47 protein-coding genes and 1 riboswitch (1 of these 48 running past the window's edge) are annotated in these 57671 nt (G+C 65.2%); of the genes, 35 read left to right on the top strand and 12 right to left on the bottom strand.

Going from position 1 to position 57671, the window contains the following annotated elements:
- Nucleotides 1–78: 78 nt before the first annotated feature.
- A complete protein-coding gene (locus tag RBA40_RS23090; RefSeq protein ID WP_306650278.1) occupies nucleotides 79–1326 on the bottom strand; it encodes a TonB-dependent receptor plug domain-containing protein in 1248 nt (415 codons plus the stop codon).
- Between the two features lie 257 nt (nucleotides 1327–1583).
- Nucleotides 1584–1901: a metalloregulator ArsR/SmtB family transcription factor gene (locus tag RBA40_RS23095; protein ID WP_306650280.1), complete on the bottom strand. Its 318-nt coding sequence runs from the start codon at nucleotides 1899–1901 to the stop codon at nucleotides 1584–1586.
- Between the two features lie 129 nt (nucleotides 1902–2030).
- Here RBA40_RS23095 and RBA40_RS23100 point away from each other — a divergent pair, with 129 nt between their 5' ends.
- Both RBA40_RS23100 and ubiG read left to right on the top strand, forming a co-directional pair.
- On the top strand, nucleotides 2031–2411 hold the full coding sequence (locus tag RBA40_RS23100) for a thiol-disulfide oxidoreductase DCC family protein (RefSeq protein WP_306650282.1): 381 nt from the start codon (nucleotides 2031–2033) through the stop codon (nucleotides 2409–2411).
- A gap of 32 nt (nucleotides 2412–2443) precedes the next feature.
- Entirely contained in the window at nucleotides 2444–3178 is a 735-nt protein-coding gene (ubiG, locus tag RBA40_RS23105; protein WP_306650284.1) for a bifunctional 2-polyprenyl-6-hydroxyphenol methylase/3-demethylubiquinol 3-O-methyltransferase UbiG, read from the top strand.
- Between the two features lie 4 nt (nucleotides 3179–3182).
- Here the strand turns inward: ubiG and RBA40_RS23110 are convergent, their stop codons facing one another.
- Nucleotides 3183–5828, bottom strand: a complete 2646-nt coding sequence (locus RBA40_RS23110; protein WP_306650286.1) for an eCIS core domain-containing protein — start codon at nucleotides 5826–5828, stop codon at nucleotides 3183–3185.
- A gap of 164 nt (nucleotides 5829–5992) precedes the next feature.
- A complete protein-coding gene (locus tag RBA40_RS23115) occupies nucleotides 5993–6814 on the bottom strand; it encodes an alpha/beta fold hydrolase (protein WP_306650288.1) in 822 nt (273 codons plus the stop codon).
- 355 nt (nucleotides 6815–7169) lie between these two features.
- Between RBA40_RS23115 and RBA40_RS23120 the strand changes: the two genes are divergently transcribed.
- From RBA40_RS23120 to RBA40_RS23135, 4 genes are all read left to right on the top strand, one after another.
- On the top strand, nucleotides 7170–10976 hold the full coding sequence (locus RBA40_RS23120) for an autotransporter outer membrane beta-barrel domain-containing protein (protein WP_306650290.1): 3807 nt from the start codon (nucleotides 7170–7172) through the stop codon (nucleotides 10974–10976).
- Nucleotides 10977–11061: 85 nt separating this feature from the next.
- A complete protein-coding gene (locus RBA40_RS23125) occupies nucleotides 11062–11865 on the top strand; it encodes a class I SAM-dependent methyltransferase (protein ID WP_306650291.1) in 804 nt (267 codons plus the stop codon).
- A complete protein-coding gene (locus RBA40_RS23130) occupies nucleotides 11862–13238 on the top strand; it encodes a phenylacetate--CoA ligase family protein (protein WP_306650293.1) in 1377 nt (458 codons plus the stop codon). Before RBA40_RS23125 ends, RBA40_RS23130 begins: the two co-directional genes overlap by 4 nt.
- Before the next feature lie 10 nt (nucleotides 13239–13248).
- Nucleotides 13249–13674, top strand: coding sequence for a hypothetical protein (locus tag RBA40_RS23135; RefSeq protein WP_306650295.1), 426 nt, complete (start codon nucleotides 13249–13251; stop codon nucleotides 13672–13674).
- Between the two features lie 10 nt (nucleotides 13675–13684).
- On the opposite strand, the gene RBA40_RS23140 is transcribed toward RBA40_RS23135, so the two are convergent.
- The 4 genes from RBA40_RS23140 to RBA40_RS23155 form a co-directional block, all read right to left on the bottom strand.
- The gene (locus tag RBA40_RS23140; RefSeq protein ID WP_306650296.1) at nucleotides 13685–15067 is read right to left on the bottom strand and encodes a hypothetical protein; all 1383 of its coding nucleotides are present in this window, start codon (nucleotides 15065–15067) and stop codon (nucleotides 13685–13687) included.
- 121 nt (nucleotides 15068–15188) lie between these two features.
- On the bottom strand, nucleotides 15189–15710 hold the full coding sequence (locus tag RBA40_RS23145; protein ID WP_306650298.1) for a hypothetical protein: 522 nt from the start codon (nucleotides 15708–15710) through the stop codon (nucleotides 15189–15191).
- A gap of 90 nt (nucleotides 15711–15800) precedes the next feature.
- On the bottom strand, nucleotides 15801–16178 hold the full coding sequence (locus RBA40_RS23150; RefSeq protein ID WP_374710538.1) for a cache domain-containing protein: 378 nt from the start codon (nucleotides 16176–16178) through the stop codon (nucleotides 15801–15803).
- A 47-nt stretch (nucleotides 16179–16225) separates the two neighbouring features.
- Nucleotides 16226–16393, bottom strand: a complete 168-nt coding sequence (locus tag RBA40_RS23155) for a hypothetical protein (protein ID WP_306650300.1) — start codon at nucleotides 16391–16393, stop codon at nucleotides 16226–16228.
- A 136-nt stretch (nucleotides 16394–16529) separates the two neighbouring features.
- Between RBA40_RS23155 and RBA40_RS23160 the strand changes: the two genes are divergently transcribed.
- The gene (locus tag RBA40_RS23160) at nucleotides 16530–17105 is read left to right on the top strand and encodes a histidine phosphatase family protein (RefSeq protein ID WP_306650302.1); all 576 of its coding nucleotides are present in this window, start codon (nucleotides 16530–16532) and stop codon (nucleotides 17103–17105) included.
- A gap of 103 nt (nucleotides 17106–17208) precedes the next feature.
- On the top strand, nucleotides 17209–17919 hold the full coding sequence (locus tag RBA40_RS23165) for a penicillin-insensitive murein endopeptidase (RefSeq protein WP_306650303.1): 711 nt from the start codon (nucleotides 17209–17211) through the stop codon (nucleotides 17917–17919).
- On the opposite strand, the gene RBA40_RS23170 is transcribed toward RBA40_RS23165, so the two are convergent.
- A complete protein-coding gene (locus RBA40_RS23170; protein ID WP_306650304.1) occupies nucleotides 17916–18056 on the bottom strand; it encodes a hypothetical protein in 141 nt (46 codons plus the stop codon). The genes RBA40_RS23165 and RBA40_RS23170 overlap by 4 nt on opposite strands.
- A 142-nt stretch (nucleotides 18057–18198) precedes the next feature.
- Between RBA40_RS23170 and RBA40_RS23175 the strand changes: the two genes are divergently transcribed.
- From RBA40_RS23175 to RBA40_RS23280, 22 genes are all read left to right on the top strand, one after another.
- Nucleotides 18199–19767, top strand: a complete 1569-nt coding sequence (locus tag RBA40_RS23175; RefSeq protein WP_306650306.1) for a DUF2138 family protein — start codon at nucleotides 18199–18201, stop codon at nucleotides 19765–19767.
- Nucleotides 19767–20432 carry a DUF1175 domain-containing protein gene (locus tag RBA40_RS23180; RefSeq protein ID WP_306622713.1) on the top strand — a complete coding sequence of 222 codons (666 nt, stop codon included), beginning with the start codon at nucleotides 19767–19769 and terminating at the stop codon, nucleotides 20430–20432. Before RBA40_RS23175 ends, RBA40_RS23180 begins: the two co-directional genes overlap by 1 nt.
- Entirely contained in the window at nucleotides 20429–25012 is a 4584-nt protein-coding gene (locus tag RBA40_RS23185; RefSeq protein WP_306650307.1) for an alpha-2-macroglobulin family protein, read from the top strand. Before RBA40_RS23180 ends, RBA40_RS23185 begins: the two co-directional genes overlap by 4 nt.
- Before the next feature lie 11 nt (nucleotides 25013–25023).
- A complete protein-coding gene (locus tag RBA40_RS23190; protein WP_306650309.1) occupies nucleotides 25024–26709 on the top strand; it encodes a DUF2300 domain-containing protein in 1686 nt (561 codons plus the stop codon).
- A gap of 17 nt (nucleotides 26710–26726) precedes the next feature.
- A complete protein-coding gene (locus RBA40_RS23195; RefSeq protein WP_306650310.1) occupies nucleotides 26727–27479 on the top strand; it encodes a DUF2135 domain-containing protein in 753 nt (250 codons plus the stop codon).
- Nucleotides 27480–27492: 13 nt separating this feature from the next.
- Nucleotides 27493–27987 (top strand): tetratricopeptide repeat protein, encoded by a 495-nt coding sequence (locus RBA40_RS23200; RefSeq protein ID WP_306650312.1) that lies wholly within the window; start codon nucleotides 27493–27495, stop codon nucleotides 27985–27987.
- 93 nt (nucleotides 27988–28080) lie between these two features.
- Nucleotides 28081–28446: a hypothetical protein gene (locus RBA40_RS23205; protein ID WP_306622701.1), complete on the top strand. Its 366-nt coding sequence runs from the start codon at nucleotides 28081–28083 to the stop codon at nucleotides 28444–28446.
- 56 nt (nucleotides 28447–28502) lie between these two features.
- Nucleotides 28503–28868 (top strand): hypothetical protein, encoded by a 366-nt coding sequence (locus tag RBA40_RS23210; protein ID WP_306650315.1) that lies wholly within the window; start codon nucleotides 28503–28505, stop codon nucleotides 28866–28868.
- Between the two features lie 66 nt (nucleotides 28869–28934).
- A riboswitch (cobalamin riboswitch) is annotated at nucleotides 28935–29164 on the top strand.
- A 150-nt stretch (nucleotides 29165–29314) separates the two neighbouring features.
- Nucleotides 29315–29512, top strand: a complete 198-nt coding sequence (locus RBA40_RS23215; RefSeq protein WP_099880332.1) for a CbtB domain-containing protein — start codon at nucleotides 29315–29317, stop codon at nucleotides 29510–29512.
- Nucleotides 29503–30282: a CbtA family protein gene (locus tag RBA40_RS23220; protein ID WP_306650317.1), complete on the top strand. Its 780-nt coding sequence runs from the start codon at nucleotides 29503–29505 to the stop codon at nucleotides 30280–30282. Before RBA40_RS23215 ends, RBA40_RS23220 begins: the two co-directional genes overlap by 10 nt.
- A gap of 3 nt (nucleotides 30283–30285) precedes the next feature.
- Nucleotides 30286–30624 carry a (2Fe-2S) ferredoxin domain-containing protein gene (locus tag RBA40_RS23225; protein ID WP_306622692.1) on the top strand — a complete coding sequence of 113 codons (339 nt, stop codon included), beginning with the start codon at nucleotides 30286–30288 and terminating at the stop codon, nucleotides 30622–30624.
- Entirely contained in the window at nucleotides 30611–34669 is a 4059-nt protein-coding gene (locus RBA40_RS23230; RefSeq protein ID WP_306650318.1) for a cobaltochelatase subunit CobN, read from the top strand. Before RBA40_RS23225 ends, RBA40_RS23230 begins: the two co-directional genes overlap by 14 nt.
- Entirely contained in the window at nucleotides 34662–36563 is a 1902-nt protein-coding gene (locus RBA40_RS23235; RefSeq protein ID WP_306650320.1) for a magnesium chelatase subunit D family protein, read from the top strand. Before RBA40_RS23230 ends, RBA40_RS23235 begins: the two co-directional genes overlap by 8 nt.
- 28 nt (nucleotides 36564–36591) lie before the next feature.
- The gene (locus tag RBA40_RS23240) at nucleotides 36592–37296 is read left to right on the top strand and encodes a cobalt-precorrin-7 (C(5))-methyltransferase (RefSeq protein ID WP_099880323.1); all 705 of its coding nucleotides are present in this window, start codon (nucleotides 36592–36594) and stop codon (nucleotides 37294–37296) included.
- Complete coding sequence (locus tag RBA40_RS23245) at nucleotides 37293–38855, top strand: precorrin-8X methylmutase (RefSeq protein WP_306650322.1); 1563 nt, start codon at nucleotides 37293–37295, stop codon at nucleotides 38853–38855. Before RBA40_RS23240 ends, RBA40_RS23245 begins: the two co-directional genes overlap by 4 nt.
- Nucleotides 38842–39990 (top strand): cobalt-precorrin-5B (C(1))-methyltransferase CbiD, encoded by a 1149-nt coding sequence (gene cbiD, locus RBA40_RS23250; protein ID WP_306650323.1) that lies wholly within the window; start codon nucleotides 38842–38844, stop codon nucleotides 39988–39990. Before RBA40_RS23245 ends, cbiD begins: the two co-directional genes overlap by 14 nt.
- Entirely contained in the window at nucleotides 39987–40724 is a 738-nt protein-coding gene (cobI, locus tag RBA40_RS23255) for a precorrin-2 C(20)-methyltransferase (protein WP_306650325.1), read from the top strand. Before cbiD ends, cobI begins: the two co-directional genes overlap by 4 nt.
- 1 nt (nucleotide 40725) lies before the next feature.
- Entirely contained in the window at nucleotides 40726–41508 is a 783-nt protein-coding gene (cobM, locus tag RBA40_RS23260; RefSeq protein WP_306622676.1) for a precorrin-4 C(11)-methyltransferase, read from the top strand.
- Nucleotides 41505–42260, top strand: a complete 756-nt coding sequence (locus tag RBA40_RS23265) for a cobalamin biosynthesis protein (RefSeq protein ID WP_306650326.1) — start codon at nucleotides 41505–41507, stop codon at nucleotides 42258–42260. Before cobM ends, RBA40_RS23265 begins: the two co-directional genes overlap by 4 nt.
- Nucleotides 42260–43813 (top strand): precorrin-3B C(17)-methyltransferase, encoded by a 1554-nt coding sequence (cobJ, locus tag RBA40_RS23270; RefSeq protein ID WP_306650328.1) that lies wholly within the window; start codon nucleotides 42260–42262, stop codon nucleotides 43811–43813. Before RBA40_RS23265 ends, cobJ begins: the two co-directional genes overlap by 1 nt.
- The gene (locus RBA40_RS23275; protein WP_306650329.1) at nucleotides 43810–44913 is read left to right on the top strand and encodes a CobW family GTP-binding protein; all 1104 of its coding nucleotides are present in this window, start codon (nucleotides 43810–43812) and stop codon (nucleotides 44911–44913) included. Before cobJ ends, RBA40_RS23275 begins: the two co-directional genes overlap by 4 nt.
- A 44-nt stretch (nucleotides 44914–44957) precedes the next feature.
- On the top strand, nucleotides 44958–45530 hold the full coding sequence (locus RBA40_RS23280) for a HupE/UreJ family protein (RefSeq protein WP_306650330.1): 573 nt from the start codon (nucleotides 44958–44960) through the stop codon (nucleotides 45528–45530).
- On the opposite strand, the gene RBA40_RS23285 is transcribed toward RBA40_RS23280, so the two are convergent.
- Nucleotides 45527–46243 carry a hypothetical protein gene (locus RBA40_RS23285; protein ID WP_306650332.1) on the bottom strand — a complete coding sequence of 239 codons (717 nt, stop codon included), beginning with the start codon at nucleotides 46241–46243 and terminating at the stop codon, nucleotides 45527–45529. The genes RBA40_RS23280 and RBA40_RS23285 overlap by 4 nt on opposite strands.
- A gap of 689 nt (nucleotides 46244–46932) precedes the next feature.
- On the opposite strand from RBA40_RS23285, the gene kaiC reads away from it, so the two are divergent.
- The 5 genes from kaiC (at nucleotide 46933) to RBA40_RS23310 (ending at nucleotide 53374) form a co-directional block, all read left to right on the top strand.
- Complete coding sequence (gene kaiC, locus RBA40_RS23290; RefSeq protein WP_306650334.1) at nucleotides 46933–48678, top strand: circadian clock protein KaiC; 1746 nt, start codon at nucleotides 46933–46935, stop codon at nucleotides 48676–48678.
- Nucleotides 48675–48968: a circadian clock KaiB family protein gene (locus RBA40_RS23295; protein WP_306650336.1), complete on the top strand. Its 294-nt coding sequence runs from the start codon at nucleotides 48675–48677 to the stop codon at nucleotides 48966–48968. The genes kaiC and RBA40_RS23295 overlap by 4 nt, the downstream gene beginning before the upstream one ends.
- Nucleotides 48965–51709, top strand: a complete 2745-nt coding sequence (locus tag RBA40_RS23300; RefSeq protein WP_306650338.1) for an EAL domain-containing protein — start codon at nucleotides 48965–48967, stop codon at nucleotides 51707–51709. The genes RBA40_RS23295 and RBA40_RS23300 overlap by 4 nt, the downstream gene beginning before the upstream one ends.
- Nucleotides 51706–52584: a substrate-binding periplasmic protein gene (locus RBA40_RS23305; protein WP_306650340.1), complete on the top strand. Its 879-nt coding sequence runs from the start codon at nucleotides 51706–51708 to the stop codon at nucleotides 52582–52584. Before RBA40_RS23300 ends, RBA40_RS23305 begins: the two co-directional genes overlap by 4 nt.
- Before the next feature lie 85 nt (nucleotides 52585–52669).
- Nucleotides 52670–53374, top strand: a complete 705-nt coding sequence (locus RBA40_RS23310; RefSeq protein ID WP_306650342.1) for a hypothetical protein — start codon at nucleotides 52670–52672, stop codon at nucleotides 53372–53374.
- Nucleotides 53375–53494: 120 nt separating this feature from the next.
- Here RBA40_RS23310 and RBA40_RS23315 read toward each other — a convergent pair whose 3' ends face one another.
- Entirely contained in the window at nucleotides 53495–55315 is a 1821-nt protein-coding gene (locus tag RBA40_RS23315; RefSeq protein ID WP_306650344.1) for a sensor histidine kinase, read from the bottom strand.
- A gap of 151 nt (nucleotides 55316–55466) precedes the next feature.
- Nucleotides 55467–57671, bottom strand: the 3' portion of a protein-coding gene (locus tag RBA40_RS23320; RefSeq protein WP_306650346.1) for a pectinesterase family protein. The gene runs 1338 nt beyond the window's last position; only the last 2205 of its 3543 coding nucleotides appear in the window; the start codon falls outside the window, past its right edge; the stop codon is at nucleotides 55467–55469.

Genomic DNA, 57671 nt, shown 5'->3' on the forward strand with positions numbered 1-57671 from the left:
CCTAGGCTCGACGTAACTGCCGCTTGCCTTGCATCACACGGGGTGAGCGCGAAGATCTGCGGGCGCCCAAGCCGTCGCTCAGCAAAGAAGAGCGGATGCCGCACGGCGAAGTTGTGATGCCAGCGGATTGGTACATGCTATCCCGCGCTGGACCAAGAAGTACGACAACGCGCGGTAGCGCTCCGGCGTGGCAGCGAGGCCAAAATCGGCCTGCTGCCGGTCGCTCGTATTGCGCGCCACGCTGCCTTCCCAGCCCGCGCCGATGGTGTGCGCGCTGCCGGTGCGGCCGCTGTACTTGCCGCTGCCGCGCAGGGCGCGGTCGCGCGAGAGGCCATCGGCAACGCGGTCCAGCGTCAACGCGCCGGACGCAGCCTGCGACGACTGTGCGAGCGCGGTCGCGTAATTGCCCGCATCGATGCCGACGCGCGATTCAAGTTTGGCGCTGTCGCCCAGCTTGCTTGTCCAGACCACGTCGCTGCGAATGGTGCGCCGCGCGGTCGACGTAACGCTGCCGGTCAGCGGATCGATCCGTGGGGCGCCCGACACGTAGGTGGTGACGTGGCGCGAGTGGTAATGCAGGCGGTTCGCATAGATAAACGACTGCCAGCTCAGGGTATCGCCGTTATCGAGCTCCCGGTTCAGGCGCGGCGTCAGGTTCAGGGTATTGAAATTACCCACATCGCTGCCGCGCAGCTGATGTTCGTACAGCGGGCGGCCTTGGGCATCGCCACCTGTTTCGACAGTCGTCACCGGGCGGCGAAAGGTATTGCGCGACGCGTTGGCCGCGAAGGAGTACGAGAACGCGCCCGCGCGATCCGACATGTTCAGGCTCGTCTTGCCCTCGGCCATGTCGCTCGAGGCGCCGGCGCCAGCCTTCCAGTCACGCTGCGCCTTCGATACGGCGCGCTTGAGAATCACGTGGATGGTGCCTGCAATGGCGCGTGTGCTGGTGTCGGCGGTGGCCGCGCGCACCACCTCGATGCGCTCGACCGACTCCGGCGCGAGCGCGTCGAGCGAAAATCCGGATGGCGCGCGTTCGCCGTTGAGAAGAATCTGGGTGTAGCCGGCGCCCAGGCCGCGCAGTTGTGCGTTCCCCCCGCTGATGGTGACGCCCGGCACGCGCTTGAGCGTATCGAGCACGCTGGCGTCGCCATAGCGCACCATGTCCTCGCGGCTGACGACGATCTTGCCGGCCGTATCGTCACGCCGCGCATCGTAGCTGTCGCCGCTGGCGTTCACTTCCACCACCGCTTGCGGCGCCTGTTGGGCGTGCGCCGCGGCGGCCATCAGAACCCATGCCGCGACGGTCAATGCGGGCGCGCTCAAACCGCACAACCGATCACGGTGGTCGCTTCGCTCATATCGCTGTTCTTATCGCGCCGAACGACAGAATGCTGCGCGCGCCACTGGTTTTGCGCCATGGGAGGCGCGCCTTCGTCGCGGCCATGCGTGTGGCAGGTCGTGGTCGTTCCTCGTACCGGTTCGTCGCACATTGACATCCACTTGGCAAATGCCGGACCAGTCCGGGTGTGCCGTGATTGTAATGGCAACGCCGCCAATCGCAAAGCCGCCTCGCCGCGCAGCTATGCCTTGGGCGCCTTTTTGCGCGCCAGCGCGCCGCTTTCCTGCTTGAGTTCTTGCGAGACCGGACATACCGCCTGCATGAACGATGCCAGGGTATTTGCCAGGTTGTCGCCCTGCAGGCGGTAGAACACAAACTGCCCGCGCTTGTCGCTGGCGATCAGGCCCGCCGATTCGAGGATGCGCAGATGCTTCGACAGCGAAGGCTTGGTCATCTCGAAGCGCGATGCGATTTCGCCCGCCGACAGCTCCGTTTCGGAGAGATAAGCCAGGATTTTGCGGCGCGGCGTGGAAGCCAGGGCGGCGAAAATTTGATCCATGATGTGCTGCTCGCTTACTGGAGGATGAAGCGCAATGATACAGCATGCTTTTCTAATTAGATAATTAGCTAGTTAGCTAAATGTAGTGCATAATGGCCGCACCAACCACTTTCCGATTGCGAGTCCGCCATGCAAGCTCCCGCACCCCCGGCATCCGAGCCGGCTGTCGTCTATTACAACAGCGCCTGTCCGGTATGCGACGCCGGCGTTCGCGGCCAGCGCGAACGCATGCAGGGCTGTGCCATCGAATGGCGCGACGTGCACGCCGAGCCCGCACTGGCGGCGCAGCTGGGCATCGATATCGAGCAACTGCGCGAGCGCCTCCATGTGCGCGACGCCAGCGGGCGCATGCTCTCCGGCGACCGCGCTTTTGCGGCGCTGTGGGCCGCCACGCCCGGGCAGCGCTGGCTGGCGCGCGCGGTGCGGGCCATGCACTTGCTGGCAGGTCCGCTGTACACGCTGTTCGCACGCCTGTTGTATCGCTGGAACCGCCGGCGCGGCCACTGGTAATCCCTTTTACTTTCACTCGACGGATCACGATCATGCACACACCATCATCCCCGCTTCATCCGAACGCCGACCCTGCCGAACTGGCCCGCTTCAACAATCTGGCGGCGCGCTGGTGGGACGAACAGTGCGAGTTCAAGCCGCTGCACCGCATTAATCCGCATCGGCTGGCATGGATCGACTCCCTGTGCACCCTCGCGGACAAGCAGGTGCTCGATGTCGGGTGCGGCGGCGGCATCCTGACTGAATCCATGGCGCGCCATGGCGCCAGCGTCACCGGCATCGACCTTGCGGACAAGCCCTTGCAGATCGCGCGCTGGCATGCGCAGGGCCAGGCGGTCGACGTGCGCTACGCCTACAGCAGTGCCGAAGCGTGGGCAGCCGGCCACGCAGGGCGGTACGACGTCGTGACCTGCATGGAGATGCTGGAACACGTGCCGCAGCCATCATCCGTGACTGACGCCTGTGCGGCGCTGGCCAAGCCGGGTGGCTGGGTGTTTTTTTCGACGATCAACCGCAATCGGCTCAGCTATCTGTTGGCGATCGTGGGCGTGGAATATGTGCTGCGCATCCTGCCGGTCGGTACGCACCAGTACAGCCGTCTGATCAAGCCGGCGGAACTGGCTGGCATGGCGCGCACCGCCGGCCTGGTGCTGGCCGATCAGCGCGGCCTGGGCTACAACCCGCTGACGCAGCGTTTCCGCCTGCATGGCTTTCTTGGCGTCGGCTATCTGCTGGCGATGCGAAAAGCGCAGACGGTTGCCCTGTGATGCGTCAGGTCGCAAAAAACAAATACCAAAAACCGTTGCCCTGTTGCACCCTCAAAATCTGTTTCGTCTGCCCACGAACGACGATGGATTGACCCTGCCCGGCCGGCGGATGGGGGCCGACGACGGGGATTTTGAGTGCGGAACCGGAGGCGTCGCTCACAATCTCTCCCGATGCGAAGGAGTCCTTTGCTGGTTGAGCAGAACTCGAGCTTGCTACCGGCTGAGGGTCTGCTGTCGCGCCATGCGGACCGCTGCTACTGCCGCCGGTTCCGCCCCCGGGGCCGCCGGGTCCCACGTCCTTGAAGACAATCGTGATGGGTTTGAAGTAGCGTTCGAATTCTCCAACACTCACGACTTCTTTGGGTTTTCCTTCCACCATCAAAATGCAGCCGGGGATAATCCCGCCTGTCTCTATCGGGAGCACGTCGTAGCTGCCACCTCCTTCCGCGTTGTACCGGGCGCTGCCTTTCATGTCAAACGTATGGCGTTCAACATAACCTTTGATCAGGAGCGCGATTTGATCGAAATTCTGGACGTGCGCTTCGATTGCCCTGGCACTGACGGCATCGGTCATGGACTCAATGGTCTGTTGTGTGGCGGTACTGCCTGCTGAAAAATTGACCCTGCCTTTTTCCAAAACCCGGGTTTGTACCTCGCCCGACAGACTTTTGTAGAGCGGGTCCTCTTTTCCGCGCGTACCCAGGATGGACAAAAACCGTTTCAGGATCCAGGTGGCGGAAACAGTGGCGCCAAATTTGCTGAAGAATATGCTCAAGTTGATCGCGAAATTGGCCGGACTGCCCGCATTTTGACTCGTCGATACTGCCTTTCTGTACTCCTTGACGATGTCGTCTTCCGCCAATTCCAGATAATTCTTCGGCCTTTTCAAGTGGTACGCCAGGAACCGTTTACCACTGCCCTTGGTTCCGGTGACCAATGATGCGGACGGGACGAATCCACTCTGCTGCGTCGCAAGAGGGGACTGCGGCGGGGTGTTATACAGCCCCAAAAATCGCTTCAGGTTGCCCGACTCGAAGGTGTTTTTGCCAAAAATTTCTCCCGAGACTGGATCGTCCGGTGTCCAGTTAGCGACCACCGTTCTGCGATCGACCAATAAATTCGCTTCCGAATAATAGGGGATGCGCGGATCGACAGAGGCCATCGCAGCACGCACGCTTTGGTCGATATTGCTCGCAAATTCAGCCAGTTCCGTACCCATGTTTTCGGAGGGGCCGTCACCGGGATCGTCTTCGTTATCGTCGCGCCGGATCCGGTAGCCGCCACCGAGCAGCACGGGCGGAACACCGTCCGCGGTCAGCCTCCTTTCGGCCTCGTCGGTAAGTGCATCGAACACCCCTTTTTTCGTTGCCGGTGGTGGCGCCTGCATGCTGGCGGCGTCATCGTCGCCTATGTGGTAATACAGGCGCCCGATAAAAGGCCGCTTTTCCAGGATATGACTGACAGCTTGGGTTTTTTCCGCTTTCAGAAGCACCTCGCGCACGGCGCCGTAGATAAAGGTGTTTTCGTCGCCCGCGCTTTTTGTCTCGCGCTTTCGCACCTTTTCCTTCTCACCCTCTTCCATCTCGGCCAGTTCGCCGAGCAATAGCAGCTTGCCGGCGGGTATGCCACTCGACTTGGTGAGCCACACCTTGCTCCAGGTGAACCCCAATACACTCATGGGAAAGGAGGGCGGGGTGGCCGCTTGCATGATGCCGTCCACGTCGGCTCGCCCCGCTTCTGCCTGATCCAGCCCGCCGTAAGCGTTCACACCCACCGACAACCCGTAGCGAAGTTGAACATCCTTAGGGTTGGCAAATCCTGTGATATTCGTCGCGACGATTTGATCGACGCTTTTACCTGAAGGGTGGGTCGGAATAAGCGAATGTATTCCCAACACATCAAGGTCGTCGTCCTGGGCTGGTAGTTCAGGGCCACGGGAAATTAACTCATTCTTGAAAGGAATTTCAATATCGTTCGAGACTTCATATTTGCTGAAGAAATCGTCAGCATCCTTGGCCAACTGCGCCACTGCGCATTGTGCCGGCGACGCATTGCCCAGGAGCGCCAAGGGCGCCGGTTTTGCCGCAGTCCGGTCCGGCAGCCCGTAGGTGTTCGCAGTACCCATCCTCAATGCGATTTCCCCCATGGCGTCCGCTTCCGCCTCCAGTCGCCGGTCGTCATTCACCGCCACATTGCCCTTCATTTGCAGGGTCGGCTGTACCCTTCCTTGTGCCTGCTGCACCACATGCCACGCCTCGTGCGGCAAATGTTTTTCTTGGGAGGGAGCAAGGTAGATATTGTTGCTTTGCGCGTAGGCGAGGGCATTGAGCTGCGCCGGCTTGGACGAGTTGTAATGCACCCTCACCGAATCGAGACACATGCCGGACAAGGATTCGATCCCGGACTTTAACTGGAGGGGCAAGCCGGTGCGATTCGATTTTCGCGGTGCCGGGTGCGCGGACGCCGCCGCCGGGCTGATGAGATCCTGGATGCGGCGTTGCGCTGTTACCCGAGAGCTGCCGTTGGCCATCGCCCCCAATGCCATTTGCCGAGCCGTGCCTGGTCGATTGTCCGTAAGTTCAAGGCTTTGAGCCGGGACCGAATTCGTCCTTATCGATGTCGGCACATCTGGGCGAGTGTATTCTTTCATGCCGATGTTTCTCCGGAGTGAGCGCTCTGCTCATTATGCCGTGGAGGCAAGCAGAAAGATTATCAGCATGAATATTTTCTTTTCGCGGCTGGGGTTAATTGCATTACCGTATTTTCATCGGCTCGGCACTTTCGCCGCGCGGCCTGACGAGAAGCGCGGTGCCTTCATTCGCCGGACGGCAGCAGCGGCGTTACCATCGCTGTCCAGCCGGCCTGCCAGCAGCACGCATGACCGAAGCCGGGTACCACCGTGACCTGCGGCCTGGCGCCCGCCGGGAAGAGCGCCGCGTACGACGCCAGCACGGCCGGCGGCACCACCCTGTCATCGGCGCCCACCCAGTGCTGCTGCGGCACGCGCGCCAGTTGCGTGGCGTAGTCGGCCGGATTGAGCGAGGCCGCCAGCGGCGACAGATGCTGCAGGCGCGCCCATGCGACCGTGTCCAGGTTGGCGGCCACCGTCAGCAGCAGGACCACGTCGGCGCGCCGCGCGGCCAGCAGCGCGGCCACGACCCCGCCGCCGGAATACCCCACCAGGACCAGGCGCCGGGCGCCGGCCCGTTGCATCAGCTGGTCGAGCGCGGCGTTCATGCTGTCGATCACTTGCCGGCTGTAGCGCGCATCGGTCCATAGCGCGCTGCGGCAGGCGGCAGGCAGCTCGCCTGCCTGGAACTGGCATGGCCGCGCCAGATACGCCACGGCGCCGCGCGGGTGGCGCAGCGCCAGTTGCAGCGCCATCGCTTGCACCGGGGTCGGATCGGGCGAGACGGTGCTCGCGCTCAGCCATGCCATGCCATCGCCCTCCACGTACACCGTGAGGGTTACTGCGCTTTGTGCCGCCGCCGGGCTCCAGCTGGTCAGGGCAAAATCGCCTGCCGCCAGCGTGCGGCGTTCCCAGCCTGCCGTGGCCGCCAGTGCGTCGGCCCGCTGCAGACGCAGCGACGGATCGATGACCGCACAGCCGGCCAGCATAATGCAGACCAGCATCATGCCTTGCCGCAGCATGCTTGCCCGGATTTTTCTGATCTTGTTGCAATGCATGTCTTTGCGTGCGGTGGCCGCGGTAATTGATTTGGTTAAATAACATATCCCTGTGTTTCTGAATACTCATCCACCGCTGATTATCTCAAACCGCTCCGATCGGCAACTGTTCAATGTGTTGTTTGCGCCGGCATTCATTTTGCTATTGGGGCGAACGTCATATACACACTATTTTAGTATGGCTATATTGAAACGCTCTATGGGACAAATTGCTTGCCCGCTGCAAGCGCTTCCCCATTTTTGCGCGGGCGCCGGCCGATTGGGTTGGGCTTCTGCTTCGCCAATCTCATCGGGACTATTCTCCATGGCAAATTACAACGTCAACAAGAAACAAATGGCGGTGCTCGTCGCGGGCGCTTGCCTGGCCATGGCACAGGCTTCGGCAATCGGCAACCCGTGCCCGGCGGCCAGCGCCGGCATCATCACGGTCGACGCCACTACGATCAATAACACCTGCACCGTCGGCTCGGGCGAGAGCGTCGCCGTCACGGCCACCGGTATCATCACCGTGCCCCTCGCCAATACTCCCAACAATGGAGTCGAGGTCAACGCCGGGGTCAGCGCCGGCTCCATCACCAACGCCGGCACCATCAACCCGGTGGCGGTCGCGGTCAATATCGCAGGCTCGCTGGTCGGCGGCATCACCAATACCGGTACCATCGCATCGACCGGCCCCTGGGGCGGCGTGACCGAGGAAGGCATCCGCCTCGATGGCGCCACCGTCGGCGGCGCGATCAGCAACGGCCCCACGGGCGTGATCAGCGCCGTCAACGGGACGGCGATCCACATCATCGGCAGCGTCTTGACGGGGGGTATCAGCAATGCCGCCGGCGGCGAGATAGGCGGCGCGGGCGGTTTTGCCGGACTCGACATCAACAATTCGCAACTCGGCTCGGGTATTAGCAACCAGGGGCATATCGGCGTCACGGCCGGGCAAAACGGCCGCGGCATCGAGATCAACAATAATTCCACTGTCAACGGCGACATCATCAACAGCGGCACCATCGATGCCAAGGGAGGCTATGCGGCCTTGCGGATCACCGCCAGCGCTATCTCTGGCAAGCTGAGCAATAGCGGCGTCATCGGCACCCCTGTGACGCCGTTGGGCGTCATTGTCGAAAGCAATTCGACGGTCGACCTGATCGAAAACACGGCGCAAGGCAGCATCAGCAGCAGCTATGAAGTGATTTCGGTCGCCAACTCGGTTGTGAACAATGGCATTACCAATGCCGGCACCCTGACCGGCATGCACGGGATTACTTTGTCGAGCGCGACCATCAATGCCGGGGGAGTCGTGAACGAGGTGGGGGCGGAGATGCACGCCGACCGGGGCATGAACGTGTATTCCTCGCAAATCACCGGCGACATCGTCAATCGCGGCCTGATCGACGGTGGCGAGGGCGGCATCATGCTGTATGGGACAACTACGCTGACCGGCAACCTCAGCAATACCGGCACCATCACCGCCAGCGATGACGCCATTTCGCTCGACGGTGCGACCCTGACGGGCACGCTTGCCAACACTGCCACGATCACCAGCAGCTCCGGCAATGGCATCGCCTTGCTGGGCGGTACGACCACCGTATCCGTCAGTAACAGCGCGGCAGGCACCATCACCGCCGCCAACGGCAGCGCAGTCAAGCTCGATGGCGCGGCCACGAGCGTCGCCACCGGCATCTCGAACGCCGGGGCCTTGTCCGGCGCGCGCGGCATCTTGCTCAGCAATGGCGCGACGGTGACGGCGGGCGGCATTGCCAACGTGCTTGGTGCGAGCATCGTCAGCACCGATACCGGCATCTCGGTCGCCGATTCGACAGTGCAAGGCACCATCCATAACGCCGGCAGCATCAGCGGGACGACCAACGGTATTGCCGTCGCCGGCGCGGCCAATGTCGCTGGGATTGTGAACAGCGGCACCATTGGCGGCGCCAGTTCACTGAACTTGAGCAACGCCGGTAACGCGTTCACGGCTAGCAATACCGGCGCCCTGAACGGGAACGTTGGGCTTGGCATCAATACCCTGAACATCCTGGGTAACACCGCCACGGTGAACGGCAACGTGACCGGCGGCGCCGGCAGCAAGGTTAACGTCGGCACCAGTGGCATCACGACCGCCTCGATGACGGCGGGTGGCAATTTCGCCGGACTGGGCGAGCTCAATATCAGCCAGGGCAGCGTCTTGCGCTCGACCAGCGCACTGTCCATCGGCGCCGCCACCATGACCAATCGCGGCATTGTGTCGATCGCGACCGGGCACACGGTCACCCTGACCGGCGACTACGTCCAGAGCGCCGGCGGCGTGTTTCGCACCGGCCTGACCAACGCCTCGACGTACGGGCGCCTGAACGTGACCGGCAACGTCGACATGTCGGCCAGCAGCAATGTCGATGTGGACGTGACCGGCGCGCCGGTGCTGGCCAACGGCACGGTCATTCCAGCCGTGATCCTGGCCAGCGGCACGCTGACTACCGCGAACACCATTCCGGTAACCGACAACAGTTTTCTGTTCAATTTGACGGGCGTGAAAAACGGCAAACAGCTGGATCTGGTTATCGCCGTCGCGCCAACGCCGACACCGACGCCGACGCCGACGCCAACGCCGACTCCGACTCCGACTCCGACGCCAACGCCAACGCCAACGCCAACGCCAACGCCAACGCCAACGCCGACTCCGACACCGGTTCCAACGCCGACGCCAACGCCAACGCCGACTCCGACACCGGTTCCAACGCCGACGCCAGTGCCAACGCCGACCCCCGTTCCGACCCCGACTCCAGTGCCTACGCCGACCCCCGTTCCGACGCCAACGCCGGTTCCGACGCCAACGCCGGTCCCTACGCCGACCCCGGTGCCGACACCGACACCTGTCCCAACGCCGACGCCGGTGCCGACTCCGACCCCGGTACCAACTCCGACGCCGGTTCCAACACCTGTGCCGACGCCAGTGCCAACGCCGGTTCCGACACCGGTACCGCCACCAGTTCCGGCCAACACCGCCACCGGTGCGGCGCTCGCCAGCGGCAATTTTGCCGGCGGCGGCGCGGCGCGCGTGCTCGACACTCTGATTGCCAGTGGCGTCGGTGGCGACATGGGCCAGGTGGTCACCGCGCTGGGCAAGCTTGCCACGGCCAAGGAAGTCTCGGACGCGGTCAGCCAGACCTTGCCGCTGGCATCGGGCGGCACGGCCGCCTCGGTCGCCAGTACCATGAACCTGACCGACCGCGTGGTGCAGGCCCGTATCGAATCGAACCGCGGTTTGTCGGCGGGCGACCGGTATGCCGCCAGCCGCAACGCCTGGGTCAAGGCGTTCGGTTCCTGGGCGCGCCAGAGCGCCCGTGACGGCACGGCTGGCTTCGAAGCCGACAGCGGCGGCGTCATCGTCGGGGCCGACGGCGTCGTCAGCAGCACCGACCGCGTCGGCATGGCCTTCACCTACGCCAGGACCACGCTCGATGGCAACGGCGTGACCCCGCAACGCGCCGACATCGACATGCTGCAACTGATGGCCTACGGCAGCCACAATCTCGATCCGGACACGGACATCAGCTGGCAAATCGACGCCGGCACCAACAAGACCGACGCCACCCGCACCATCAGCTTCGGTGGCCTGACGCGGGTGGCGGGCAGCGACTATCGGGGCATGAGCATGCATGCCGGCACCGGTATCGGGCGCGTGGTGCGGCTGAGCGAAGAAACCAACGTCACGCCATCGGTACGGCTCGACTACACCACGGTCAAGAACAAGGCCTACGCCGAATCCGGCGCCGGCGCCCTGAACCTGATCGTCGGCAGCCAGCGTGCCAAACAGTTCATCCTCTACACCGATGCCAAGATGAATTACTCGCCATCGATGGCGACTACGCTCTCGGGCAACATCGGCGTAGGGTATGATTTCCTGGCAGAGCAAAGTTCGGTGGTGGCCAGCTACGCCGGCGGTGGCGCATCGTTCGTCACGCGCGGCGTCGATCCGAAACCGCTGTTCGTGCGGGCCGGGGCCGGGGTGACCATGCTGCAATCTGGTGGCATCGAAATCACCGGCCGTTACGACGCCGAAGCCCATCGCGGGTTCCGCAACCAGAGTATCTCCTTGAAGCTGCGCAAGGAATTCTGAACGGCACCAGTGTAAGGCCCGACGTGTGCCGTCCTTCGTGGCGGCACACGTTTTTTACTGGATTCACACTTGACAGGATACGACGATGACAGCAGCAGGAGTGGCCGATCACTGGCAAGCACATGCCCGTCAATGGTCGCGCATCGGCGGCCCGCTGCGCCCGGGCGAGGAAGATCTTGCCATCATGCGCACCATCGTCGGACCCGAGCCTGGCCTTGGCCTGCTGCTCGGCGTCACCCCCGAACTGAGCGCGCTCAGCGAGCGCCTGATCGCGGTCGAACGCGACGGCGCCATGATCGACCGTCACTGGGCGCCGCGCGGCAGCGGCCAGTCGGTACGGCAGGGCGACTGGCTCGAACTGCCGCTTGCGCGCGACAGCATCGACTTCGCCGCTGGCGACGGCAGCCTGAACATGCTGCACCACGCGGCCGGCCACGTGCGCCTGTTCGCGCAGCTGCACACCTGCCTGCGCGACCGCGCCACGCTGGCGCTGCGCGTGTTCACCGCCCCGGAACGGCACGAAACACCGGGCCAGGTCGTCGACGATGCCTTGCGCGGCGCGATCGGCAGCTTTCATGCCTTCAAATGGCGCCTGGCGATGGCGCTCGTGGCGCAGGCGGGCGATCCGAATATCGCCGTCACCGCGATTTGCAACGCAGTTGACCTGCGCCTGCCCGACCGCGACACGCTGGCCGTGCGCGCCGGCTGGCCGCGCGCCGACATCGACACCATCGACGCCTACCGCGGCTCGCTGGCGCTCTACTGTTTTCCCACGCTGGCCCAGCTGCGTGCGACCATTCCCGCCGCATACGAGGAACTGGGCATTTTCCACGGCAGCTACGAACTGGCGCAATGCTGCCCGATCGTCGCGCTGCGGCTGCATAAATGACGGCGCCGGCACAGGGCTGGCCGGAGCTGGCCAGCGCCGTGAGCGGGGTCGCCTGGCCGCCGCTGTCGACCGGCTTGCCGGCCTCGGTGCTGGCGCTGGCGCAGCAGCTCGAACACACGCAGTGGCTTACGCCGGAAGAACTCGACGTGCGCCAGCGGCGCCAGTTGCGCGAGCTGCTGGCCTGGGCCAGCGTGCATTCGCCGCACTTCCAGGAACGCTTGCACGCGTCGGGCCGCAGCATCGGCGCGCTGTGCGAGGCGGGCGGGCTGGCGGCGCTGGCGCCGCTGTCGCGCCGCGCGCTGCAAGGCGACCTGGCGCGCATCGCGTCGCACGCCGTCCCGGCGGATCACCAGCCTACAGGACAGATCAGCACCTCCGGTTCGAGCGGCACTCCGGTCACGCTCACGCGCACGGCGATCAACCAGATGTTCTGGCTGGCCTTCACCCTGCGTGATCATCTGTGGCAGCGGCGCGACTTCACAGCGACCCTCGCGGTCACGCGCGCCAATCTGTATGACGACCGGGCGCTGGCGCTGCCGGACTGGGGGCCGCCCGCGTCGACCTTCTTTCGCACCGGCCCGGCCTACGCCATGCCAATCAACCGCGCGGTGGACCAGCAGCTTGACTGGCTGCTCGCCATCACGCCCGCCTATTTTTTGACGTACCCGACCAACCTGGCCGCGCTGCTCGACGAGATCGTCAAGCGCGGCTGCGCGCTGCCTGCCCTGCGCCAGATCCGCACCATCGGCGAGACGCTGGCGCCGGCGCTGCGCGAGCGCACCCGCGCCGTGCTTGGCGTCGACATCGCCGATTGCTACAGCAGCCAGGAACTGGGCATGGTGGCGCTCCAGTGCCCGGACAGCGAGCTGTATCACCTGATGGCCGAAGGCTACATCACCGAGCTGCTTGATGACGACGGCCATCCCTGCGCCGACGGCGCGGTCGGGCGCGTGGTGGTGACGGACCTGCACAACTTCGCCACGCCCCTGATCCGCTACGATATCGGCGACTATGCGCAGGCCGGGCCGCCGTGTTCATGCGGGCGCGGCTTGCCGACGCTGCGCCGCGTCATGGGGCGCGAGCGCAACATGGTAACCATCAATGGCAAGCGTCATTGGCCGCTGGTGGGCTTTCACCGCTTTCGCGACGTGGCGCCGGTCATCCAGTACCAGCTGGTGCAGCGCAGCGCCGACGAAATCGACATCAACCTGGTATGCTCGCGGCAGCCCGATGCGCTCGAAGAAGAGCGGCTCGGCGCCGTCATCCGGGCGGCGCTGGGCCATCCGTTCGCGCTGCGTTTCTGCTATTTCGCCGACCGGATTACCCTTCCCGCATCCGGCAAGTTCGAGGAATTTGTCAGTCTGCTGGCATGAAAGAGCGATCGTGACAACACCGGAGAACCCCTACACCGCGCCTGCATCGATGCCGGCGCGCCGCGTTTCCCCGCGCTTGCGCCAGCTCGCGTACGCGCTGGCATTGCTGGTTGCGGCGCACTTGCTGGCGGCGATCTTGTACGGCGGCGAGTATATGACGCTGGTCTCTACCGGTGCGGTATCGAGCATCAATCTGTTTTCGAGTACGGCGGCAAGCCTTTGCCTGTATGCCGGTACCCTGCGGCTGCTGCGCGACGCTGAACGCGGCCGGGCGTTTTTCATCGTTGCCGTGGGTGGATTCATGATGTCGCTGCGCGGCTGGTGGCCGTTCGGGGGCGCCGCCATGCTCGTCATCAGCGGGATCGGACTGGCGGCCGCCGGCGCCTTGCTCGCGCACTTTGCGCAGCAACAGTTGCGTGACGTGGAACCGCGCTGACCGGCATCGGTCAGGGCTGTTCTGGAATGAGTTTGCGCAGCTCTTCCAACGCGTCGTAGCGGCACTCCGCTGCAATGTGCGCCGGCAGGCGGTTCCACTCCTGCAGTTTTTCCACGGCTCGCTGACGGCAAATGGCGCACGGGTTGGTGCGGTAGACCCATTCGGCAACGCCTGCCAGCGCGGGTGAATCGACGCTGCTACAGACGTCGACGGCGCTGCTTCCGAGATAGTGCGCCTCGTCGCCATCGACCGTCTGCCGTTCCAGTGCGGCGAGGATCAACGTTTCGTCACCGGGCTGATAATTGTTTTTGAATAGATCGAGTTCCTCGGAATAGTCGCTCGAAAAGCCCGGGTCGCCGAGGCGTTCAAGCGCCAAGTTTCGTACGCGCGGGTCGCTTGTGTGCGACAGCGCCACGGCTGCCGCGTTGCGCACGTCGGCCGAACTGTGGCTGGCGAGGGCCCAAACGCGTTCGTCCAGGCACGGCAACGGACGCCTTCTGAACACACACAATAGTTTTTCGCAGGCTTCAGGCTCGCTCTCGACGCGCAGTCGGTCGAGGATGCGGTTCAGGTCATCTTCGCTTGCCCAGCGGCCAAACTGCAGGAATTGTCCCCGCCCGCCCGTTTTTTTTACAGACGCCGCGAGGACGGCATCGAGCGGGTTGTCGCGCAGGAACGCCTCGCCGCGCCGCTTTGCGTCTCCAGCCGGATCTTCCTTCGACCAGTCGGGTCCTGTCTTGCTGGCGATCCGTGTTTCCTCGTTGGCCACATAGGCAGCGACTGCGTCGTCGCCGGCCGCGGCCCGCTTGAGTTCGGCAAAAACGTCGTCGAACGTGAAAGGATCGTCGATCACGTAGTCCAGTGGGAAGACCCAGGTGTCGGGATCTTGCTGGATGACCTTGCCCAGGCGTCGGGCGATCTCGACAATGGCGGGGAGACCGTCGAGGTCCCTGATGGGACCGCCGCCGAGCACGCGATCGTCCGACACGGGCTGCCCCCACACGTGCGCGCGCAGGGCAGCGGCCGCCTCAAGGTCGCCATCTTGTCCCATCAGGCTGGCCAGCTCGCGTTGTTGATCGCCATCGTAGTCATCGGTGCTTTGGGACATCGCCGTCAGGATTGCCTCGGCGAAGCGGCCATACGCTGGCGTCCCCTTGAACAGGCTGTATATCCAGGCGGCGCGGCTGCCCTCGCACTGGCTGTCGTAAGTCTGGTTTTCGAGACAGGCCGCCAGCACCAGGTCTTCAACGCCGTCCAGGCCGTACTCTTGCACATGCATGACCGCGGCGCCACGGCCATGGCGCAGGGCGACGGCGAACGCGTCGCGGCTGAGGTTTGTCGATTGAATAGGGCGCTCCGGGAAGTTGGCAGGCGTGCTGCATGCATCAGACATTGTAAGTGATGCGTCCCCGCGAGCGCCGACAAGGATGCGGCATGGCGCGCTGAGCGTCCGCTGCACGGTCAGGGAAGCATGCCTCCCGTCGCCCGCAGCGGACGCGTCGCTACCACCAGGCTTATTTGGCCGGGCAGACGCCGAAGTTAGCCGACTGCTTCGACGGATGGGCGTCGACAGGGCCTACCTTGTTGGTCACATCAGCGATCGTGATGTGAGACCAGCTCACGCTTTGCAGCACCAGGTCCATTTTGCCAGGGCATGGATTTTTGCTCAGTTTTGGTACCTTGAGCGTGATGCAGGCGGACACGGAATTGGTGTACTTGTTCGGCGAGAACGTGGCCGAGGCGGAAACGGTTTCCTTCACGGTCGTTTGCTGGCCTTTAGGGCAGTTGCCACCGTTGTTGCGGCAAGCATACGATGCCACCACCGATGCTTTGGCGACGTAGGTGACGGACTTATTATTCAGCCCGATTTCTTTGAAGCACACTTTTAAATCGCCAGTTTTCGGATCAATCGCCGAGGTGACCTTCCCGGAGAACTGAGGTTTAGACTGGGGATTGGCCTGGACCGTGCCGAACGCGCATGAGAGCGCCCCGCATACGGCCAGCATGCGCGCAAAATGTTTAACTGTGGAATTCATGGTGTTACCCCTTTAAAAGTCCAGCTGTGAGTACTGCTTTACGGCTACCGCGCACACACGTTCCCGGCGATCAAACGATCAGCCAGACCGCTAGTGCGCGCTTTTAGAGTAGGCCGCTGGAGCAGCAGAACTTTGTCCGGTCTCACACCATGTAGTTGATGAAGGCGATATCGGGCCATGGCAGCGTTGCCGCGTTCGCCTTGCCGCGCCCATTTTATGTAGACCCCGCCGCACACGCCCCCCCTCTTCGTACGGTTGGCAATACATTGCCTTGGGTTCGCTCTTTTTGCTCAGTGGATTGGTGAACTTGTACTCTTGCCAGAACGGTGCATTTTTCTTCGCAAGTTCGATGCGTTCGCGCACGAATTGTTTGCCGTCGACATCTTTGACATCCATGAGATTTCGATTGAGCATGTTGAGATTGGCGCCTTGCGCGCGCACCACGCCGTCGGTCCCGTACACGGTGATGTAATGGTCGCGGTCGGTGAAAGGCCATCCTTGCGGTTGATCTCGGCTTAAGTTTTGTCTCTGCCGTTGGTCTTCATGTACGCCACGGTTTTCTTCACCATCGCCTCGGCCTCGGCCTTGGTGACGAACGGGTCGGCGGCAGCGGGCAGGGCAAATGCATAGCAGATCACCAGGGGCAACAAGGTATGCACACGCAAGGCTGGAAAGATGGACACTCAAACTCCTTTGGAAAAGCGCCCTGGTGGCGCACGGTTCACGCTAGCTTCCATGTCGACGCAACGGTACACTCAGCACAGCTAGTGCGACATGCCGCAGCGCATCGATCGGCGGACACCTCACCAGAAAGATCCCATGAAAAAGTACCTGCTCACGCTCCTGGCCTGCCTGACCATCGCCCCTGCGCATGCGGCCGACGACGAGGCGTTCTGGGACTTGCTGAAAGGGGGCGGGCAGATCGTGCTGATGCGTCACGCCCAGACCGATCCCGGCATTGGCGACCCGCCCGCTTTCCCGCTGGCCGATTGCGCCACCCAGCGCAACCTGTCGGCACTCGGGCGCGCCGACGCCGTTCGCATCGGCGCGCGCTTCCGGCAGCAGGCCATCCGCGTGGCCGAGGTGATGTCGAGCCACTGGTGCCGCTGCATGGACACGGCGCGCCTGGCGTTCGGCAAGGTCGCTCCAGCCGACATGCTCGATTCGGTCTTCGACGAGCGCGCGCCGGCCACGGTCGACAAGACCAATGCGCTGATCGCCTGGCTGGCACGCCACCCGCGCGCCGCCGGACGGGGCAACGTGGTGCTCATCACCCACGCCGTCAACATCCACGCGCTGACCGGCGTATCGCTCAATTCGGGCGAGATGCTCGTCGCCACGCTCGATGGCCGGCGCAGGCTCAAGGTACTGGCGCGCGGCACGCCGGGTCACTAGGGTTCGCGCGCGAGCCGCCTTGCACAAGCGGGCGCGATGCGCAAGAATGGGGCTTTCTTTACAAGGAAGCGGGGCAGCGCATGCCCGGCCAGTCGACATGATCATGCCTGTGCATGCTGTATTCATCGCGCTGCTGGCGTTGGGCGCGACCACGCTCGCGGCGCACGCCGCGCCGGCCAGCCAGTGCTTCGGCAATGTGAGCAAGGGGCGCCTCGACGGCGGCGTGAAGCTGCCTGCCGCCGGCCCGAATTTCTCCGCCTACAGCGCCGCGGCGATTGCCGCCGGCCGCACGCATGTGCATGCGACGACGGCGCAAATCATCCTGGCTGCGTATGCGGGCGCGCATGCGTCGCAGCCTGGCGCCAGATATGTGTACGGCGAGACGGGCATGGAGAAGGGCGGTCCGTTCGCGCCGCATAAAACCCATCAGAACGGGCTGTCGGCCGACTTCTTCGTGCCGGTTCGCAATGCGCGCGGCGAGCCGGTGTCGCTGCCCAGCAGTGCGCAAAACCGCTACGGCTACGATATCGAATTCGACTCCGCCGGCCGCTACCAGGATTACCGCATCGATTTTGCCGCGTTCGCCGAGCATCTGTACCAGCTCGATGTGGCAGCGAAGGCGCGCGGCGCCGCGCTGGCGCTCGTCATCGTCGATCGCAGCTTCATACCGGCACTGCTGGCGACCGAGCGCGGGCCATGGCTGCGCAAGTACATGCCGTTCATGAGGGGCAGGCCGTGGGTGCGCCACGACGAGCATTACCATGTCGACTTCAAGCTTGCATGCGCACCGCTCGATACCGCTGCTACTTTTTAGTTTCTCGTTGTTGCAAGAATAACGAGCATTTCCCGGAAATCTACTTCTGCCGCCATCGTCATGCGTCCTTTCTGGATGCGGGCGGCGGCGCTATGTTCCTCCTGGCAAGGTCGCTGGCGCAGGGTGCGTTTACTCACGGGTTGTCTCTGAAAACTCACGACACGGTGGTAACGCATCGCCTCCCGGAATGTTTACTTTCTTCGGTGACATGAAAATGGTACCCTACGCTATTATGCGAAAAACATCATTGCGCCTGCCGCCAGTCACTATCCACACACTATGAACAAGAAAAAGTTGGGAATCATCGCCGCCGGAGTCGCCCTGTGCGCTGCCGCAGTGGCCGGTTATGCCATGTTCGGCTGGAAGCGCCTGGCCCATGGGCAGGGCCTGAACCTGGACCTGTCGCAGCCCGATGCGCTGATCGTCACCAGGAGCCTGTCTTCGCTGCCGCGCGACCTGCTCACCATTGCGCTGGCGCGCGACGTGCTGCGCGAGGATTTCGTGTTTTACTACGAGCAGAACGGCGACAAACTGGGCCTGCAAGGCACCCTGCGCCGCATCGCCTACGAACATGAACTGGGCTGGGGCGACCAGATGATCCGCACGGTGCTCGACGAACCGGCCGATGTGGCCCTGTGGCGCGAGGAAGATGGCTCGCTCAAGTACTTTGCCATCGCCGTCTCGCGCAACAGCATGACGCGCATGCTCGAACAGGCCGGCAAGGTCGCGCTCAAGGACACGCAGATGAAGCTGGCCGGCGAAATCCGGGTCGACGGCGACAAGGTGCCGGTGTACTCGCTCAATTACGCCCACCAGCGCACCTTGCTGATCGCCGCGCGCGGCACGCGCATGGTGATCCTGTCCGACCCGGGCATGGTGTTCGGCGCCGACGGCAAGGCTGACGGCAAGGCCGAAACGACGGTGGCCGGCCTGCTGGCAGCCGATCCGAAGAAGCAGCAAGCGTTCCGCCAGCAGTTCCACCTCGACGCCCAGCCCACCGATGGCCACAGCGTGGCAGTCAAGGCCGACGTGCTGGCATTCGGCTACCAGCCGTTCTTCGGCGCCCTGGACGCGCTGCGTTTCGATTTCAGCAAAGGCCAGTGGCAGACGCGCGCGCTGGTCGACGCCGGCAAGCTGGCCGCCGGCGGCTACGACAACCGCGCCCTGTGGCCGGTCGTGCCGCACAATCCGGCTGCGTGCTTTGCTTTGCCCGCCAACTGGGCCGAAATGACATCGGTGCTCGGTGAAGTGGACGCCTCGGCCCTGACGGAGCAACTGAGCGGCCCGGCCGCGGTCTGCTGGTACGGCAGCTCGCGCCTGTACACGCCGCTGGTGGTGGCCACGCGCAAGGCGGGAGGCAGCGATGAACTGTACGGCACCCTGTTCGCGGCCGCCATCGGCAACAAGAAGAGCGGGGCGGTGCAGAAAGCGGCTGGCCCGAATGGCGCTGTTCTTTGGCAGCGCGAAGTCGCAACCGGCATCGGCGCGCAGCATCCGACCCTCGCGGTGAGCGGCCAGACCGTGCTGTTTTCGCCCGACCGCAAGCTGGTCGAGCAGGCGCTGGCCGTGAGCCGCAAGCAGGCCCCGGCGATCGCCGACCGCCTCGCCGATCCATCGCGTACGGTGGGCCTGATCGCGCCGGCGTCGCTGGCGGAATTGATCCGCAAGGAAGCCTTCGATGCGCTACCGTCCACGCGCGAGCCGGTCCTGCGCGCCGCGGCCGACGCGCATCTGGTGCCGCGCCTGAACGCGCTCAAAAAATATCCGCCTTACCGGCTGGTGCTCAAATCACTGCCGGCCAGTGGCGTGAGCTGGCAGCCGCTGGAATGGCAGGCGCTGGAGAAGTGATGACAGTCACCCGCCGCCAATTGCTTGGCCTTGCCGCCGGCTGCGCCGTACTGCCCTGGGCGCGCGCGCTCACCGGCGCGCCGCTGCCCGACATGCCTGCGTACCTGTCCAAGGCGCAGAGCCGTGCTTTCCAGGCCTGGATGCTGCGCATCGTGAACGCCCAGATGGAGCAGGGCCCGTCGCCGCGCTGGCAGCACCGCGACTGCGCGGGCCTGGTGCGCTTTGCCGTGAACGAGGCGCTGACCGTGCACGATGCCAAATGGATGCGCGCCAACGGGATCGGCAGCAACGGCCAGCTGCCGCCCGAACTCGAACTCACGCCGGCCCAGCAAGTGCTGCGCAACCGCTGGGTGCAGACCGGCGGCACGGTCGGGCACTACGTCTCCGCCATCGGCCTGGTTCAGAACAACAGCCGCTTCATCGGGCGCGACCTGAATCAGGCGCAGCCGGGCGACCTGCTGTTTTTCGACCAGGGCGACGAACACCATCTGATGGTGTGGATGGGCGCGCGCATCGCCTACCACACCGGCACCGTCACACCGAACGACAACGGACTGCGTACCGTTGATGTACAACAACTCAAAACCTGGAAGGACACGCGGTGGCAACCAGCGGTCGACAATCCCAACTTTGCCGGCATGTTCCGGCTGGCGTTTTTAACATGAACAATCCAATCACACGCGCCCTGGCGCTGCTGGTGCTGCTGTGCGGCCTGTTGCCCGCGCTCGCGCTCGCCCAGGAAGCCGAAGCGGCCGATGCCAAACCGGCCCAGGCCAGCACCGTCCCGGGCGGCACGAACTACACAAGCTTCAAGGGCGAGCCGTTTTTCCTGCTGTCCGACGCGGCCTATGGCAGCGGCGACGTGGCCAAGGTGCGCCTGGAAGTGCCGGGGCGCGATTTTGCGCGCTCGAACCTGGAGCAGTACGGCGGCGTCGATGTACTGGTGTACCGCGTGCCGGAGCCGCTCGAATTTCTGAAGAAGCAGCGCAATCTGCACCGGGTGCAGGTGAACGGCAATTACAGGGGCGAGGGCTTGCTCAATACCCTGACCATGCTGTGGGACCGCTGGTGGAAGCAGTCCCGCATGGCCTGGCGCAAGCTGTTCTCGAGCGACGCGCGCAGCGCCGTCACCAGCGCCCAGCCCAAGCTGGCCACCAGCGAAGCGATCACGCGTCCGGTGCCGTTCCGCCAGCAGCCGCAGTACGAGCCGCTCAAGGGCTACGATCTGGTCGACCGCTTCCGCTATCCGGTCTGGCAGGCGCAGATCATCAAGCCGCCGGCCGGCCTGAAGATGGAAGGCTCGAGCAGCGAGTTCACCGCCAGCAGCGCCGGCAACGTGATGATCCCGCTCGGCCAGCGCAAACCTGGCCTGTATCTGGTCGAGGCGATCATCGGCGAACACCGGGCCACCACGCTGGTGTTCGTGTCCGATACGATGGCCATCACCAAGGTCTCCGCCAACCAGATGCTGGTGTGGGCCGCGCGCCGCGACAATGGCGCGGCGGTACCCGATGTCGACGTCACCTGGACCGACGGCAGCGGCGTGCTGCAATCGGGCCGCACGGGCGCCAACGGCGTCGTCTCGCTCGATCGCGGCAGCCCCGAACATACCTATGTGATGGGCGAAGACCGCAGCGGCGGCGTGTTCGTTTCCGAGAATTTTTACTACGACAGCGAAATCTACAACACCAAGGTGTACGCCGTGACCGACCGGCCTCTGTACCGGCCGGGCGATGAAGTGAGCGTCAAATTCATCGGGCGTGAATTTACGGGGGCGCGCGCTTCGCAGGCAGCTGTGAGCGCACCGCTGTCGCTCACGGTGTTCGATCCGAACGGCACGCCGCTGCTCACGCAGTCGCTGCAACTGAGCGGCGAGACCGGTAGTGACACGCATTTCCGCCTGCCGGACAACGCCGGCGCGGGCGGCTACGAGCTGCGCTTCACTTACCGCGACACCCAGTACGGCGCGGCCTTCCGCGTGGCCGATTACGTCAAGCCGCACTTCGAGATCAACCTGGTCCCGTCCAGGGCAGACTTCAAGACCGGCGAGGACGTCAAGGGCCGCATCGAACTGCGCTACCCGGACGGCACGCCGGTCGCCAAGGCCAGCCTGTCGCTGACCCTGCGCGCCCAGAAAAACGCCATGGTCGAGGGCGAATTGCGCTACAGCGGCGCATTTCCGGTCGAACTCAAGACCCAGGAACTGGTCAGCGACGGCAAGGGCAATGTCGACTTCGTGCTGCCGCAGGCGAAAGACCCGTCGCGCTATATCCTCACGGTGCTGGCGTCGGATGGCGCAGCCTACCGCGTGCGCAGCACGACCGAGCTGATGATCGAGCGCTCCGCCAGCCAGTACACGCTCAAGGCGCAGCGCCGCTTCTCGGCCCCCGGCGAGACGGTGCGCTTCGACCTGGCGGCGGACGGCGCCGCCGGCGCCAAGCCGGTGCGCTGGGAGATGATTCAGCTCGAAAAACAGACCAAGACGGAAGGCGCTTTTGACTCCTCCAAGTCCACCTGGGACGTCAACTTCCCCGCATCCGGCTCGTACCAACTGAGCCTGCGCGACGCGCAGAACAACCTGGTGGGCGGTACCAGCCACTGGGTCAGCGGACAGGGCCTGGCGGCCACGCCGGGCAGCATCGAGATCGTGCTTGACCATGAGCGCTATCGCGCCGGCGACACCGCCGAAGCGCTGATCACCTTTGCCGACCCGGTCGACCAGGCCTTGCTGACGCTCGAACGCGACAAGGTCGAACAGGTCGGTCTTTTGAGCGCCGGCGCCGACTGGATCAAACCGGTGCGCGTGGCGCCCAACCAGTGGCGGGTGCGCATTCCCGTCAAGGACGACTACGGCCCGAACATCACGTTCTCGGTGGCGTACACGCGCAAGGGCGATTTCGTGTTCCAGAACGCCGGCATTCAAATCGTCGAACCGCGCATCGCGCTGCAGTTCAAGACTGACAAGGAAGTCTATCAACCGGGCGAGAAGGTCACCATCGACGTCACCGCGCAGATGGATGGCAAACCGGTATCGACGCAGGTCACGCTGGGCGTGGTCGATGAAATGATCTATGTGCTGCAGCCGGAAATCGCGCCCGACATCGGCGACTTCTTCTATCACCCGCGCCGCAACAACGTGCGTACGACGGCCAGCCTGTCGTTCATCAGCTACGACCTGGCCGCAGGCCGCAGTGCCGGCGCCCCCGCGCGCCATAACTACAATGAGCGTGGCGTGAAGGTACTGGAGCGCCCGCGCCGCGACAATGTCGACACGGCCCTGTGGGCCCCCGCGCTCAAGACCGATGCGGAAGGGCGTGCGCGCGTCACCTTCACCATGCCCGACGCGCTGACGCGCTGGCGCATCACCGGCCGCGCGATGGACGCGCAGGGCCGGGTCGGCCAGCGCAGCGCTTACCTGCGCTCCGACAAGAGCTTCTTCGCCAAGTGGACGGCGCCGGACTGGATGCGTGTCGGCGACGCGCCGCAGGCGTCGGTGGCGGTGTTCAACCAGACCGCCAGCGAACAGGCCATCGAGGTCACGCTCACCGCCGGCACGGTCGTCAAGACCGAGAAGATCACCGCCCGGCGCGGCGTGAACTACGTGCAGTTCCCGCTGGCCGCGGTAACTGATCCGATGCGGCTTGAAGTCAGGCAGGGCGGCAAGGTGGTCGATTCACTCGATACCGACGTGCAGGCGCTGCCTGCCGCGTGGAGCAGCCCGCGCACCCTGAGCGTGCCGCTCACCGGCGCCATGGTGCCCGTCAGCCTGCCGGCGGACGCACGCAATATCCGCGTTTCGTTCGCGAGCGGCGCGGCCAGCCACTTCGCACGCATCGCCGACGATCTGATCGAGTATCCGTACGGCTGCGTCGAGCAAACGTCGAGCCGCCTGATTCCGCTGGCACTGGGTCTGCAGAATCTCGGCCCCGAAGCCGGTCCGGTCCAGCTGCGTCTATTGAACACCCTGCAGGCGCAGCGCCTGCGGCTGGTGTCGATGGCCGGTCCCGAGGCGCAATTCGGCTGGTGGGGCAACGCCACGGCCGGCAATTCGCTGATGACGGCCTACGCCTATTACGCCGACTGGTACGCGGCGCGCGCGCTGCGCATCGAGATGCCGCCAGAGCACTGGCAAGGTTTGCTGGCGATGTACGGCAAGGAGGGCCTGAAGGAACCGGTGCTGCACCGCGCGCTGACCTTGTGGCTGGCCCAGGAAATGGGCCTGCCCGTCAAGACGCTGGCATCGGGCCTGGCCGACGAACTGGCGAAAACGAAGCTCGACGCCAAACCGGCCGCGCTGGCGCCGACCAGCAGCATGCTGCTCACAGCGGAAAGCGGCAACTCGCAGGCGCTGACGCTGGCGCTGCTGTCGGTGATCGCGGCCAACGATGGCGTGGCCGTGGCGCCCGAACTGCAGGAGCAGATCGGCGCCGCCTGGACCACGCTGCGCGCCAATCCGGCGCCGCTGGCGCAAGCGTTGCTGATGCTGGGTGGGCAGCTGCCGGCCAGCCAGGCCGATGCCGTGCTGGGCGCGGTACGCTCCGACATGGCGACCTTGGACCGCGCACTGACGCTGGTGTGGGTGCAGAAGAAGCTGGGCGGCCCGCCGGCGGCGAAAGACGCCGGCATCGCCCTGGCGGGAACGTGGCAGAAGGGCGCCAGCCCGCTGGGGCAGGCCCTGTTCCGCTGGCAGCCGGCCAAGGGCGTGCCGACGCAGTTGCAACTGGCCGAAGCACCGCCGGCCAATACTGTCGCCATCATCCAGTACGAAAGCCGCGCCGCCAAAGTGCATGCGCTGCCGGTGCGGATCGAACGGCGCCTGATGCGCATGGAGCAGAAAGACAAGGACTTCACGCCGGTGCCGGTCAAGAACGGCGAAGTCCTGCGCACCGACGCGTTGTACATGGATGAAATCACGCTCACGCCCGCCGCGGGCGCCAAATATCGCTACGGTTTGCTGGAAGTGGCGCTGCCGCCCGGCGCATCGGTTGAAGCCACCACCTGGGGCATGACCCTGGCCGGCGCGAAGAAGGAACCGCTGGAAGGCGCGCGCCATGAGTCGCGGCGCGAAGGCTACGTGGTGCCGATCGAGCCGCTGGCCGAACCGCTCAAAGTCCGCCACCTGCTGCGGTTCGCGCAAAAAGGCAGTTACGTGCTGCCGCCCGCGCGCTACTACCGCATGTACCAGCCCGAAAACAAGGCGCTGGAAGGCGAGGGCAAGACCATGCGCGCGCTGCAGGTCGAGTAATGGCGCCACGGTTGTCACGCTGCTGGGCGCTGGCGCTGGCATTGTGCGCGCCGCTGGCGCAGGCCGCCACGCTCGACGTGGCGTGGTGGCGCGACGGCCAGTTGACGGCGCTGCAGCTCGACGAGAACGGCGCCGGCCGCCGCGCCGCCTTCGATGGCGCGCGCCAGGTTCCGCTGGGCAGCCTGTGGAAGCTGTTTGTGTATGTGTACGCGATCGACAAAAAAGTCGCTACACCGGACTACACCTGCGGCGGTCAAAAGAACGAGGAAGTGTATTGCTGCACCGCCGGCAAAAGCATCGGGCGCGATCTGGCGCTGGCGCAGTCGTGCGGCCTGTTCTTCTCGCCGGCGCGCCTGATGCTCACGCGCCGTCCGTGGCAGCAGTACTGGAGCGAGCGGCTGGGACACGCTCCCGCGGGCGAATACGGCTGGCTTGCCGATCCGTCGCACCTGACGCCCGAGCGCCTGGTCAGCCTGCGCAGCCTGATGGCGGCGCTGGCCGGCATTCCGGCCGCCAGCCGGGCGCAGGCCGAATCGGCGCTGCTGCATGTGGTACTGGGGGCACGCGGGGTGAATACCGCCAGCTGGTTCGGCAGCCGCCTGCGCGTGAAGACCTACTCGTGGCACCATCCGCAGCGCACCAGCGAGCGCCTGGGGGGCGCGGCCGGCTGGCTGGCCGACGGCACGCCGCTCTGGTTCGGCGGCGCCGATACCAGCAGCCGCATTCTGGAAAAGTGGGCGCCGCGCCTGGCGAGTGCCTTGCCGGCGGCGGCGCCGCGCGCTGACGCGGGCTGCGTGGTGGTCGACTATTTCGCGCGCTATCCGATCAAGAGCGTGGCCGCCGGGCGGGTGGCCGCCGTGCCGGGACTGTTGAACGGACCTTACCAGGTGCGTTTCGAGAATGGACGCAGCCTGGCGTTTTTCAGCCAGAACGACATGGTGCTGGCGCGCGACCCTGATGGCCGCATGCGCCTGACGGGGCGCTTCGGCGTCAACGACTACGTGGCGCGCGTGATCGACCGCGAGGGCGGCACGGCGGCGCCGGAGGCGGCCAAGGCGCTGGCGGTGGCGGCGCGCACCTATCTGCAGCAGAACGCGCAGTGGGCCGAGGGCTGCCAGCGCATTGCCGACAGCAGCGCGACGCAGCGCGTCAGTCCGCAGCCGGCCAGCGTGGACGCGCGCGCCATCGCCAACTGGACCGACCAGCTGGTGCTGTCGGGCGTGAACGTGCGCTATCACGCCGATACGGCCTCGAAAGATACGATGGCGTGGAGCCAGGCCGTGGCCCAGGCGGGGCAGGGGCTGCGCTTCGACGCGATCCTGGCGTCGGCCTATCCGCGCGCCGACCTGACCACGCTTTCGGGCGGCGACTCGCAGCAGTGCGTGCGCCTGCTTGGCGCAGAAGCGTGGCTGGCGCGCGAACTGCCGCGGTGGGAACGCGTCCTGCGCAAGGAGGCGGGCTACGAAACGCCGCTTGAGCTGCCGGCGGTGTGCCATCTGGCGCGCGGCACGCCGTATTCGGAGCAGTCGCGCAACCGCATTTATGTGCGCGGCCTGGCCAGCCGCGAAGACCGCATCACCCTGGCGCACGAGTTCCTGCATCTGGGTCTGCGCAATCACCCGCGCGGGCAGGATGAAGCCCTGGTCGAGCGGCTGGCACGGCGCCTTGTCGATACTCGCCTCGAAGCGAGTCAATGAATAATACGAACCTGATCATGAAAATACTGTTGATACCCGCACTACTGCTGTCCACCGCCGCCCTGGCACAGGTGAAGATCGATTCGCCCAACAGCGGCTGGCGCAATTCGAAGGGTGCCAAGGAAGCATACACGCAGGACGTGAATTATCCGGCGGCGTCGGTCAGCGTGCAGGACGGGCAGAGCCCGACGGCCGAAATCCGCGGACGCATCGCCGGCAAGGGCAAGGATAAACCGGCTACGCTGGTGGTCAACGGCGTGGCGATGCCGATGGCGGTCCAGGAAGACGGCAGCTTCGCGCGGCCGTACGCCTTCGGGCGCGGCTCGAACAGCGTGGAAGTGCGCTCGCCCGACGGTAAGACGCGCAGCCGCAGCCAATTGCTCGACTCGTACGCCGGCAAGACCCAGTCGCGCGTGCGCGTGGTGCTCTCGTGGGACAGTCCCGGCACCGATGTCGACCTGCACGTGGTCGCGCCCGACGGCGGCCACTCGTGGTACGGCAACCGCGTCATGCCCAACGGCGGCGCGCTCGATGTCGACGTCACCACCGGGTACGGGCCCGAGATTTTTTCGAGCGCCGCGCCGCCGAAAGGGAACTACCACGTCTACGTGAACTACTACGGGGCCGGCCAGGAAACCGGCATCCTGACGGTGGCGCAGGTAGCAATCATCACCAATGAAAATTCACCGAACGAGCGCCAGGAAGTGGTCCGCGTGCCGCTGCGCGCGCCGGGTGAGCTGACACTGGTCAAGTCGTTTGTTTATCCCTGACCGGAGCGTTCGAATGGACCTGATGTACGACCCCGAATACGATGCGCTTGAAGACGTCATCGTTCCGATGAAGCCCGAAGACGCTCTCGCCTTTTTGCTGCCGCTGGCGGAATCGGGCAATGCCGCTGCCCAGTGCCTGCTGGCCGATTCGTATGACCTGGCCGACGTCGGCCCGCGCGACCCGGTCCAATCGATCCACTGGTATCGGAAGGCGGCCGCGCAAGGATTTATGCGGGCTGAATACTTCTTGGGCAGCATGCTGGCGTCCGGCATCGGCGCCGAACGCGATGTGGCCGAAGCCAGCTACTCGATACGCATCGTTGCCGGCAAAGGCGACAGCGCCGCGCAATACAGTCTGGCCGACCTGCTCCTCGATGGCGACGACGATAGCGTGCCTGGCATGACCGAGGCGATCGACTGGTTAACGTTGTCCGCCGCGCAAGGCAACGCAGCCGCCATCGAACGCCTCGCGACGCTCCGAAAACAACGCTCGTCATCGGCGCTTTGACAGTTCTTGAACGGCATGTAAAACTGTCGACAGGAAATACGATCCTTGGCTGCGCACGACCGCGACAGCCGTTCTGACGAAATGGGAGTGCAAGTGAGTACTGCAGCATGGATCTACGATGCCAGCATCGTTATCAGGAACGCCAGGCAACCGGAGGCGTTTAACGCGATTCGCACATCGTTCGAAGGCTGCGACTCCTTCTTCGCCGAACGCGCGCGCGCCGAACGCGATTTTCCGGCTTTCCTTGAATCGATCGGTTTCACCAGCCAGCGCCAGGAAGGCGCGCTGCTGATCGACGGCGGCGACATCGACATCATCACCAACTGGCTGATTCGCCTGTTCGACACGCTCGGGCCCTTCGTCGAAGCCGGCGGCGTGCTGGAGATCCGCGATGAAGAAGGCGAGCAGATGACCTTCTGCTACGACGGCAATCAGATGGATATCGAATTCAGCGAGTAAGGTAGCGCGGCTTCATGCTACATTGGCACCCCTGAAATTTGAAGGAGTGTCACGCCATGCCACCCAATCCCAGCATCGCTTCGATCCGCGCCCGCCTTCTCGGCGGGATGGCTGCTTACATGGGGCGCTGCGCCGAAGACCCGGAGAGCGAGGCTCCGTACGGCCAGGCCGAGATCGACGAGTGCGCCGGAATCCTCGACACTTATGCCGCTGCCGTGGAAAAGCTCCCAAAACCCGCAGCCCCCGCCGCGATCATGAAAGAAGTCGAACGCGTCGTCCTTGCCCTCAATGCGTTTGATGAACGCTGCAGCGTGATCGAGACCGAAGAGCGCGAAAACCTGTGCGACATCATCTACCTGGTTGCCAAGGACGCCGGCCTGGAAGCCGCCGACGACATCACCGAACAATGGCGCGACTGGTAAATTCGTCCGCCGCGCACACGCCGGCCCGCGCAACCTTGCAATTTATATAGTCCAGACCTATACTTCGCCGGTAGTCAAGCTTCTGGTTCTGGCAAACGATCGTTTGCCGGATTAAATGGGAAGCCGGTGCGCCCTCTCAACGGAGGCAAAGCCGGCGCTGCCCCCGCAACGGTAAGCGAGTCAAGGATGTGCATCACGCCACTGTGCCTAGTCAGCATGGGAAGGCGCATATCCGGGAAGGGTTTTTTGCCCCGCCACTCGCCAGCCCGGAAACCAGCCGAAGCGGTAAGTCGTTTGTATCGCGGAGGGCGATCCAGGTGGATCGCTGCGTTCCGCACCCCATCTCACGTTCCTTCTCCCCGTACAAGCCCCGGTTGCCGGACAAGGCAAGACGCGCGCGTCTGCATTTGCCTGGTTTTATGCGAAATGCTTTAGGAAGGAATGCCATGTCGCCGATCCGTAGCTTCATCACCACCGCCGATGAACAAGTCCCGTTTGTCTCCGTCAAAGAGCGCATTGTGCAGGCCATGTGCGCCGCCAGCCTTGGCATCGTGCTGCTGTACGGTGCCGGTTTCGCCTCGATGGAAGCGCTGCACAACGCGGCGCACGACAGCCGACACTCGGCTGGCTTCCCATGCCACTGATCCGCACCGCGCCCGCGGCAAGCCTGGGCACCTTCAACCGCATCATCGCCAGCGCCGCGGCGGCCGGCATCCTGGCCGGCCTGCTGCTGACCGGCGTGCAGCAGCTGCAAGTAGCGCCCATCATCCTGCAGGCGGAGGTGTTCGAAAGTGCCGCGCCGAAGGCACTGGAGCAGGCCGCACCGCACAGCCACGCCGACGCCACGCCGCACGAGCATAGTCATGACGCAAAGCCGCACGAGCACGCGGAAGAGGGCGCCCATGAACACGGGGGCTGGCAGCCGGACGACGGCTTTGAACGCACCTTCTACACGGCGGTGGCCAACATCAGCGCCGGCGTCGGCTTCGCGCTGCTGCTGGCAGCGGCCATCAGCCTGCATGGCGGCGCAAGCGGCTGGCGCGCCGGCCTGCTGTGGGGCGCGGCCGGCTACACGGTCTTTTTCGTGGCGCCCTCGGTCGGCCTGCCGCCCGAGCTGCCTGGCACCGTCGCGGCGCCGCTGCTGGCGCGCCAGTTGTGGTGGACCGCCACCGTCATGGCCAGCGCGGGCGGGCTGGCGCTGCTGGTCTTCGCCAAGAACTGGCCGCTCAGGATCGCCGGCGCCGTGCTGCTGTTCGTGCCGCATCTGGTCGGTTCGCCGCAGCCGAAGGTCCATTCGAGCAGCGCACCGCCCGAGCTGGCGCTGAGCTTCCTGTACGCGACCTTGCTGGCCAACGCCGTATTCTGGGTGGCCATGGGCGCGCTGGCGGGCTACTTCTACAAGAAATTCGGCTGACCGATGCGGACCCATGACCGGCACGTGTTCATGTGCGTCGGCCCGCGCTGCACCGAAAACGGCGTGCAGGCGCAGGCCGTGTTCGAGCACATGGGGCGCGAGATCGACGCCCATCCGGACCTCTGCGTCAAGCGCACCCGCACGCACTGCATGGTCGCATGCCGTAATGAAGGGCCTATCGTAGTGGTGTACCCGGAAGGCGTGTGGTACCGGCGCGTCGACGAAGCGGCAGCAGGGCGCATCGTCGCCGAGCACCTGATCGGCGGCGCCGAAGTGACCGACCTGATTTTCCATCGCATCGGCGAAGGCGACACAATTGTGGCGGACCATGACATCACCTGATTTTCCTCAAGGCCCGGCGCACATCGCGCTGCTTACCCATGCATCGAACGACCTGACGGTCCTGCACCACGCAGTGAGCCAGCTGCCGCCGGAGTTCGGCGCGGTGTCGGGCGTGAGCCTGCAGCGGCTCGACGCCGACGGCGGCGCCACGGCACTGCTCTCGGGCGAGGTGCAGGGCGCGCGCATCATCATCCTGCGCGTGCTGGGCCGTCTCGGCAGCGTGCCCGGTTTTGCCGATCTGGTAAGCCACGCGCGCCGCCACGGCCAGCACCTCATTGCCATCAGCGGCACCGGCGAGCCCGATCCCGAGCTGGCAGCTGTATCGACCGTCGCTCCCGACGTGCTGCAACAGACGCTGAATTATTTCCATTGTGGCGGCAGCGGCAATCTGGCGCAGTTGCTGCGCTATTTGTCCGACCATCTGCTGCTGACCGGTTTTGGCTACGAGAGCGCGCTGCCGCTGCCGGAACACGGCATTTATCATCCCGACCTGGCGCAGGGCGCCGGCATCGACGACTGGCTGGCGCTGCGAAAAACCGGCGCACCGTGCGCCGGCATCGTGTTCTACCGCGCGCACTGGATGAGCGGGAACACGCGCTTCATCGATGCGTTGCTGGATGCGCTGGAAAAACGCGGCATGAACGTGCTGCCGGTGTTTACCGCCTCCCTGCGCAGCGGCGCCGGCGCCGGGACACTGCCCGACGCGCTGCGCTACTTCAGCGACGCGCGCGGCGTGCATATCGATGTGCTGATCAACACCACCTCTTTCGCGATGGGCGAGATTGCGCCGGGCGGTCCCACGCCTGCCGGATGGTCGGTCGGCGTACTGGAAACGCTGAACGTTCCGGTGCTGCAGGCGATCACCAGCGGCATGACCCTGCCGCAGTGGGAGCAGTCCGCGCGCGGGCTTAATCCGCTGGATACGGCCATGAACGTGGTGCTGCCCGAATTCGACGGGCGCATCATCACCGCGCCGGTGTCGTTCAAGTCGCGCGCGGCCGGGTTGCAGGGCGACGCGGTCGAATACGAACCGGTGCCGGACCGCGTGGCACGTGTGGCAGGCATCGCAGCACGCTTTGCACGCCTCAAGCACGTGCCGAACGCCGAGAAGCGCGTCGCGTTCATGTTCACCAATTCGAGCAGCAAGGCTTCGCAGATCGGTAACGCGGTCGGGCTGGACGCCCCGGCATCGCTGATGCGCATTCTCGATTCCATGCGCGCCGCCGGCTACGACGTCGGCCAGCCGCCTGCCGACGGCACCACGCTGATTCACGACCTGGTGGCGCGCTGTTCGTACGACCAGATTTACGTGACGACGGAGCAGTTGCGCAACGCCGCAGGCCGCGTACCCGCCGCGCAATACGCCGCGTGGTTCGCCGAACTCACGCCCGACATGCAGGAAAAGATGAGCACCCAGTGGGGCGCCGCTCCCGGCGAAGCCTACGTGTGCGACGGCCACCTGGCGCTGGCCGGCATCGAATTGGGCAATACCTTCGTCGCCCTGCAACCGCCGCGAGGGTACGGCATGGACCCGGACGCGATCTATCACCAGAGCGACCTGCCGCCGACCCACCATTATTATGCGCTGTACCGCTGGCTGCGTGACGTGTGGCGCGCCGACGCCATCGTCCACGTCGGCAAGCACGGCACAATGGAATGGCTGCCCGGTAAAGGCGTGGGACTGTCGCAGAACTGCTTCCCTGACGCCTTGCTCGGTGACCTGCCGCTGTTTTACCCGTTCATCATCAACGACCCGGGCGAAGGTTCGCAGGCCAAGCGCCGCGCGCATGCGGTGGTGGTGGACCACCTGACGCCGCCGATGACCACCGCCGACACCTACGGTGCACTGGCGCAGCTGACGCAGCTGGTCGACGAGTATTATCAGGTTGAGGTGCTGGACCCGGCCAAACTGCCGCTGCTCCAGCAGCAGATCTGGGAACTGGTCAAGCAGACCAACCTGAATGCCGACCTGCAGGCGCGCCTGCTGCACCATGACCATGACCATGACCACGATCACGGCCATCACCATCATCACGACCATGACCACGATCATGATCATCACCACGAAGAAGACGGTGAACTCCCGGCCGCGCTGGCGTCGATGGGCGGCTCCGATGTGGCTCACCTGATCGAGGACCTCGACGGCTACCTGTGCGAACTGGGTTCGGCCCAGATCCGCGACGGCCTGCACGTCCTCGGCGGCGGCCCTGACGCCGGACAGATGCCGGCCATGCTGGTATCGCTCACGCGCCTGCCGAACCTGGATATTCCGGGCCTGCAGGCCGAAGTGTCGAAGCTGTTCGGCCTGACGATGGACCTGCTGCTCGACCAGAAGGGCCGCCGCATCAATGTGGTGCCCGCACTGGCGCGCCTGGCGCAGTGTGCCGTGGTCACGCGTTCGGATGCGCTCGACGCCATCGATGCGCTGTGCCTGCGCCTGTTCACCGAGCTGGCTGCGCGCGATTACCGGCCGGCCGTCATCGATGAAGTGCTCAACCTCGTCTTCGCAGACATCGACGGCGATGCGGTAGCCGCTCCGCTGCTGCAACCGGCTCAACGCGCAAAGGCGAGCATGCTGTCGCAGATGGGAAAACCACGTTCGGCACCCGCGCGCGCGCCTGTCGCTATCGTCAAGCCAGCATTGAATCGCTTCGACGCGCTGCGCAAGGTGCTCGGTTTCGCCTGCAACCAGCTGGTACCCAACCTGGCGCGCGCCACCGACGAAATCGACAATCTGATCAACGGCTTGTCCGGTCACTACGTACCGGCTGGCCCGAGCGGCTCGCCCACGCGTGGTATGGCGCACATCCTGCCGACCGGCCGCAATTTCTACTCGGTCGATCCGCGCAGCGTGCCGTCGCAATCGGCATGGCGCGTCGGCCTGCAACTGGCGCACGAGGTATTGACGCGTCACGGGCGCGAAACGGGCGAGTATCCCGAAAGCGTCGCCATCAGCATCTGGGGTACCAGCGCGATGCGTACCCATGGCGACGACGTGGCCCAGATCCTGGCGCTGCTCGGCGTGCGCCCGGTGTGGCGCGCCGAAAGCCGCCAGGTGAGCAGCGTCGAAGTGATCCCGCTCGAAGAACTCAAGCGCCCGCGCATCGACGTCACGACGCGCATCAGCGGCTTTTTCCGCGACGCTTTTCCGCAGCTGATCGACCTGATTGACGACGCTGTCAACATCGTCATTCAGCTGGACGAACCGCTCACGCAAAATTTCGTGCGCAAGCACTACCTGGCCGAACTCGGTGGCTGGATCGAACAGGGCCTGACGCAGGAAGAGGGCGCGCGGCGCGCCTCGTACCGCGTGTTCGGCGCCAAGCCGGGCAGCTACGGCGCCGGCATCCTGCCGCTGATTCAGCACAAGAACTGGGAAGCCGACGCCGATTTCGCCGAGGCCTACGTCAACTGGGGTGGCTACGCCTATGCGCGCGGCGAACAGGGCGCCGACCAGCGCGATGCCTTCAAGGTGCGCCTCTCCGGCGTGCAGGTGGCCCTGCACAACCAGGACAACCGCGAACACGACATCTTCGACAGCGACGATTACCTGCAATTCCATGGCGGGATGATCGCCACCATCCGCGCACTGACCGGCCAGCAGCCGCGCCACTACTTCGGCGACAGCCACGACCCGGCGCGGGCGCAAGTGCGCGATTTGAAAGAAGAAACCCTGCGCGTGTTCCGCTCGCGCGTGGTCAATCCCAAATGGCTGGCCAGCATTCAGCGGCATGGATACAAGGGCGGGCTGGAACTGACGGCCACCGTCGATTACCTGTTCGGCTATGACGCCACGGCGCAGGTAATGGATGACTGGATGTACGAAGACGTGGCCCAGGCCTACGGCTTCGACGACGACATGCAGCGCTTTCTGGAAGAAGCCAATCCGTGGGCGCAGAACGCCATCGCCGAGCGCTTGCTGGAAGCGGCCAGCCGCGGCATGTGGGCAGAGCCGCGCCCGGAAACGCTGGCCAAACTGCGCGAACTGTATCTCGATAGCGAAACCCTGCTCGAAGCACGCGGCGAAACGGCACGTAATGGATAAGATGAAGATCAGGAATTTTCCGTTCTCGGCCATCGTCGGCCAGCCCCAGTTGCAGCGTGCGCTGATGCTGTGCGCGGTCGATCCCGGCATGGGCGGTGTGCTGATCCGCGGCGACAAGGGCACCGCCAAGAGCACGGCGGCGCGCGCGTTGGCCGACGTGCTGCCGCAGATCGACACCGTGGCCGGCTGCGCCTACAACTGCAGCGCCGGTGTGGTTTCGGAACACTGCGAGGCTTGCGCCACCGGTTCGCCACGCCTGGGGCCCGTGCCGTTCGTGACCCTGCCTCTGGGCGCGACCGAAGACCGGGTGATCGGCAGCGTCGACCTGGCGCGTGCATTGCAGGGCGGCCAGCGCGTTTTCCGGCCAGGCCTGCTGGCGGCGGCGCACCGGGGCGTGCTGTATATCGATGAAGTCAACCTGCTGGCCGATCACCTGGTCGACGTGCTGCTCGACGTGGCGGCCATGGGCGTCAATTCGGTGCAGCGCGAAGGGCTGTCGATCCGCCATCCGGCCCGTTTCACGCTGGTCGGAACGATGAACCTGGAAGAGGGCGACCTGCGTCCGCAACTGCTGGACCGCTTTGCCCTGATGGTCGAAGTGGCGGCGCCGCGCGACAAGAAGGTGCGCTCGGAGGTGGTGCGCCGCCGGATCGCCTTCGAGGCCGATCCGGCCGGTTTCAGTGCCGCGTGGGACGATCAGCAGCAGGCATTGCACCGCCAGCTCGTTCAAGCTCAGCGCCTGCTGCCGCAAGTGACGCTGGATGACGCCATGCTGGACCTGATCAGCCATTTGTGCTGCGAATTCGAGGTGGCGAGCCTTCGTGCGGACATCGTCATGCACAAAGCATCGCGCGCAATGGCGGCGCTCGACGGACGGCTGCAGGTAACGCCGGCCGACCTGCGCAGCGCCGCCGAACTGGTGCTGCCGCACCGGCGCCGCCGCAAGCCGTTCGAGCAGCCCGGCCTCGATCATGACCGCCTCGATGAGCTGATGCGCGAAGCTGCCCCTCCGCCACCGGCGCAGGACGACGCGGGCGAATCGGAAGACGGCGAGCAAACGCCGTCCGACGAGCAGGGCGCGGAACAGGTGTTCGCGGCCGCCGCCAGCGCTAGCGCGCCGCGCATCGTGGTCGAATCGACGGCGGGCCACAGCAGCGCGGGCCGCCGCAGCGAAGCGATGGGTGCCGCGCGAGGGCGCGTGGTGCGCGCCGTGCCCGACGAGCAGCCGACCAGCATCGCCATCGGTGCGACCTTGCTCAACGCCGCGATGCGCGAGCCGGGCCACGTGCAGGTCACGCGGGCCGACCTGCATCAGCAGATCCGGGTCGGTAAAAGCGCGAACCTGATCCTGTTCGTGGTCGACGCCTCCGGCTCGATGGCCGCGCAGCGCCGCATGGAAGCGGTCAAGGGCGCCGTGCTGGCGTTACTGACAGACGCCTACCAGCGGCGCGATACGGTGGCGGTGATCTCCTTCCGCGGCCAGTCGGCACACCTGTTGCTGGCGCCGACGGGAAGCGTGGACCGCGCCGAGCAGGGCCTGTCCGAATTGCCGACCGGCGGGCGCACGCCCTTGCCGCATGCCCTGCACATGGCGCTGGAAACGCTTGAGAAGTCGGCGCATCGCGCGCCGGCGCTGATGGTTCTGCTCACCGACGGCAAGGCCAACGTGCCGCTGGCGGCCGATGGCGACGCCTGGCGCGAATCGCTCGACCTGGCCGGCAAGCTGGCGCAGCGCGGCGTGCCGGCGCTGGTGCTCGATACCGAGAGCGGCTATCTGCGCCTTGGACGGGCCGCGCAACTGGCGCAAACCCTGGGTGCCGAATGCCTGACCCTGGAGCAGCTATCGGCCGACAACCTGGCGCTGACGATCCGCGCGCGGCTGGCACCAACCTGACAATACCAACATTTAGGAGCACTTTGAGATGATCATTTGCATAGGCGCGGGCCCCGGCGACGTCGGCTACCTGACGCAGCGCGGCGCGCAGCTCATTCGCGAGGCAGACGTCGTCGCCGGTTTCGACGCGGTGCTGAACGTGGTCCAGAGCCTCATTCCGGCCGAGGCCCAGGTCATCGGCATGGCTTACCGCGATCAGGTCGCGCAGCTCGACGAAGTGGCGCGCCTGCACCACGCGGGCAAACGCTGCGTGGTCGTTTTCATGGGCGATATCCATTTCAGCGGCTTCCAGTACCTGGAACGGGTGGAACGCGCCTGCGGCCACCCGGTTGAATCGCTGCCTGGCATTTCGTCAGCCCAGATCCTGGCCTCGCGCGCCAAGGTCTGTTTCGACGAGACCACCTTCATCACTTTCCACCGCCGCGGCGACCTCGATCCGTTCAAGCGCCATCTGGTGCATGTGCTGCAGGACCAGCGCAATGCGATCGTGATTCCGTGCCCGTGGGACGCGGCGCGCTCCTTCATGCCGTGGCATATCGCCGCCTACCTGCTGGAAAACGGCATCTCTCCCGATCATCCGACCGAAGTGTGGGAAAACCTCACACGCGGCGAAGCCGAATGGCATGGCAGCCTGCTGGAATGCGCCAGCCATACCTGTTCCGACATGAGCATCATGCTGATCCGCACGCTCGCGCCGATGGCCAGCCAGATCGAGGCGGCGCCCGCACCATGACCCAAACAGAAAAACTCGGCATCGTGGTGGCGGGCCATGGCAGCCGCGATCCCGACGCCGTGCGCGAATTCGAAGCGCTGGTCGAACTGGTACGTGCGCGCGCGCCCGACGATATCGTCACGCACGGCTACCTGGAGTTTTCCAGCCCCACCATCGCCGAAGCGGTGCAGGGCAACCTCGCCGCAGGCACGCGGCAGGTTGCCGTGGTGCCCGGCGTGCTGCTGGCCGCCCGCCATGCCAAGAACGACATGCCGGCCGAAGTACAGGCCATGGCGCGCGATTATCCGGACATCGATTTTCATTTCGGCGCTCCGATGAACCTGCACCCGCAACTGCTGCAACTGGCTCAGGAACGCATCGTCGAAGCCGAGGCCACGTCGCCGCTGACGGTGCGCCGCTCCGACACCTGCCTGGTCCTGGTCGGACGCGGCACCACCGACCCCGACGCCAACGGCGAAGTGGCCAAGCTGGCGCGCATGCTGGAAGAGGGCATGGGCTTTGGCGGCGTGTACGTATGCTATTCGGGCACGGCGACGCCGCTGGTGGCCGATGGCTTGCGCGCCGCGGCTCGCATGGGTTTCCAGCGGCTGGTGGTCTTGCCCTTCTTTTTGTTCGACGGCGTGCTGGTCAAGCGCATCTACGCGGCCGCCGACGACCTGCGCGAGCGCGAGCCTGGCCTGGAAGTGCTCAAGGCCGGCTACTTCGGCGTGCATTCGCATGTGGCCGACGTGATCATCGAACGCGCGCGCGAGGCGGTGGCCGGGCGCGCCGCCATGAACTGCTCGCTGTGCAAATACCGCGTGCAGATCGTCGGCTTCGAGCAGCAGGTGGGCGAGCCGCAGCAGGCCCACCACCTGGCCGTGCGCGGCTTGCTGGCGCAGGAACCGGCAGTGGTGGCCGCGCCAACGTACGCCCCGTACGAGCCGCATCCGATCGAGGCGGAGAGCTTCCAGATCATCGCCGCAGGGCGCGACTGGTCGGGATTCCCGGACTCGCACATGACAATCCTGCAACGGCTGGTGCACACCAGCGGCGACTTCGGCGCCGTGGACGACATGTACTTTTCGCCGGGCGCGGTCGAAAGCGGGATTCTGGCGCTGTTGCGCTGCAAGCGCGTGCTGACCGACGTGACGATGGTGCAGACGGGCCTCAAGCGCCAACTGCTCGAAACACTTGGCATCGACACCTGGTGCGGCGTGCATGACCGCGAAACGCACCTGATGTCGGCGGCGGAAGGCATTACGCGCTCGGCGGCGGGCATCCGGCGCGGTTGGCAAAAATTCGGCAACGACGTGGTGCTGTCGATCGGCGATGCGCCAACGGCCATCGCAGAAGCGGTGCGCCTGATCCGCGACCATGGCTGGCGCCCGCAGCTCGTGATTGGACTACCGGTCGGCTTTGTCGGCACGCGCGAAACCAAGGATGAACTGCGGCGCTGCCTCCAAGTGCCACGCATTACCAACAGCGGCACGCGCGGCGGGTCGCCGTGGGCGGCGAGCGTGGTCAATGGCCTGATGATTGACGCGCTCAATCAGCTTGCAGGGTATGAAGCACGTTGAACGGGTTCAGTTCGATCTTGCCATCCCGGCGCTAAATGGGCTGCGGCGCGGCCGCACGACAGGCAGTTGCGCCACCGCGGCTGTGAAAGCGGCACTCGGGCTGCTGCTGCACGGCGCGCGCTGCGACACGGTCAGGGTCAGCCTGCCCGACGGTGTGCATTATCTTGAGGTGCCGGTCCGGACGGCCGATTGGACCGAAAGCGGCGCGGTGCGGGCCGAGGTGCTCAAGGATGGCGGCGACGATCCGGACAACACGCACGGGGCCACCATCTTTGCCGAAGTACGGCGCAACGATGCGCGCACGGTGCGCTTTTTTGCCGGACGTGGCGTGGGCACGGCGACCCGCCCCGGCCTGCGCGTGGCCGTGGGCGAGCCGGCGATCAACCCGGTGCCGCGCCAGATGATGCGGCGGGCGGTGGAAGAAATGCTGGACGACGCCATGGCGGAGCCGCCCGACAGCGGTTTCGACCTGACCATCGGCTGCGAAAACGGGGAAGTCATCGCGCGCAAGACCTTCAATTCGCGCCTGGGCATCGTGGGCGGTATTTCGATACTCGGCACATCGGGGATCGTCGAGCCGATGTCGCTGTCGACCTGGATTGCCTCGGTCGAAGTGTATGTGCGGGTGGCGCTGGCGGCGAGTACCGAGAGCGTGGCTTACCTGCCCGGCAAGATCGGCCGCGAGTTTGCCAGCGGCGTGCTTGGACTGCCGGATGAACGCTCGGTGCAGATCGCGAATTTTCTCGGCGACGCGCTGGACTTCACCGAAAAGGCGCTGCGTGAGGATAAACGCGGCCTGGATGTGCTGTGGCTCGCCGGCCATCCCGGCAAGCTGGCCAAGGTGCTCGACGGGTTTTGGGATACGCATTCGAGCAAGAGCAACATGGCAATGGCAGGCGTTGCGCGCGTGGTCGCGCAGATGGGCGGCGATGCGCAACTGGTACACGATATGGAAAATGCAAACACAGTGGAAGCGGCAATGGAACGTTTAAAGAGTGAGCCGTTCGCCAGAACGGTGTGGATCGAGATCGAGCGCCGCATCGGTGCGCTCGCGCATGCGCGCGTACCGTCGGTCAAGCGCCTGGAAGTGCGTCTGTTCGACCTCGCAGGCAACCCGTTGGGAGTGGATGCATGAGCAACGGCACCCGCATCGGCACATTCTGGGGCATCGGTGTCGGCCCGGGCCCGGCCGGCTACCTGCCGCTGGCGGCACTGGACGCGCTGCGCCGCGCCGATCTGATTTACGCGCCGCGCGCGCGCGGGGCCGAGCTGTCGGTCGCGCTGCAGTGCCTGGCCGGGATCGACATCGACCCGGCCAGGCTGCGCGAGATCGAATTCAACATGGACCCGGACCGCTCGGTCCTGAGCGAGCATTACGCGCAACTGGCCGACGCCATCGCGCTTGAACTGCGCGCCGGGCGCGACGTGGCCTACCTGACCATCGGCGATTCGCTGACCTATTCGACCTACGGCTACGTGCTGGCGGCCCTGCGCGCGCGCATTCCGGATCTGCCGCAGCGCACCTTTCCGGGCATTACCAGCTACGCGGCGGCGGCATCGGCCCTAGCGTGGCCGCTGGGGGAGGGCAAGGAACGGGTATTGATCTTGCCATGCCCCGAAACGGCGGAGGAACTGCGCAATGACATTTTGACGCATGACATCGTGGTGCTGATGAAGGTCGGCGCGCGCCTGGGCTGGGTGCTCGACCTGCTGCGCGAGATGGGCATTGCAGACCACTGCGCTTTTGCGCGCCGTATCGGCCTGCCGGGCGAATTGCTGGCATCGGGCGTCGGCGACCTTGTGGCAAACGACGCGATGGGCTACCTGGCCACCTTGCTGGTGCGCCGTCAACCTCGGCAGGAGAGATAAGATGAAAGTGTACTTCGTAGGAGCGGGCCCCGGCGCCGCCGATTTGATCACCCTGCGCGGCGCGCGCCTTCTCGGCAGCGTCGACATGGTGCTGTACGCCGGTTCGCTGGTGCCGACCGGGATGCTGACGCACTGCCGGCCCGATGCCGAAATCATCGACACCGCCAAGCTCGATCTGGAGCAGCAGCAGGCCTGCTACGTGCGCGCCCAGGAGATGGACATCGACGTGGTGCGCCTGCACTCGGGCGACCCGGCCATCTACGGCGCTACCGCCGAACAGATGCGCCGTCTCGATGCGCTGGGCATCGCGTATGAAGTGGTGCCGGGCGTGTCGTCCTTTACGGCGGCGGCAGCGGCCATCAGCGCCGAGCTGACCAAGCCGGAAGTGTCGCAGAGCGTGATCCTCACGCGCGTGTCGGGCCGCGCGTCGGCCGTGCCGGAACTCGAATCGATCGCCCGGCTGGCCGAACACCGCGCCACCATGTGCATCTTCTTGTCCGGACCGCACCTGAAAAAGATCGTCGGCGACCTGTCGCTGCACTATCCGCAGGAAACGCCGGTGCGCCTGGTCTACCGCGCCACCTGGCCGGAACAGAAAATCTACCAGGGCACGCTCGGTACGGTGCTGGAAGATACCAAACGCGGCGAATGGAACCTGACCACCATGATGCTGGTCGGCGCCGCGCTCGACAAGGACGTGGCCGTCGAATCGAGTCTGTACTCGAAGGACTTCACGCACCTGTTCAGGGTCGTCAAGAAGAACAAGGCGGAGGCGGCGTCGTGAACCCGGCGCCGGCCATCTGGCTGGTGCGCGCGCATGGCGAGGAACTGGCGGCGGTGCTGCAAGCCGCGCTGGGAGCCGAGGTGTATCGCCCGTGGCTCCATGATGGCGTCAGCCACAAGGCGCAGTTCGGCGAATGCTACCGCCGCCACGCGCAGTGGATTGTGATCGGCGCGACCGGTATTGCGGTGCGCTTTCTGGACGGCCTGCCGCTTGATAAGCATACCGACCCGGCGGTCGTGGTGCTGGATGAAGCGGGGCGCTTTGCCGTGTCGCTGCTGGCCGGGCATGAAGGCGGCGCGAATGCGCTGGCCTACCAGATCGCGCGGCTGGTGGGCGCGACGCCGGTGGTGACCACCGCCACCGAGGCATTGAAACCGCTGGTGGTCGGCATCGGCTGCCGCAAGGGCGTGCCGGCCGAGCGCATCGAAGCGGCGGTGCGCCATGCCTTAGGCGCGCGCAGCATCGACGAAGTGCGCGAGGTGGCCACCGTGGACCTGAAAAAGAATGAACCTGGCCTGCTGGAATTTTGCAGCCGCCATGGGCTGCCCCTGCGCGTGTTCGCGCGCGCCACGCTGGCGGCGCGCCCGTGGGTCAGCGTGCCGTCGGACTGGGTGCGCAGCAATGTGGGATTGGATGGCGTGTGCGAACCGTGCGCGCTGGTGGCCAGCCCGCGTGGCGCGCTGCTGGTGCCGAAAACGTGCCTGGACGGCGTGGCCGTCGCGGTAGTTGAAGATAAATGGATGGAGATCTGATGAGTGGTGTATTGAATCTGGTGTCGGTGGGTCCCGGTTACGAGGACCTGATCGCACCGCGCGCGATCGCGGCGCTGAAGGACAGCGACGTGATCGTGGCGTATGAACTGTATTTGCGCTGGATCATGCCGCATGTCGAGGGAAAGGAAATCCACACACCGCCGCTGACGCAGGAGCGCGAGCGCGCCTTGCTGGCGATTGAAAAAGCCCGCGGCGGCGCGCGCGTGTCGCTTATTTCCAGCGGCGATATCGGCATTTACGCGATGGCGGCGCTGGCCTACGAAGAGATGAGCGAGATTGATATCTACCAGGTCAACCTGATCCCGGGGATCACGTCGGCCAACGCCTGCGCCTCGCTGCTTGGCTCCCCGCTGTCGCACGACTTTGCCACGCTCAGCCTGTCGGACCTGCTGTGCCCCTGGGAGTGGATCGAGCACCGCGCGCGCCACATTGCCCAGGCCGACCTGGCTTGCGTGATGTACAACGTGCAAAGCGCGAGCCGCCAGCAGGGCGTGTACCGCGTGCTGCAACTGATGCTCGAATCGAAGGCCCCGCATACCCTGTGCGGCGTGGTCAAGAACGCATACCGCCCGGGGCAGGAAGTGAGCATCCACCGGCTCGACGAGCTGCCGTCGCTGCAGTTCGACATGCTCACCACCATCGTGGTCGGCAACCGCTTCACCCAGCGCAAGCGCGGGCAGATCTTTACGCCGCGCGGCTACAACGACTGGGATGCAAAGGCCGACAGCACGCTGCCGCAGCGCCAGGAACTGCCCGATGGCGGCGTGTGGGTGTTTTCCGGCACCAGCGACGGCAATGCGCTGGCGGCGCGGCTGGCAAGCGGCCAGTCGCGTCCCGTGGTGGTATCTGCGGCGACCGACCATGGCGGCGACGTGGCGATCAAGGCCTGCCCCGGCGCCACCGTCTGGGCTGGGCGGCAGGGCATCGAGGCGCGGCGCCAGGCGCTGGTGGCCAGCGGCGCGAAGGTATTGGTGGACGCCACCCATCCTTACGCAACGAGCATGTCGGAGCAGCTGATCGGCCTGTCGCGCGAACTGGGCATCCCTTACCTGCGCTATGAGCGGCCAAGCAGTTTCAGTGCGCTTGACGGCACCTGGTGCGCCTCGCCCCAGGAAGCTGCCCAACGCGCCATTGCGCTGGGCAAGCGCATCTTCCTTTCCACCGGATCGAAAGACCTGGCGACGTTCGTCCAGGCCGACGGCGCCGCCGACCGCCAGTGGTGCGCGCGCGTGACGGCCGAACCGGAATTCATCGAGCGCGCGGTGGCGCTGGGCGTGGCGCGCGAGCGCATCTGCGCCATGCAGGGGCCGTTCTCCGCGGACTTCAACATGGCCCTGTGGCGCGACTGGCACATCGACTGCGTGGTGACCAAGGATTCGGGCGACGCCGGCGGCTACGCGTCCAAGGTGCATGCCGCAAAGGCCCTCGGCATCCCCCTGTTGGTGATCGGCCGCCCGCCAGTCGACTATCCGGCCATGTGCGGCAGCGCGGATGACCTCATCGCGCAACTGGCTGCACTGGACCTGGCATGAAGCCGCCGATTCCCGTCACGATCGTGACCGGCTTCCTGGGCTCGGGCAAAACGACCCTGCTGCGCAGCCTGATCGAAAAGCGCCAGAGCCGTCGCCTGGCACTGCTGATCAACGAGTTCGGCGAGATTTCTATCGACGGCGCGCTGGTGCGCGGCGAGGCCGGCGCCGGCGACCAGGTGCGGGTCCACGATTTTCCGTATGGGCTGATCGCCTATGGCGACGACGAACTGTTTTTGCCGACCATGCAGGCCATCGCCGCGCGCCGTGCGAACGTCGACCACGTGCTGATCGAAACGTCCGGCCTGGCGCTGCCAACGGCCATCATGGAGACGCTGCAAAGTCCCGCGCTGGCGGAGGACTTCATCCTCGACGCCACCCTGGCCGTGGTCGATACGCCGCTGCTGCTGTCGGACCAGTTCGAGACCGGCACGGGGAGCGACGCCGCGGCCACCGTGTTCGGGCAGCAGCTCGAATTTGCGGACGTGGTGGTGCTCAACAAGATCGATGAGCTGGACGACAACGCGCTGCTGCTGGCCGAGACGCGCGTGCGCGAGCGCGCGCCCAAGGTGCGTTTCCTGGAACTGGCGCACAAGGCCCAACTCGATATCCGGCTTGCGCTCGGCCTGCGCCTGCACCAGCCGACCCGCACCGGGCACGCGCACAGCTACACGCCGTTGGCCACCATGCCAGGGCCAGGCGCCGGCCCGCTGGCCGAGCAGGGGCGCCTGAACGGGCACGCGCATTCGGGTCTGGCCGCGCACTCGCACGGGCTGGCCACGCACAAGCATTTTCACGAGCAGGACCCGGGCTGGCTCTCGTTCGTGCTGCGCAGCGATGCGCCGCAAAGCGCCGACAAGGTGCGCCACGCCTTGCAGGAAGCGGTGCGGCTCGAACCAGTCTTGCGCAGCAAGGGTTTTATTCGCACCAGCGAGACCGATCAGGCGGTGCTGGTGCAGGGCGTGCGTTCGCGCGTGATGATCAGCGTCGACGCGGTGCGCCCGGCAGCGCGCCGCTCGGAGCTGGTGATCATCGGTTACCACGCCAGCCGCACGCGCGTTGCGGCGGTGCTGTCGGAACTGACCGGAACGCATTGGCGATAAACGCGCACCGTCCATCTATTCATTTTTCTATCTTGGAGCTTCACATGCAATCGACATTCATCCGTACCCTGGCGCTGGCGCCCTTGTTCTACTGCGGCGCGGCGCTGGCTCATCCCGGTCATGACGGCGGCTTGCTGGCCGGCCTGGCGCATCCCTTTTCGGGGCTGGACCACATGCTGGCCGCAGTCGCCGTCGGCATCTGGGCCGCGCAGCTGGGCGGCCGCGCCAGGTGGCTGCTGCCGGCGAGTTTCATCGCTTTGCTCGCCGCCGGCGGCATGATGGGCATGGCCGGCGTGGGCATCGCCGCGTTGGAAAGCGCGATTATCGCGTCGGTGCTGGTGCTCGGCCTGTCGATTGCCTTCAAGGTCAAGCCGATGCCGGCGGCCGGCGCGCTGATGGTCGGTGCATTCGCGGTCGTTCACGGCCTGGCGCACGGCGCCGAAATGCCGGCGTCGGGCAGCGCCGGGATGTACTTCATGGGCATCCTGGCGTCGAGCGCCGTGCTGCTGGCCGGTGGCATGGCGGGCGGAGCGGTGATGCGCCGCCAGCAGGCATGGCTGCGTGGCGCCGGCGCGCTGATCGCCTTGGGCGGCGTGTGGATCGGCGCCGCTTTTTAAGCCGGCTGCGCGCCCGCTGCGCTCATTCCCATGGCCAGGGGGCCGCGCCCGCACAGGGCAATGTCCCAGTGCTGCGTTTTCAGGGTTGGGAACAGGGCGGCGCCCGCCAGAACCAGGCGGCTCGTCGCTTTCCACAGCGGGACCGGGATGTCGGCATCGATGCCAGCCTGCTTCCACGCCGCGCGCAGGATGTGCGGGCCGTGCGACGACATGGCCACGGTTACCCGCAGTCCGCCATGGCGGTGCGGCGATGTCAGCTCCTGCAGCAGGTAGCCGCGCGCGCATGGCAGTTCAATCAACTGCACCAGATCGGCCAGTGCAATGAGCGCGCCGTTGCCGAGCACCGCTGCATCGCTGCATTTTTCGTAACTGATCGCTGAAAACGTCTCCGCGCCACCGTCGTCGCATACCGGCACGAACAGCAGGGGATAGACCGCCGCGTCGCTCAGGTAGCGGCGCGCATCGGGCGCTGCGTGCAGGGATCGTACGCCGTCCATCGCGCGCCCCGCGCAGTTGAACAGGGCGGCCGTGCGCGGGCAGGGCAGGCTGTTGGCTTGCATTGTGGTGTGGAACGCGATCTGGTCGGGGGCGCAGGCGCGCTGCCGCACAGGCGCGCGCCGGGCCGGCGCGGGATGCAACACCCGCTGCACAAGGCCGTTCGCCTGCGCGAACACGCTTTTATGTGCTTCGATAGCCAGGCCGATGTAGGACATGCCGTTCCCCTTGCTGTGCTCGCGGTCGCGATCTGTGGAAATTGTGGAGCCACAATATTTCTTTGGATCAAGGTACCGCGAACAATCTGCAACGAGCATGAGCTAAGCCAAGGTTTGCGCCGCCAGTGCGAAAAACCCACACCGCAACACATGGCGTCCCGGTCGAGGCCGGAATGCGAATAAACCAGGGTGTTCATCAGTAACTGGTTTCGTTACCCGATAACTCCACACGCCGGAAAGCGGCCGCATCCATCATTATGATTTGAGCGCTTAAGGATATTAACAAAAGGTTGGTTGTTCTATTATTCTAACCACTGGTATCCGCCGAAATCGAAGCGCGCATGACATTGGGTCGATGGCAATCCGACATTGCCAGCGCCACTGTCGGATTTCATGATGCCAGAGCTCGCGCGCCCCTCGCGCGCCCTTGAAAACAGCCTGTTGTGGCGGCGGTTGTACAAAGTTCCGCAATTCATCGTTATGGCAATTTTCCGAATTTATTCATGCTATAGTTTATTGGCAATGTGTCTCCGAAAGCTGTCATGGCATTTCGCAATGCGTCCTCCGGATTCCAAGCATATTGGAACGAAAGCGATTCTTCATTGAATTGTTGAGTTGACATTGCGCTGCCCCCACGTGCCCGTCACCAACATTGGGGCGGAGATGCATTTCTCAAAGGAGAGCCTGCCATGAAGCACGCGCCCGTTTCGTCACCGCAAGCAGATGCCTTCAAGGCGCGCTCAGGCATTACCGGACTCGATGAGATGACCGGCGGCGGCTTGCCGCGCGGCCGCACCACGCTGCTGGCCGGCGGGCCCGGTTCCGGCAAGACCGTGGTGTCGCTGCAGTTCCTGGTCAACGGCGCCCGCGAGTGCAACGAGCCGGGCATCTTCGTCGCCTTCGAGGAATCCTCGGAACGCATCGCGGCCAATGCGCAAGGCTTTGGCTGGGGCATCGATGAATTACAGAGAAACAATCAGCTCTGCTTCCTCGATGCGCAGCCGGCGCCCGACCTGGTCTTGTCCGGCCATTTCGATTTGAGCGGCATGCTGGCGGTGCTGGACGGCCAGGTCAAGGCATTAAATGCCAAACGGGTCGTCGTCGACGCGCTCGATATTGTCCTGGCGCTGTTGCCCGACCCTTTGTCGAAGCGGCGCGAGATCTACCGGCTGCACGACTGGTTGCTGTCGAATGGCTTGACAGCCATTATTACGGCCAAGGCGGGCAGCGACACGGCAGGCGGGATGGTCGAGCATTCGCTCGGGTTCATGCAGTTCATGGTCGACTGCTCGATGCTGCTCAATCATGGCGTTGTGCTGGGCGTGTCTCAGCGTAATATCCGCATCCAGAAATACCGCGGCGCGGTGTTCGACGAAAACGAATCGCCCTTTTTGATCAGCAAGAACGGCTTCGAAGTGGCGGTCGCCCGCACCCTGGGCCGGCTCGATACGTTTGTCTCCTGCGAACGGGTGTCGAGCGGCGTCGAGCGGCTCGATACCATGCTGGGCGGCGGCTATTACCGCGGCGCCAGCGTCCTTATCACCGGGTTTCCCGGCACCGCCAAGACCACCCTGAGCGGCGCTTTCGCCGAAGCCGCATGCCGGCGCGGCGAACGCACCATGTTCGTCAGCTTCGATTCCGACGGCTCCGAAGTGGTGCGCAACCTCAATTCGGTGGGTATCCGGCTCGAACCCTTCGTCCAGAGCGGCGTGCTGCGCATGATCTCGGCGCGCACCATCACCGGCAGCGCCGAGACTTACCTGGGCCGTATCAAGGCCCTGGCCGAAGAGCACCAGGCGCGCTGCCTGGTCATCGACCCGGTCTCGACCCTGTCCAAGTCGGGTAACGAGCTCACCGCGCACAATGTCGCCGAGCGCCTGATCGACTGGTCCAAGGGGGCCGGCACCACGCTCGTGTGCACCAGCCTGCTCGACGAAATGGCATCCCAGAACGAGGGCGGCTCGCCGCTCCAGATCTCGACCCTGGCCGATACCTGGATTCACTTGAATTACCTGGTCCAGGGCGGCGAGCGCAACCGCGGCATGTCGATCATCAAATCGCGCGGCACCTTCCATTCGAACCAGGTGCGCGAACTGATCCTGAGCGACAAGGGCGTCACCCTGGCCGACACCTACACGGCCGGCGGCGAAGTGCTGATGGGCACGATGCGCTGGGAAAAGGAGAGCGCGGAAAGGGTGGCGGCGGAAGTGGCCGAAGCGGCCGCCAGGCTCAAGAAAGTGCGGCTCGACGCCGAGGAAGCCGAGCTGGAAGTGCGGGTCAAGTCCCTGCAGGCCGAGCTGATCGCCAAGCAGGCCGAGAAAGCCCTGCTGGCCAGCGCGGCCGAGAGCCGGGCGCGCGAACTGACGCGCGGGCGCAGCGAGATGGCCGAATTGCGCGGGGCCGACGCCGCCGACCCGTCGGCCGGTGCTCCATGAGCAAGCGCACGCCGACCTTCGTTTTTCGCCTCTATGTGGCGGGCGATGCCCACAATTCGGTGCTGGCCCGCGCCAACCTGCGCGCCTTGTGCGAAACCTATCTGCCCGAGCAGCACCAGATCGAGGTGCTGGACGTCTTTCGCGAACCGAAGCGGGCGCTGGAGGATGCCATCTTCATGACCCCGACCCTGATCAAGCTCGCGCCCGCCAGCGTCAGCCGCATTGTCGGAACGCTGAGCCAGACCCAGTCGGTCCTGCTGGCCCTCGGGCTGGACGATCGCGTGCCATGAACCCCGCCCTGGCTACCGAGACGCAGTACGCCGAGGTGACGGCCTTGATCGCCGCGCTGCATGCCAACGTGGCCCGCCTGGAGGAATTGACCGGCGGCGAAATCGATACCATCACCGATCCCCATGGGCAGCCATTCCTGCTGCGCCGCGCCCAGGCGCAGGTGCGCCTGAACGATGCCAGCCGGCTCGATGCGATCCTCAATTCGCTGCCCGCCTACATCGCCATTGTCGACGCCGATGGCGTCATCATGTCGGTCAACCATGCATGGGCGGCGTACGATACGCCGCTGGCCCTTGCCGCCGCCGGTCCGGGCCATGCGGTCGGCACCAACGTCCTTGCGCAATGCGCGCTGGTCGGCGGCGAGGGCGCCGACCAGGCGCGCCAGGTGGCCGACGGCATCGGCCAGGTGCTCAACGGCCGTACCCGCCATTGGTCGTTCGAGTATGCTTGCAGCACGGGAGGCATCCAGTCATGGCTGCTGCTCACCGTCACGCCGCTGGCCGACAAGAATCAGCATGGCGTGGTCGTGATGTACATGGATATCAGCGAGCGCAAACGCAGCGAGGACGAATTGCGCCGCTTCCGCACGGCGATGGATTGCACCGATGATGCGATTTTCCTGGTCAACTGCACGAGCATGCGCTTTGTCGAATTGAACGCGGCGGCCAGCAGGATGCTCGGCTATTCGCGCGAGGAATTGCTGGACATGGGGCCGTGCGATATTACCGCCGAGTCGACCTGGCCCGACATGGCGGCGCTGTACCAGCGTCTCATGGAAAACTGCGGGAGCAGCCTGTCGGACGAGATGGCGCTGATCCGCAAGGATGGCTCGCAGGTGCAGGTCGAGTTTCACCGGCAGGCGTTGGCGTCGGGGCCGGACTGGATCATCGTGGCCGTGGTGCGCGATATCAGCGAGCGCAAGGAGGCGGCGCTGCGCCTGCAGTACCAGGCCCATCACGACGGACTGACCGGTTTGCCGAACCGCACCCTGTTCTACGATACCCTGACCCGCACGCTGCAGCAGGCCACCCAGCATGGCTGGACGATCGCGGTGCTGTTTCTCGATCTCGACAACTTCAAGACCGTCAACGATACCCTCGGCCACGGCGTGGGCGACGACCTCCTGGTCCAGTTCGCCAATCGCCTGTTGGGCTGCGTGCGCGCGCGCGACACGGTCGGGCGCCTGGGCGGGGACGAATTCGGCGTGATCCTGGTGATGCAGGATGAACTGAGCGATGCCGCCGGCGTGGCCGGCAAGATCCGCGAGGTGCTGCGCGCGCCTTTCGTGCTGGGCCAGCATGAACTGAACGTGACGGCCAGTATCGGCATCACCATGCACCCGCTCGACGCCAGCGAACCCGACGAACTGATCAAGTACGCCGACACGGCGATGTACCGAGCCAAGCAGGCCGGGCGCGACACCTTCCGCTTTTTCACGGCGCAGATGAATGTCGAGGTGCTGGCCCGGCTCGACCTGGAGAAAGCCTTGCGCAGGGCTTTCGAGAATGGCGAATTCGTCCTGCATTACCAGCCCAAGGTTGCGCTCGACAGCGGCTGCGTGGCCGGCCTGGAAGCCTTGCTGCGCTGGGAGCGGCCGGGCTATGGCCTGGTCGGGCCGGACAGGTTCATCGCCTCGCTCGAAGAGACCGGACTGATCTTGAAGGTCGGCACCTGGGTCATCGATGAAGCCTGCCGCCGGATCGGTCAATGGCTGCGTTCTCCCGTGGGGCCGATCCAGGTATCGGTCAATGTGGCGGGCCGCCAGCTGGCCGAGGGCGACGTCGATGGCGATGTCATCGCCGCGCTGGAACGGCACGGCGTGCCGCCCGAGCTGCTGGAGCTGGAACTGACGGAAAGCTCCCTGATGGTCAATACGGAACGCACGATCAAGACGCTCAAGGACCTGAAACGGCACGGCGTGCAGATTTCGATCGATGACTTCGGCACCGGCTATTCGAGCCTGGCCTACCTGCGCCGCTTCCCGATCGACAAACTGAAAATCGACATCGCCTTTATCCGCGAAGTGACCAGCAATCCGGACGACGCCGCCATCGTGCAGGCGATCCTGGGCATGGCCCACAGCCTGAAGCTGCACGTCATCGCCGAAGGCGTCGAGACGGCCGCCCAGCTCGCCTTTTTGAAACGCAATCGCTGCGACCAGGTGCAGGGCTATTTCTTCAGCCGGCCGCTGGCGCTGCCGGCCCTGGAAGCGCTGCTGCTCAACGAGCGCCAGATGCAGCTGCCGGCGCCGGCAATCCTGCCCTACCGCAAGACGTTGCTGCTGGTCGACGACGACGCCCACGTCCTGTCATCCTTGCGGCGCCTGCTACGCGACGACGGCTACCATATCCTGTGCGCCGGCTCGGCCGCCGAGGGATTCGACCTGCTGGCGCAGCACTGTGTGCAAGTGATTATTTGCGACCAGCGCATGCCAGACATGAGCGGCACCGAATTCTTCGATCGGGTCAAGGAAATGTACCAGGACAGTTTTCGTATCGTCCTGTCGGGCTACACCGACCTTGACTCCATCATGAAGGCCGTGAACAAGGGCGCGATCTACCGTTTTTATACCAAGCCATGGGATAACGAGGTGTTGCGCGCGGACTTGCGCGAGGCATTCCGGCACTACGGCCTGTTGCATAACATCGACCTGGGCGACAACCATTGCGCCTGTCCCGCGGGCGACAGGTTGCCGGAGACTGCCACGCAGCTGCCGGAAACGCAGCGCCGGCCGGCGTGAGTGACGCTGCCGGTGCGCCTGCATTGGAAAAATCGACGGTCCTGGTCAGGCAGCGCATGCGATGCAGGTCATGCCGGGGCGGCTGGCGCCAGTTGGCCGCCGCCGCGGCGTTCAAGGGCGTGCTTGCCTGTTTGCTGTGCGGCCCGGGCGCCGCCGCCCATGCCGGGGGCGCGCTCACGCTGTATGCCTTGGAGTGGGCTCCGTACAGCTGGCAAGCGGCAAGCGGCGGCAACGTGGGCGGCATTGCAGTCGATATCGCCGATGAACTCATGCGGCGCGCCGGCGTGCGCATCGACTCGATCGATACGGTTCCCTGGGCCCGTGGTCTGGCACTGACTGCCGCTACTGCGGATACCTGTCAGCTCATGGTGGGCAGAACACCGGAACGCGAGAAAAGATTCAAGTGGATCGGTCCGATCGGCCACAGCCGCTGGATGTTTTTTGGTCTGCGCGACAGCAAGATCGCATTACGCCAGCTGCACGATGCCCGCCCTTATCTGGTTGGCACGATTATCGACGATCTTTCCGTCCCCATCTTCAACGCCAATAAAATTCGTGTCTCGGAAGTCGCCGCAGACCGTCTTAATCCGCCAAAATTGCTCAGGCGCCGGATCGATCTGTGGGCAAGCGCCGAGCTGCCAGCCCGGTATCTGATGCGCGATCTGGGATTGACCGACATCGAGCCGCTGCTTACTTTCGCCACCATCCCCATGTTCGTTGCTTGCAATACCAGCATGCGCGATGGCGAGGTGGCGCGCCTCAATGGCATCATCAACGCCATGATCGCCGATAAGAGCATCGAGCGGATATATCACGCCTATGGGTTCAGGAGCGCGGCGCCAGCGATGCCGGAACGGCAACGCCACGCTCCGTAGTCCCGGCCCGGGGCCGCCCGCGGCCGGTCCGGCGTGTTAAGCTTGGAGCCCGGATAAGACCGGCACTATTTTCAGGAGAAATGACATGTCGGAGCCTTCTGGTCAGGACAAACAGGACGCCGTCGAGGCGGCGCCTTTCATCGCCGAACTGGCCGCGTACTTCGACGCGCCCATGGACCCCGGCAACGCCGGTCGCTTCGACATCGAGCTCAACCTGCTGGGCCGGGCCGAATCGGATGAACTAACAACGGCTTTGCAGGATCTCGGTCTGATGAGGGCGTACGGCGGCGTCGTTCTCGATGACGGCAATACCAGCGACCATCACGTCTACCTGACCCGCGGTCCCTTCGCCGGCGCCATCCTTTTTCTGTGCCATGACGGCGAAGCGTCGAGTGTGGTGTTCGCTTCCCTTGCCGAGTTCCTCGACGCCGCACGGCAAGCCAGGGAACACGACGCCTGGCTGACCGATTTCCATCCGTCCACCACGCCACTCCACCGCGATCAGGCGGCCCTCGGCAGCTATCTCCATGCTTTGCTCGACAGTGACAACGAGGACGATGAGGCTGTCGTCGAATCGGCCATCCTGTCGCTCGCGCCCGTGGATATGGGCTTGCTCACGCGCTTGACCGCGCATCGGAATTTTTTCTATGCGGAGGCGGTGGCAGGGCAAATCGCGCTCTATCCGACAGCCGCCCTGCGGCCAATTGCACAGCTTTGCAGCGAGCATCCGACCCCCCAGGTCAGGTGGGCGGGCGATAGCGCCATGGCAGCGATCGATCAATCGGGGTGACGGCGACAGCAGCAAGATGACGTCGCGCATGCCGCCGCGACGTAAAAGGCGGCCACACTCCACCTTCGGCCAGCGGTGCGGCGGGCGCAGTGTGCGTAAGCCAGCATCTCATCCATCGCTTCAGCCGATCGCGGCCGTCGCAACGGGCGTGTCGGCTGCCAGGTCGGCGGCGCGCATGTCCGCCGCCGGCAGTTCGATGGTGAAGCGGCTGCCCTTGCCGACCCCCTCGCTGTAGGCGATCACGCTGCCGCCGTGCAGTTCCACCAGCTTGCGCACCAGCGCCAGGCCCAGCCCGAGACCGCCCGTGGCCCGGTCCGGCGTGCGCCGGCCCTGCGAAAACAGTTCGAAAATGCGCGGCAGCAGTTCCGGCTCGATGCCGTTGCCGTCGTCGCTCACCTCGATGCTGATGCGCTCGCCGTCGCGCGCCAGCGTCACCCTGATCGACGACTGCGGCGGCGAATACTTGGCGGCGTTGACCAGCAGGTTGGTCAGCACCTGGATCAGGCGCGTGGCGTCGCCGCGCACCCAGTATTCCTCCTCGCCGCAGACGGTCTCGAAGCGGTGTCCGCTCTTGTGCATGCTGCCCATGGTCTGCTCGACGGCGGCGGCCAGGATGGCGCGCAAGGAGACCGGTTTCTTTTCCAGCGTGATGAGGCCGCGCGTGACGCGCGAGACGTCCAGCAGGTCGTTCACCAGATGGTTCATATGGTCGACCTGGCGCGAAATGATGTCGCCCGCCTGGCGCATCTGCTCGGGCGAGATATTGGGCATCCTGAGCAGATGGGCGGCGGTGCTGATCGGCGCCATGGGATTACGCAGCTCGTGGCCGAGCATGGCCAGGAATTCGTCCTTGGAGCGGTTCTGGCCTTCGGCGATTTCGCGCGCCTGCTGCGCTTCGGACAGCAGCCGTTCGCGCTCGGCCGAGGCGCTGGCCAGCAGGTGGGCGCCCAGGTACACGTTCTGGTCGAGCCGGTCGACTTCGGTAATGCCGGAGTACAGCGGCAGCCGGGCCGGCCCGGCCACCATCGAGCGCGCCGCTTCGCCGGTGCGGGCAATCGCCTTGGTCACGCGCGCGCTGAACAGCAGGGCGGCGGCCCCGGCCAGCAGCAGGGCGATGATCAGGCCCGACACCGAATAGATCACCGTGCGCCGCGCCGTGCCGTCGATGGTGGCGCGCGGCGAGGACATGGCCACCCACCAGCCCGACACGGTGGAGGCGGTCAGCATCGCATAGCGGCCGTCCGGCGTGCTGACCAGGCCGCTTTCGCGCAGGCGGATCGCGACCAGCAGCGGCGCCGGCGCGAAACTGCCCACGGCGGCGTGCTTGCCATTGCTGGCCAGCAGGCGGCCATTGCGGTCGTACACGGCGAAGTTGGTGCCGTCGGCGTCGGGCGCGGGCAGGGCGCGCATCAGGTCGTCGACGTCGAAGCCGTAGCCGAGCACGTAGCGCACGCCATTGTCGAGAAACACGGGATAGTCGACCTGGACCACGTAGCTGTCGGGCAGCTTGCCGGGCTGCAGATCGGAGATCGCATACGCCGAGCTGGAGAGCATGCGGTCGACGCGCGCGCGCTGCCTGGCGCGGGTGTCGGGCAGGGGCCCGTCGGGTGCCAGGGTGGTATCGACGAGCAACTGTCCGCTGTCGTCGAACAGTTCGATGTAGGCGCCTTCACTGCCGGCCATGGTGCGCGCCTTGATGCCGAACTGGGCCAGCTGCCCCGACTCCAGCTTGTTCGAGCTGCTCAGTCCGCGGATGAGGCCGATGGCCTGGTGCCACTGGCTGTCGACCGCGATCGAGGTGGCGCGCGCCGCCAGCTTCATCGAGAGCACGGCGGCATCGCGCTCGGCCTGGATCAGGCGGCTCAGCGGTACGGTGGAAAACAGGATCACCGGCGCCAGTGCCGCCACGATCATCATCGCGAGGAAGGACCGAATCTTCATGTTCACTCTTTCGGGAAAACATTTCAGCGACGCATTCGTTTAGCCGTTGCATCCCATCAAGCTTAGCATGTCTTTACGGTCAAGATTCCTATTAGTATCTATCCGTTGTTGGATGGGCTAACGCCACTTGACGCGGCGTTCCCCATGCGTTCTATGGATTCCAGCCGAGTCCGCTATTCCATGCGGCAAACACCTTGGCACGGGTGGCAAACCCGGCCGCCACTTTCTCGTCGCTCAGCAGGTAGCCGCCCACCCGGGCCGCCAGGTTCAGGGGCGTGCCCTGCAGGTCGCTTGTACCATGCTCGCGCCAGCCCGACACCGCGTTCGGCTGGACCGGGTTGGGCGCCGGCTGGCCGTTCACGCCCAGGCCCGCCCAGCCGGCCGGGGCGACGTGCGCATCCATCCTGCAGTTGATGAAGGCGATATTGTCCCAGGTGGCCGTGCCGCCGGGACTGCGCGCGAGCCAGGTGGCGCCGTTGGGAATGTCGCCGTGCAGGGGGCCGGGTCCGGGGCCGTGGGTCAGGCTGCTGTTGAGAAAGACGAAGCCCTTGTCGGCCGCGTTCGGCACGCGCGCCTGCAGCACGTAGCCGCCGCCGGTCGCGCTGGTGCTGTCGCCCACGCTGCGGATTTCGCTTTCCTCGAACAGGGCGGCGCGCGCGCTGCCCCAGATGAAGTCGACGTTGCCGGCCACCAGCGAACGGTAGAACCAGGCGTAGCCCTTGAGGTTCAGGGTGTCCTGTTCGCTGTGGAAGGCGGCGTTGGTGGCCACCAGGCGGGCGTCGCTGTTGAAGTAGAGCGCTTCGGCCTGGGATGAGATGGCCGGCGAGCGCAGGGTGGTGTTTTTCAGGGTCAGCGTGTCGAGCGTGACCATGTCGGCCGTCTCCACCAGCAGCACGGAACGCCCGCCCAGCGGAGCTCCGCTACTTCCCGGCGCTTCGCTCGCCCCGGTGCCGGGGTTGAGCGAATCGTAGTTGGTGTAGTGGATCACCACGCCGTCGCGGCTTTCGCCCTTGATCGTCACATTGTCCTTGCCGCGCAGGTAGAGCACTTCTTCGTAGCTGCCGTTGCGCACGCTGATCGTGACCGGATCTGCCTTGGCGAAGGCGCCGGTTGCGTGGTTGATGGCGCCCTGCACGGTGCGGAAGTCGGCCGGGCCGTCGTCGTCCACGCTCAGGCTGGCGCTGGCTGGGGCTCCGGCTTTGGTCGTAAAATTCCAGCCGCCCGCCTTGCCGATGCCGCGAAACGGCGTGCCGCCCAGGATCGCGCCGTTGAATACGCCGTCGGCAATGGCCACGTAGTAGCCCGTGCCGTAAGCGAGGCGGTTGTTGTGCGGCTTGATGGTCACCGTGCTGCCGTCGATGCGCACCGGCAGGTAGCGCACGCGGCGCAGGCGGTCTTGCCCGGCGTGGCCGATGGTGTCGACTTCGTCGGCCAGGCGGATCACGTCGACCAGCGCATCGTCGCTCTTGCGGAAGATGCGGATGGTGCCGCCCGTGCCCAGGGTCGGTGGGTTGTCGAAGGTCAGGCTGAGCGGACTGTCGATGGCTTCATCGAGCGCTCCCACGGCCGGGAAGCTGGCGCCCTCCAGCCGGTAGGTCTGGGTCGGCTGCACGAAGGCCGGCGCAATGGTGGCGCTGATGCTGCGCGACAGCGCGGGATCGGCGCCGCTGGTAAACACGATCCTGGCGCTGCCGGCCGCCAGCGGGCTCAACGTGACCCTGGCGCCGTCGACACTCACGCCCACCACGCCCGGCTTGCTTGATTCCACCGTGAAGGTATCCATGCTGCCGTCACCTTTTTTGGCGCCCACGTTGACAAGCAGCGGCGCATCGCCCGCTTCGGCCGTGTAAGTCAGCGGATGCGGGTTCAGGGTCAGCTGCACCGGTTTCATCTTTGGATCGCCGACCCGCACATCGTCGATCTGGAACGATTTGTTGGTCGTGTACAGGCCGATCAGGCCGCGCGCGGCGAAGCTGGCGTCGGTCACCGGGCCGAGGTTCTCGCCATCGAGATACAGGGTCAGGGTGCTGCCGATCATCTCGAAACGCACGGTGTAGAACTGCGCATCCATGGCGATGGCACGCTTGGACTGTTTGATCTTGCTCAAGCTGTTGCCGAGCATGCGGGCGATCTCGACCTGCGTGCTGGTGGTCGCGTTCTGTACGTTCAGGCCGGCACCGTACCAATTGGCCGGGTCGACGTAGCGCGTGATCAGGTACAGCTGCTTGTTGCCGGTGGTGCTGTTGGTCAGCGGGCGGATGCGCGCTTCGACAAAATAGTCGCCCGAGGGCACGCCCTTGAACGCGTCCGGCTTGACCAGCGCCAGCATGCCGCCGGTGCTGGCGGCCGTGTACTG

The organism is Massilia pseudoviolaceinigra (assembly GCF_030846505.1).
Taxonomy (GTDB): domain Bacteria; phylum Pseudomonadota; class Gammaproteobacteria; order Burkholderiales; family Burkholderiaceae_D; genus Telluria_A; species Telluria_A violaceinigra.

Bases quoted from the DNA above. Each gene is read 5' to 3' on its own strand.
- RBA40_RS23095 (WP_306650280.1), bottom strand. From the start codon at position 1,901: ATGGATCAAATTTTCGCCGCCCTGGCTTCCACGCCGCGCCGCAAAATC.
- RBA40_RS23100 (WP_306650282.1), top strand. From the start codon at position 2,031: ATGCAAGCTCCCGCACCCCCGGCATCCGAGCCGGCTGTCGTCTATTAC.
- ubiG (WP_306650284.1), top strand. From the start codon at position 2,444: ATGCACACACCATCATCCCCGCTTCATCCGAACGCCGACCCTGCCGAA.
- RBA40_RS23110 (WP_306650286.1), bottom strand. From the start codon at position 5,828: ATGAAAGAATACACTCGCCCAGATGTGCCGACATCGATAAGGACGAAT.
- RBA40_RS23115 (WP_306650288.1), bottom strand. From the start codon at position 6,814: ATGATGCTGGTCTGCATTATGCTGGCCGGCTGTGCGGTCATCGATCCG.
- RBA40_RS23120 (WP_306650290.1), top strand. From the start codon at position 7,170: ATGGCAAATTACAACGTCAACAAGAAACAAATGGCGGTGCTCGTCGCG.
- RBA40_RS23125 (WP_306650291.1), top strand. From the start codon at position 11,062: ATGACAGCAGCAGGAGTGGCCGATCACTGGCAAGCACATGCCCGTCAA.
- RBA40_RS23130 (WP_306650293.1), top strand. From the start codon at position 11,862: ATGACGGCGCCGGCACAGGGCTGGCCGGAGCTGGCCAGCGCCGTGAGC.
- RBA40_RS23140 (WP_306650296.1), bottom strand. From the start codon at position 15,067: ATGTCTGATGCATGCAGCACGCCTGCCAACTTCCCGGAGCGCCCTATT.
- RBA40_RS23145 (WP_306650298.1), bottom strand. From the start codon at position 15,710: ATGAATTCCACAGTTAAACATTTTGCGCGCATGCTGGCCGTATGCGGG.
- RBA40_RS23160 (WP_306650302.1), top strand. From the start codon at position 16,530: ATGAAAAAGTACCTGCTCACGCTCCTGGCCTGCCTGACCATCGCCCCT.
- RBA40_RS23165 (WP_306650303.1), top strand. From the start codon at position 17,209: ATGCCTGTGCATGCTGTATTCATCGCGCTGCTGGCGTTGGGCGCGACC.
- RBA40_RS23175 (WP_306650306.1), top strand. From the start codon at position 18,199: ATGAACAAGAAAAAGTTGGGAATCATCGCCGCCGGAGTCGCCCTGTGC.
- RBA40_RS23180 (WP_306622713.1), top strand. From the start codon at position 19,767: ATGACAGTCACCCGCCGCCAATTGCTTGGCCTTGCCGCCGGCTGCGCC.
- RBA40_RS23185 (WP_306650307.1), top strand. From the start codon at position 20,429: ATGAACAATCCAATCACACGCGCCCTGGCGCTGCTGGTGCTGCTGTGC.
- RBA40_RS23195 (WP_306650310.1), top strand. From the start codon at position 26,727: ATGAAAATACTGTTGATACCCGCACTACTGCTGTCCACCGCCGCCCTG.
- RBA40_RS23200 (WP_306650312.1), top strand. From the start codon at position 27,493: ATGGACCTGATGTACGACCCCGAATACGATGCGCTTGAAGACGTCATC.
- RBA40_RS23210 (WP_306650315.1), top strand. From the start codon at position 28,503: ATGCCACCCAATCCCAGCATCGCTTCGATCCGCGCCCGCCTTCTCGGC.
- RBA40_RS23215 (WP_099880332.1), top strand. From the start codon at position 29,315: ATGTCGCCGATCCGTAGCTTCATCACCACCGCCGATGAACAAGTCCCG.
- RBA40_RS23220 (WP_306650317.1), top strand. From the start codon at position 29,503: ATGCCACTGATCCGCACCGCGCCCGCGGCAAGCCTGGGCACCTTCAAC.
- RBA40_RS23225 (WP_306622692.1), top strand. From the start codon at position 30,286: ATGCGGACCCATGACCGGCACGTGTTCATGTGCGTCGGCCCGCGCTGC.
- RBA40_RS23230 (WP_306650318.1), top strand. From the start codon at position 30,611: ATGACATCACCTGATTTTCCTCAAGGCCCGGCGCACATCGCGCTGCTT.
- RBA40_RS23235 (WP_306650320.1), top strand. From the start codon at position 34,662: ATGGATAAGATGAAGATCAGGAATTTTCCGTTCTCGGCCATCGTCGGC.
- RBA40_RS23240 (WP_099880323.1), top strand. From the start codon at position 36,592: ATGATCATTTGCATAGGCGCGGGCCCCGGCGACGTCGGCTACCTGACG.
- RBA40_RS23245 (WP_306650322.1), top strand. From the start codon at position 37,293: ATGACCCAAACAGAAAAACTCGGCATCGTGGTGGCGGGCCATGGCAGC.
- cbiD (WP_306650323.1), top strand. From the start codon at position 38,842: ATGAAGCACGTTGAACGGGTTCAGTTCGATCTTGCCATCCCGGCGCTA.
- cobI (WP_306650325.1), top strand. From the start codon at position 39,987: ATGAGCAACGGCACCCGCATCGGCACATTCTGGGGCATCGGTGTCGGC.
- cobM (WP_306622676.1), top strand. From the start codon at position 40,726: ATGAAAGTGTACTTCGTAGGAGCGGGCCCCGGCGCCGCCGATTTGATC.
- cobJ (WP_306650328.1), top strand. From the start codon at position 42,260: ATGAGTGGTGTATTGAATCTGGTGTCGGTGGGTCCCGGTTACGAGGAC.
- RBA40_RS23275 (WP_306650329.1), top strand. From the start codon at position 43,810: ATGAAGCCGCCGATTCCCGTCACGATCGTGACCGGCTTCCTGGGCTCG.
- RBA40_RS23280 (WP_306650330.1), top strand. From the start codon at position 44,958: ATGCAATCGACATTCATCCGTACCCTGGCGCTGGCGCCCTTGTTCTAC.
- RBA40_RS23285 (WP_306650332.1), bottom strand. From the start codon at position 46,243: ATGTCCTACATCGGCCTGGCTATCGAAGCACATAAAAGCGTGTTCGCG.
- kaiC (WP_306650334.1), top strand. From the start codon at position 46,933: ATGAAGCACGCGCCCGTTTCGTCACCGCAAGCAGATGCCTTCAAGGCG.
- RBA40_RS23295 (WP_306650336.1), top strand. From the start codon at position 48,675: ATGAGCAAGCGCACGCCGACCTTCGTTTTTCGCCTCTATGTGGCGGGC.
- RBA40_RS23300 (WP_306650338.1), top strand. From the start codon at position 48,965: ATGAACCCCGCCCTGGCTACCGAGACGCAGTACGCCGAGGTGACGGCC.
- RBA40_RS23310 (WP_306650342.1), top strand. From the start codon at position 52,670: ATGTCGGAGCCTTCTGGTCAGGACAAACAGGACGCCGTCGAGGCGGCG.
- RBA40_RS23315 (WP_306650344.1), bottom strand. From the start codon at position 55,315: ATGAAGATTCGGTCCTTCCTCGCGATGATGATCGTGGCGGCACTGGCG.